This is a genomic window from Streptomyces sp. NPDC045022, assembly GCF_056432605.1.
Map to the genome: position 1 here is coordinate 224,294 of NZ_JBWKIR010000006.1, position 56,238 is coordinate 280,531.

Sequence of the window (56,238 nt, forward strand, 5' to 3'; positions counted from 1 at the left end):
GAGTTGTGGCTGACGGTGCCGGGGCGGGCGATGTAGGGCTCCAGCGACGAGAGGCCCACGCTGCGTACGGCGGCGTAGGCGGCGTCAGGGTCCGGATCGGCCGCCGTGTAGGAGCCGGGGGGTGCTCCGTGTGCGGCGAGGAAGTCGCGGGCGAGGTCGTCGATGGGGAAGGTGGAGAAGTCTGCGGAGATCTCGGCGCCCTGGGTGGCGATGGTGCGCCGGTCGTTCATGGGGATGGAGGCGAGGCCCGGTCCGCCGTATTCGAGGTTGTGGTTGGTGGCGTCGCCGTAGGTGCCGGCGATGTACAGGAAGATGTCCTTGCCGGAGACGGCGGCCGGCTTGGTGCCGGTGAATTCGTAGCGGACGGTGGGTGCGGCCTGGAACCAGGTCTTGCCGGTGCACAGGATCGCGTACACCTCCGCCGGGCCGAGACCGCGGGCGGCCGTGTTGTAGGCGCCGCCCGCGCAGGTGTGGGAGTCGGTGCAGGCGAGGATCTCGCCGGGGCGGGCGAGGCCGTTCTCAGCGATGACCTGGTGGCAGATGCCGTGGCGGCCGACGTCGTAGAACTTCTCTATGCGGAAGTCCCGGGCGAAGGCGCGGGCATACGTGCCTCCGATCGCGTCGTGCACGTTGGGGGCCGGCACGGCGTGGTCCATGATGACCGCGACCTTGTCCGGGTCGTTGATCTTCAGGGGCTGGACCCAGCTGGTGGCGAACTGCAGGTCGATCATCACGGTCATGTCGACGTCGCAGACCAACGTGTCACCGGCACTGACCTGATCCACGCCGGCTTTGCGGGCGAGGATCTTCTCCATCATGGTCATGCCCATCAGGCACCGTCCTTGGTGTGGTCGCGGTAGCGTTCGGCGATCGCGGACCACTCGCGCAAGCCGACGAGTTCGAACAGGCCCTGCGGGCCGGGGGCGGCCTCGGGCATGGTGCCGCCCATGCGGCCCAGAGCCTCCAGCCCGTGCAGGAAGTAGGCGGCGAGCAGGGCGCCGGGGTGGATGGCGATCCGGAAGCCGAGCTCGGCGAGCCGGTCGGGTGCGGTGTCCGGGGTGAGGCCGCCCTGCACCATGTTGATCAGCAGCGGGGCGTCCACCTCGGCGGCGATCCTCTCGATCTCCCCGGCGTTCTGAGGGGCTTCGACGAAGAGGACGTCGGCGCCCGCTGCCGCGTAGCGGCCCGCGCGGTCGATCGCCTCGTCGATGCCCAGCGGTCCGCGGGCGTCGGTACGGGCGATGATCACCAGGTCGTCGTCGGTGCGGGCCTGGAGCGCGGCGTCCAGCTTGTCGGTGAACTCCCTGGGGGAGACGAGCTCCTTGTCGGGCAGGTGGCCGCACTTCTTGGGGAATGCCTGATCCTCCAGGTGGAGGGCGGCGACTCCGGCCTTCTCGTACTCGCGCACCGTGCGTGCCACGTTCATCGGCGCGCCGTAGCCGGTGTCGGCGTCGGCGATCAGCGGGATGCCGTCGAGTGCGGTGACCACAATGCGGGCCCGCTCGCTCATCTCGCTCTGGGTGAGCAACCCGATGTCGGGCAGGCCGAATCCGGCGACGGACACGCCTGCGCCGCTCAAGTAGGCGGCGCGGAAACCGGTGTGGGCCACGAGGTGGGCGGAGAGGCCGTCGAAGACGCCCGGGGCGGTGATCAGGCCGTCCTGGGCGAGCAGCGCGCGCAGCCGGCCACCCGCGGTGGTGGGAGTTGCCTGTTGAGACGGGGCCATGGGGTTTCCTCGCAGGTTGTTGTGGGTCAGTCGAGGACGCCGCGGGCGGGTGCGGCGAGCAGCTCCACCAGACCGCCGAGGTCGGGCTGGATTTCGAGGTCCAGGACGAGGCGTTCGATCTGCGCGGCCCGGTCGGCATCGATGACGCCCGAGGTCAGCGCCCGGTACTTCTCGCGGATTTCGGCGTTGGTGAGCGCGTCGTCCGGGCCGCCGTGAGGCTGGTTGAGGGCCTGGGTGAGGACCTCGCCGCCGCGCAGCGTGATCGTGAGTCGGGTGTTGTAGCCGCGCCGGGTCCAGGTGGGGTCCTGCGACTCGTCGACCTGCTTCACCTCGGTGCGGCCGATCAGCCGCCAGACGTCGTCGGCGTCGATCCGGGCCGGCGTGAACTGCTCCGGCCGCACGTGGCCGTCCAGGAGGGCGACGGCGGTGGCGTACGCGATGTTCATCTGCGCGCCGATGGTGGTCAGGGGGCGTTCCGGGGTCCACCACCCGTGCTGGTAGATCGCGTCGGGGACCTCGATGCGGAGGGAGTCGATGGCGTCGGCAGTCAGCGTGCGGTCATCGGCCATCGCGATGGCGGCGTCGATGGCGGGGTGGAGCCCGCCCATCGCCGCGTGGACCTTCACCGTGATCTGCTCGGTGTTCCACACCTCGCCCAGGCCCTTGGTGATCTGAGTGGCGTCGGGGTTGTGGCCTTCGCCGAAGGTCGACAGGAACCCGCCGTAGGGGCGCTCGAAGACCCTCTTGATGCCGGTGTATCCGGCCTGGGCGAGCCCGGCGGCGTAGAGGCCGTTGCGGGAGGCCAGCCCGTGGTGCATGCGCTTGGACATCGCCTCGTACTGCGCGGCCATCAGACCGGCGGACTGTGTGGCGGCCAGGCCGAGCGCGTCCTCGAAGGCGGCAGCGTCCAGGCCGCGCATCGCCCCGGATGCGGCGGCGGCCGCATGCGTGCCGAAAACCGAACCGGAGTGCCAGCCACGGGACAGCATTTCCGAGCCGTGCAGCGCCAGGCCCACCCGGGTGCCGGTCTCGAAGCCCAGGACCGTGGCGCGCAGGAACTGCGCGCCCGTGACCGACGGGAGCTGCGAGGCGGTCGACAGCAACGCCGGTAGCACCAGTGAAGTGCTGTGCAGCGGGGCTGCCGGGTAGTAGTCATCGAGCTCGAAGCCCTGGATGAACGTGCCGTTCAGTACGGCGGCTGCCGGGCCGCTGGTGGTGCGCCCCCAGCCGATCACCGGCACGTCCCCGGCTCCCTCCAGGCCCAGGACCGCTTCAACGGCGGTGCGCGACCACGGGAGCTGGGCGCCGATCAGCGCGCAGGCCAGGCCGTCGAGCACCAGGTGTGCGGCCCGCTCCCGCACCGGGTCGGGGATCTGCTCCAGCGAGGTGGTGGTCAGCCAGGTGGCCAGCTGCCCCGTGGGGCCGGCCGGGTCGGTGGGCTGTCGGGTGGTCGTTGGCGTCGGTGCGGACACCGCGCTCACCTCCAAAGTCGTGGGAACCGGATCGGGCGGAAGGAGCGGTTCGGCCTCCCGCGAGGCCCCAGATTACAATTTATAACATCTAGTTTCCTCGGGTCGGTGGGTAGCATGGGCGGGTGGCACTCAAGCGAACCTCCCTTCCCCGTACCGCCGAGGCCGTGGCCCTGGCCGAACTCCGCGACGCCATCGTCCGCGGCGACCTGGCTCCCGGAGCGCCGATCCGCCAGAGCGCGGCCGCCGAGGAGCTGGGGCTGAGCGTCATCCCGGTCCGCGAGGCCCTCAAGACGCTGGCCGGGGAAGGGATCGTCACCTATGTCCCGCAGCGCGGTTACACCGTCACCGAACTGAGCCCGCAGAGCGTGGACGGCATCTTCCGGATCAGGGAGCTCCTGGAGGGCGCGGCCGAGGAGAACGCGGCGGCCCGGATGCGACCCGAGGACACCACCGCGATGCGTACCGCCCTGGACGCCCAGCGGGTCGCCGTCGCCGGAATCGATGTGCAGGGCGTGATCTCCGGCAACAGGGATTTCCACTTCGCCCTGCTCGCCCGCTGCGACAACGAATGGATGCTGCGCTTCATCCGACAGCTGTGGGAGGCCCTGGAGCCCCACCGCGCCCTGTCCTACCGCCGCGGCGCCGCCTCCGGCGACCTCACGCGGATCGAGGCGATCCTCACCGAGCACGACGCCATCGTCACCGCCTTCGAGGACGGCGACTCGGCTCTCGCGTTGCGGCTGCTGGCCCAGCACCGCACGCAGGGGCGCTCCGACTTCCACCGGCTGCTCAGTTCACCCGAGGTCCGGTAGCACGCTCGCCGCGCTCTTGCCGGGCCGCCGCCGAGGAGCGCAGGAAACCGGGAGGATGCCGTTCACGGGAATGTCCGGTGGAGCGCCCGCAGCTGCAGGAGGTCAGATTCCTTCGAGGCGGACCCCGGGGTTGACGGCGCGGACGAGGTGATCGACGTCGGTCCGCAGCTGCACCAGCTCGGTGGCGTCCTTCGCACGGAGTTCCTTCAGTTTGACGGCCTGCTTGCGCAGGCGGATCTCGGAGTCCGGCGCCTGTCCGCGCCCTCTGACCTGCGCGTAGAAGCGTTCTTCAGATCCATTGCCTATCGGTTCACGGCTGGACGCTGCCCAGGTGGTTGCGGCGGGCGGTGCCCAGGGGCGCCACCGCTGACGGGTGGCTGGTTCGCCGTCGAGCCACCGGGCGCCGGACACCTGTGACAGGGGCAGGACGGCCATGTAGTGGACGATTCGTGCCGAGCGCCTGACGCTGGCCGCCGCAGCGGTCGGCTGGGGCCGCAGCGACAGCGAGGTCGTCTTCCGCGCCCGGATATCCCGGCGGACCGTACGCCAGTTCCGGGAAGACGCCACCGACACGACGGGGGGAACCAAGAACAAGAAGGGCGTGCCCAGGACTGCCGTCAACACACCCGGACACCGCACCATCATCCATCCGCAGCCCCCACTGTGCGGGGCTCCGGGCGTTTGCAACTCCCGTGCAGGACAGGCGCATTGGCCGGAAAGCCCGCCCGTCTCCGACCAGCACTGCCACACTCGGTCTGTTGTGATCACCGCACGCCAACGGAGGACACATTGAGCCAGCGAGAAGAGCCCTGGCAGCCGCGCCCGAAGGACCTGCCCTTCACGACCAGTCTGATCAACCCCCACGGCGACCGGCACCTGGGCTTCAGCGACGAGGACGGCCGCTTCTACCGTTTGTGGCAGCACAAGTCCCCCGAGCCGCTGCACACTGGCCAGGCGATCCTGCTGCGCCCGAGCGACGTCGACCAGATCATCAAGTTCTCGATGCTCTGGGCGATGAAACACCCGACCCACCCGCGCAGCACCGCCCTGATCGATGAGGTCGCCGCCGGAGCCAAGGCCGCCGTCATGCACTTCGCCCAAGCCGCCCAGGCCCCGGTGCAGTAGGGGCCTGTTTCAGAAGTACCGGCAGGCGGGCTGACAGCGGGGGGCTGCAAGGATGCGGCCATGGAGCAGATATTGAGTCGGCAGGAAGCATCAGAGGCGGTCCAGGACTACGGGTGGCGCTTCTTGCTGGGCACTTTGCGAACGTCGGTCCGGGTCAGATCGCTGGCTCAGGCGATGGGCTTGGCGGCGGACGCTGTCGCGGTGTGCGGCGACGACGCCGATCGGCACCTTCGGGTCGATGTCCGCCCCGATCGGGTCGTCTTCACTCTGCAGTCGTTGGACCGCGCAGCGGTTACTACCCGGGATGTCGAACTCGCGCGTCAGATCTCCGCCACCGCTGACAGGTCCGTGCTTCTGACAGAGCCCGAAATCGGAACGGGGGCGCTGCGGTCCGTCCAGCTTGTGGAGATTGCGATTGATGCACTGAACATCGCCGGGATTCGGCCGTTCTGGAAGGCGGTGCTGGGCTATACGGAGGAGGCGGGTGCCGAGGGACCGGAGGATCCGCTCATCGACCCGGTCGGGCAGGGCCCTGCCATCTGGTTCCAGCAGATGGACCGGGCGCGCCCACAGCGCAATCGCATCCACTTCGACATCTGTGTTCCGCATGACGAGGCACCCCGGCGGATCGAGACCGCACTGGCGGCTGGAGGCCGGCTTGTGTCCGCGACCCGTGCCCCCGCTTTCTGGGTACTTGCCGACCTGGAGGGGAACGAAGCCTGCATAACCACATGGCAGGGTCGAGACGGCTGAAACTTCCTTCGACCATGCTGCTCACAGCCACTCGTTGACAGCTGCCACCAGCACGGTCGCCTCGTAACGGACGGCGAGCTGGTCGTATCTCGTGGCGACCGCGCGGTGGCGCTTGAGACGATTGATCCCGCATTCCACCGCGTGGCGCTCTTCATAGTCGGCCTTGCCGAACTTCGGTGGCCGGCCACCGTGGGAGCCGCGCTTCCTGCGGTTGGCGATATGGTCGCGCTTCTCCGGGATCGTGCAGTGGATACCACGCTTGCGCAGGTAGGTGCGGTTCGCGCGGGGGCCGTACGCCTTGTCGGCACGAACCTTGTCCGGCCGGGTGCGCGGGCGGGTTCGGATGAGTCATTGGCGGCTGACCGTACGGGTCACGCCCGCGACGACCGTCGTCGCCAGAATCCAGCCGGTGATGATCAGGGCGTACGACAGCCACTGATACCAGCCCTCAGGGGCGAACGCTGACTCCTGGCCGAAGTCGATGATCGGCAGGAGCAGATCGAGGGTGTAGAAGACGGGGTTGAAGTCAGGGGCCTCGCCCGCCTTGACGGGGCGGGGATGGTGCAGGCCGTACGCGATCGATCCAATGGCCATGAGGGACAACAGCCAAACCGCCGCACGCAACGGGCGGAAGCCGTAGCCGACGGTGGCGTCCTGAACGTAGCCCCACAGCCGTCCATACCAGGCGAGCGTGGTGCGTCGGCGACGTTGTTTGGCGAGCTGAACGATCCGGGCCGCGTCGTCATCACCAACATGACGATATGCCGCCATCAACTGCTCGTAGGAATCGGGTTCATACCGACCGCTGTCTCGCTCCAGCATCGGAAGGCGGCGCTCGGCGGGCTCATGCGGGGTGAGTACGGTGTAACGGAGATTGCTGAGATGCACCTTCTCCGGAAGCATCTCGGGTTCAAGGGTCAGGATCTCTATCTGAGAACGCCGCAGATTCAGGGCGCCCTCGATGCGATCACCACCACGCACCCAGAGTTCGCCGATGACACAACTACTCGCCCGCAGTGCCGTGTCGCCCTGGTTTGACAGGTGCGCGTGGAGCAGGTCGAGACGGCCCGATATGCGCGAGCCCCTGAGTTCGACCCGCCCTTGCGCCCGTACGCACCGCGCCCGAATGTGGGCTCCCACGTTGAGGTTCTGGGCGTCCAGCGCGGTGCCGCCTGGCTTGGTGAACTCGGCGTCCTGAAAGTTGATTCGTCCGGCGACGGAGGCGCCAGTGAGCCGTACCTGTCCGTGCGCGCGCATCTCCGGCGCCCACAGGTCGTCTCCGACTGTTGCCTGGTTGAGCTGCAGCACTGGCTCGGAATCATCCGGCGCCGTGAACTCCGCCCGCTCCATGAACAGTGCCCCGTTGATCTGTGCCCCGCCGAGCCGTACCGGCCCCCGCATTCGGCAGTCCGTCATTCGCAGCACTCCCTCGACCCGCAAGGTCGCCGAGGTCAGACCCGGCAGAGCGGAGTTGCTCAGATTGAGCTGACGCAGCTTGGCGCCGTAGAGGTCGGGAACGTTGTCGAATTGGCAGTGACTCAGCCGTATAGCGGCATCGATCGTGGCGTACTTCAGGTCCAGCGCACCGGTGATCCGGGCCCCGTTGATCTTGAGCGCGGCTATCTCCCCGTCCTCCTGCGGGGACCTGAGCAGCAGCGCCCGCAGCACACTCGCCCGTACGGTCCGCTCGGCGCTCCAGGTGTTGCCGAGTGCCGGATCCTCGTTCTCGGCGCGGAAGTCCACGGACTCACCTCGCGGAAAGGCCCGCCATACACGCATCTCGGCCGGCGACAGCTCGTTGGTCTCGCTCACGCCGGGACTCTGACGTGACGTGTTCGAGCTGTCAACTGCGCAACGGAGCACTCCGTGCCGTCCAACATCCTCGGACCACCCGCCTGCTCGCCCAGCATCTCGCCGAGTTGGCATGCTAGTGCCGCGGCAGGCAACGTTTGCCCGTCAAGGAGCGGCGTCCGGTGCGTGCTCTCGGCGTGCCGGCCGGAAGTCCTCGTACTGGATGTACTTGGGCTTTCGGCCGGTGCGGCGAGAGTGCGTGCCGGGCGTCGCGACGGGGCGAACGTTGCCTGCCGCGGCACTAGTTCTGACGAATGGTGCCACCCACTGAGATCAAGAGGTCGCAAGGCGGCGGACGACGCAGGGCAGGCGGTCCGCCGTTCCTACGGAAGGAGCGGTACGGCTGAGCGCTGAATCTCACTCCGAGCACTGAGGCCCCCGGCGCGGCCTTAGGTTCTATTGATCCGAAACGCTTTGTTTTCGCGCTCGTTGATGTGTGAGTGATCTGGTGGGGGATGCGCGGACCTGGTCACCGGACGCGCAGGAGGCTGTGCGTTGGCTGGCGGTATCCGCGCTGGTGGAGGGCCGGGGCCGGTCGGAGGTCGCCGCCCTGTTCAGGGTGTCGGTCAGGGCCATGGACAAGTGGTGGGCGACGTGGCAGGCGGGTGGCCGGGACGCGCTGCTGTCCCGTCCGCGGGGCCGGCGTGCGGGTGATCATCAGGTCCTGTCCCACGCCGAGCAGGCGCGCGAGGGAACACCCCTCCGGCTGCGACTCAGGCCAGCTCCCGCACTGCGCCGTCACGGGTGACCGCGTACAGCGTGACCCGCAGCAGCGTCCGCACCCGCTCCGATACCCGCAGCGGCTGTTCGACCGCGAACTGCTCGCCGACGGTCTGTGGACGTGCCCCGATCCGTCGCTGGTCGTCGTCGATGTCTCCCCGCTCGACCCGCGCGTTCAGCGCCTCGTCTCGTACCTGGTCAGGACCACGCCGCCGGGAAACGTCCGTGTCTCCACCAGGTTCAGGTTCGCCCAGCTGTCCAGCGCGGTGAAGAACGGTGTGCCGCTACCCACCAGGACCGGATGGGTGACGATCGCGTACTCGTCGATCAGCCCGGCCCGCATCGCCGCCCCGGCGAGCGCTGCGCCACCGACCCTCATCGGCCCACCGTCCTCGGCCTTGAGCCGAGTGATCTCCGCGACCGCGTCGCCGGTGACCAGGCGAGCGTTCCAGTCGACCTTGTCGACCGTCGAGGAGAACACCACCTTCGGCGTGTCCCGCCAGTTCCGCGCGAACTCGATCTGCGCTGGGGTGGCGCCCGGTTGCTGGTCGCCGGTCGGCCAGTAGGCGCTCATGGTCTCCCACAGCTTGCGCCCATACAGCAACAGGCTGATCGCCCGCTCCTGGTCGAGCCACCACTGGAACAGCTCGTCGCTCGGCCCGCTCCAGCTGAGGTCGTCGCCGGGCGCGGCGACATAGCCGTCCAGGGACAGGTTCATGCCGTAGAGCAGTCTCCGCACAGCGCCAGCCTTCCGTCAGTCGGTCTCGGAAGTCTAGACGGGCCTTGACCCCGAATCCTGGACACGGGTTATGCGGCTGGTGTGAGCGTAGTTGGTCAGAAACCGCTGGGGTTCACTCGTCGATGACGTAGCCGACGTGCCGACCGCAGAAGTATCCGCGCACGATGTGAGGTTGGTGTTGTCGGCGGTGAAAGAACCGGCGTGTTTCGGAGGCGAGTTCGGTCTGGTTCCTGGCCCGGTGGGTGTGGGGCAGGCTGCGCTTGAGGTCGGCGTCGACGAGCTCGTCTGGGTTCAACTCGGGTGAGTACGAGGGCAGGAAGTGCAGTTCGACCTGGTCCTTGTGGTTGGCGAGCCAGGCCCGGACGGCCGGGTGGCTTTCAGCCCGGACGGGCACACCCTCACAGCGGCCGGCCACACCGACAACGGCACCATCAACCTGTGGAACCTCACCGATCCCGACCACCCCACCCCCATCGGCCTGCCGCTGACCGTGGAGACCGGATGCGTCGCCGTTCTGGCGTTCAGCCCGGACGGTCACACCCTGGCCGCCACCACCGACGACGGCGTGGCCACGCTCTGGGACCTGAACGTCGAGTCCACCATCAGCCGCATCTGCACCGGGAGCTTCGGCGCCTTGAGCCGGCAGCAATGGAGCCGATACGTTCTCCAACTGCCGTACGACCCACCCTGTGTGACCACCTAGTGACCTGAGTCAGAGGTTCGTCGTTGGTTTGGTGTGAATCGTCGTGGACCGAAGATCCCGCCGTTGTCGGTGACGGATGCCCAGCGGGCTGTGCTTGAGGGATGGGTGCGTCGCCGGTCGACGGCTCAGGCTCTGGCCTTGCGGTCCCGGATCGTTCTGGAGTGCGCCGAGGGGCACTCGATCATGGAGGTGTCACGGCGGCTGAAAGTCGCTCCAGACACGGTCCGCACCTGACGAAGGCGCTTCCTCGACTGCGGTCTGGACGGCCTGGCCGACGAGCCCAGGCCAGGTGTCCCCAGGAAGATCACCGATGCCGATGTAGAGCGGGTCATCGTCAAGACGCTCGAGGAGAAGCCGGCGAACGCCACGCACTGGTCGACCCGGTCGATGGCGGCGGCGACCGGGATGTCCCAGTCGGCCGTCTCCAGGATCTGGCGTGCCTTCGCCCTGGCCCCGCACCGCTCGCAGACGTTCAAGCTGTCCACGGACCCGCTGTTCATCGACAAGGTCCGCGATGTGGTCGGCCTCTACCTCGACCCACCGGAGAAGGCCCTGGTGCTGTGCGTGGACGAGAAGTCGCAGATCCAGGCCCTGGACCGGTCCCAGCCTGTCCTGCCGATGATGCCCGGCGTCCCCGAACGCCGCAGCCACGACTACGTGCGTGCCGGCACCACCACCCTGTTCGCCGCCCTGGAGGTCGCCACCGGCAAGGTGATCGGCTCCCTGCACCGGCGCCGCCGGGCCGTGGAGTTCAAGAAGTTCCTGGCCAAGCTCGACAAGGAAGTCCCCGCCGGGCTCGATGTCCACCTCATCCTGGACAACTACGTCACTCACACGACACCCGCCATCAAGAAGTGGCTGCTGGCACACCCGCGTCTCCACCTTCACTTCACACCGACGAGTTCGACGTGGCTCAACCTGGTCGAGCGGTGGTTCGCCGAGCTGACGCAGAAGAAACTCAAGCGCGGCGTCCACCGCTCCGCCTACTGCCGACGAATCTCCGACTCAGGTCACTAGTAGGGCCTGGTCACGTTGATATCGGCTCTGGCATGTTGCGGTGACAGATGGGGCAGGCGCCGCTCCAGGCCGCGAGGAGTAACTGCGGTTCGCGGGTGATCCGGTAGAGGCTCAGGCCGGCGCCGTCTCTTTTGGGGACCGGGTGATGCGCTGGAGGGTGCAGAAGGCGTTGGCGGCGGAGACGAGGGTGACGTGGTGGTGCCAGCCTCTTCAGGTGCGGCCTTCGAAGTGGGCCGGGCCCAGGGCCTGTTTCATCTCGCGGTAGCCGACGAACCCGCGGTGCCGTCCGCCCCCTCCCCGCGCCGGCCGGGATCGAAGTGGGCCGGGATGTGGCGGAAGAAGAAGTTGTGGATCAGCCGGGCCGAGGACTTGCTGTCGCCGAAGTACTCCTGTGCCTGGTGGAACTGGCCGGGGTCGAAGAGCACGAGCCGGTTCGGCACCATCGCCAGCGAGACCAGTTCCTGCCAGTGGGCGATGTCGCCGCCGTCGGCGAGGATCTGCTGGGCGTCCGGGCGGCCGCGGAGTTCGAAGAAGTGGCGTACGCCGGTGCGCCGATGGGCGTAGAGGGACGTGCCGCCGCGGCACTGTTCCGCCGTGTTGAGATAGAGCACGCCCGCCCAGCGGGCCTCGTCGACGTGGATGCGGGCACCGCGGTGCAGGTTGACCTTCCAGTCCATGGCCGAGGACATGTGCAGATGGTCGGCGATCAGTTCCTCCCGGCTCCCGGGCCCGAGCACCTCGCAGATCCGGCCGATGGCCTCCTCCTGCATCCAGCGTGGCGCCGGCGCGGTGCGGTAGGCGAAAGCGCTGTCGGTCCGGGGCGTGAACGCGCAGGCCAGCGCGGCGGCGCGGGCGTGTTCGAAATCGGTGTACACGTCGTCGACGACGACGAGGGAGGCGTGGTCGATGCCGGTGACGGTCACTGCGAGGCTCCTTCGAGGTCATGGACGACGGCCGGGCAGCCGCGGATGAAGGCCGTCACCTCCGCCACGGCCCGGCGTGAGGCGGCCTGGCAGAACCGCTCGACATGCCCGACCGGGTACTCACTGAGGGTCACGGGCGCCCTCCCGCGCAACCGGTCGGCGAGGCGCCGGCCGTGCCGGGCGTCGGCCCTCGTGTCGTGGGTTCCGGTCTGGATCAGCACCGGCGGCAGGGGACCGGCGGGCAACGGCAGGTGAAGGGGCGACAGCGCGGTGAGGGCGCTCAGATGGTCGGGACGGGACGGGTCGCCGAGCATGGCCGTCCAGTGCCGGCCGATCCCGAGGGCGGGAAAACCGACCAGGTCGGTGACGGGAAAGCGCAGGATCCAGCCGTCGAACAGGCCGGGGTCCAGAAGGACCGCGCGTGCGGCGCCGACCGCGCCCATGCTGTGCCCGAGGACGAGGAGCGGGCGACGCGGTCCGGTCTCCTCGCGCAACAGGCGGGCCGCGTGCAGGAGGTCGTTGTAGCCGCGTTCCCCGGTGGGCACGCGATGCGCCGGGACCAGCGACCGCGTCACGGTCCGGGCCAGTGTGATCTGCCCCGCGCGGGCCAGCTCCTCCAGGGCGCGTTCCAGGGGTGCGTTGGCGAGCGCGGTCAGTCCCCCGTGCTCCAGCAGCAGGACGGGGCCCCCGGTGCCGGACAGCTGGACGGGGAGCCGGTTGCCGTCGCCCGCCGTGCAGAAGCGGGTGGTGCGGGTCAACGGCGCGGGCCAGGGGGCCGTGCGGAGGGAGCGCGGTGCGCTCTCGTGGTCCGGGAGCAGTTCCATACGGCCGGCCGCGGTGCCGTCCGGTCGACGGCGGACCCTCAGCCACAGCGCGCAGTCGGCGGCGGGCGAGGCGGTGACGTCCGGGAACGAGTCACCGGGCCGCCCCCCGGCCACCAGCCGCGGCTCCAGCGTCTCCCCGTCGATCCGGTACAGCGCCTCGGCGGCCTCAGCCCCTCGTCCGGCGACGGTGCGGACGACCACACCGCGGCGAGTGCCCCAGCACCAGGCCAGTGCCCTCCCCTCGGGGAAGACGACCGGCTCACCCGCGGCCGGATCCGTTTCCCCGGGCGGCAGCGCGCGCAGCACCGCTCTGGGCGTGCCGAGCGCCTCACCGTGCCACCAGCGGTCCGCGCCGAGCAGCAGACGGGTGCGCGGGGTCGGCGCCGTCGGCAGCGGGGTGAGGGTGAGGTCGCCCGTCGCGGGATCGAGACGCAGCAGGCGCTGGATCGTCGAGCCGTGCATCGTCGACCTGACCAGTACGGCGGCGGGATCGGCCGTCGCCTCCAGGGCCACCAGGGCGCTCGGATCGTCGTCGAGCGCCACCGGCCGGTCGTGCGCGAAGGGCTCACCGGTGCGGTGCACCGCGACCCTCAGCCCGTCCACCGGCGGATCGGCCAGCCGTGCGCCCGGGGCGAAGCCCGTGTAGACGAATCCCGGCCCCGCCTCGCCGCCGGTCGCCGACGGCACGCGCGCCAGGCGTACGACGCTGGGGCGGCGGGCGAGCACGAGGTCCGGTGTGCCGGGTTCCGACAGAAAACCGTAGTCGCCCCCGGGGTGCCCGTACAGGACGACGGCGGGAGCGGCGCCGGCCGGGTGGACGGCCAGGGCCGTCAAGCCGTCAGGCCCCTCCGGCAGGGCGACGTCATGGACGCCGGAGGCGTCCCCGCGCAGCAGACGCGCCCCCGTCTCGGCGTCCTGCCACCAGTAGCCGGCCGTGCCCACGGTCACCAGACCATGCACGGCCACCGGACCCCCCGGATCCGGTACGTGGCTCTCCCTGTGCGCCCGCATCCCGCTCACCCCTGCTCGTTAGAGGCAAGCTCATGACGACCGGAGGCCAGGAACAGGGCGCCCGCCACGAGGAGCGCGGCCACCAGGCAGCCCGCGACGGCCCGCGCCGGGAAGCTGTCCGCGGCGGGCGAGCGGACCAGCAGCACGCAGTACGTGAACGGGTTCACCGCCGCCAGCACCCGCATGAACGCCGGAAGATCGTCCAGGGAGTAGAACAAGGGCGCGGTCATGACCAGCGGCAGGCTGAACAAGGAGGTCATCAGGTCGCGCTTGCTGTAACTGTTGACCCCGAACCCCAGCGCACAGCCCGTCAGCACGGTCAGCAGACACACCAGCACGGCCAGCCCGGCCATTCTCAGGTCCTGGACGGGACTGCCCCGCCCGAGCAGCTGCTTCAGGACGGCGATGGCCGCGATCTGCACGGTGGCGACCAGCGTGTTCGCCGCCAGGATCGAGCCGATGTACTGCGGGAAGGACACGTCGGTGGTCCGGGCGACGGCGTACACACCCCACTTGCGGTCGTTGGCCACGTCGCCCATGCACCAGAAGAGGGCGCGCACGGCGATCACGACGAGTACGCCCGCGTAGGCGAAGTCGTCGTAGGTCATGCCGTCGATGCGGGCGCCCGCGACGAGGGTGCTGAGGCCGGTGACCATGAAGAGGAAGTAGGCGGGGGCCTCGATGACCCGGCTGAGATGGCTGGTGCGCCAGTTCCACACGCTGAGCAGGTGGAAGCGGGCCAGCGTCAGGGAGGTCTTCACTGCTGCACCATCACACTCTCGGGGGCCGGGGTCCGTTCGGCGTAGCGCGCGAGGTACACGTCGCGCAGGGACTGCTTCTCGGCGCTGAGGTCCTGCACCCGCAGCTCCTGCGGCAGCCAGGCGAGGACCGGGCGCAGTCCGGTGGCCAACGGCACCCGCACCGACAGACCGGTGCGGTCCGCCTCGGTCTCCAGGGCCCACTCCGGCGGCAGTCCGGCGGTGAGCCGGTCCGCAAGGGGCTCGGGCATCGGCTCGTCGAACACCACGCTCACCTTCATGGTGGCGCCCGCCCGCCGGATGAACTCCCGGATCGGCAGGTGGGCGCGCAGCCGGCCCTCGTCGAGCAGGACGAGGTCGGACGCGGTCCGCTCGACGGCGTCCAGGTCGTGCGAGGAGACCAGCACCGTGGCGCCCGCCGCGGCCCGTTCCCGCAGGTGCTCCATGACCAGTTCACCGGCCGCCGGGTCGAGACCGGCGGTCGGCTCGTCGAGCACGTAGACGGCCGCGTCGGCCACCAGGGCGCGGCCGATCTGCACACGCTGCAGTTGTCCGCCGGAGATGTACTCGGCCTGCCGGGAACGGACCTTTTCCAGGTCGAGCAGCTCCAGCACGCGATCGACGGAGGAGACCGGCGTTCCGGTCAACCGGGCTACCAGTTCAATGTTCTGACGTACCGTCAGCGACCAGTCGACCATGGTGCGCTGCGGCGCCCACATCACCCGGCCCGGGCCGATGTCGGTGGTGACCGTGCCGGACGTGGGACGGATCAGCCCCGAGACGATGTTCAGCAGCGTCGACTTCCCGGCGCCGTTGTGGCCCACCACGGCGAGCAGGGTGCCGGATTCCACGGCGAAGGAGACACCGGACAGCGCCTCCGTCCCCGTGCGGTAGCGCTTGGTGATCTGATCAACGGTCAGGCTAGGCACCGAAGTACTCCTCCACAAGGTCAGCGCCCGCCTGTTCGCCGCCCTCGGCGGGCAGTGTCAGCAGGCTCCGTGCTCGATCGGCCGCGAGTGTGCCGCCCAGCCAGGACCAGGCCCCGGCCGGCCATACGCGCGGCGGGGGACCGCCCGGCACGAGCGTCGGCGCCGCCGCACCGGCGCGCCGTACGGCGACCAGGTGTACCGGCCCCAGCCGGCGTCCGACGGGTACGACCGCGCCCAGGCTCTCCGGCCTGGCGAGCACCACTTCACCGCTCACCGTGCAGAAGGAGCGGCGCTGTTCCAGTCCGGCCAGTGTCCCCTCGCGCATCGCGGTCAGCGTACGGCCCCGCACACCGGTCGGCGTGAGATACGGCCGGGCCGCCCCGGTGGCGCGTTCGACGACGAGCAGCTGGTCCGAGGCGAGGGCCCAGCCACGGGCGAGGAGTGCCAGGCCGAGGCTGGTCTTGCCGCTGTGCGGCTCACCGAAGAAGGCCACACAGCGGCTCCCGCGCACGAGCACCGTGGCCTGCGCCGCGGCGACGCTGTCCCGCATCGTCCGGAACGGCGGCAACGGCGACGGCACCGACGACCAGCGGGTGAAACGACGCTCCTCGATGAGCCGGCCACCGGGTTCCGCGCTCAGCCGGAAGGACTTCGGGGCGTCGTCCTTGGCCAGCAGCGAGCGCAGGAAACCACCGTCACCGGCACACAGTTCCACCCGGTACCTCGGTCGCGCGCCGTGCGGTGCGCGGTGCGGACCGAAGAAGAAGTCGAGGTCCGCGGCGTCCGCGGGGGCGCACCGCACGCGCACCACGGTGCCGAAGAAGTCGAGCAGGCACTCGGTGTGCTCCGGGATCTCCGCGGGGCACAGCGGATCAGGCGCCATGGGCGTCTCCCTCTCCCGTCAGCCGTCGGCACACGTCCAGAAGCTCCGGCAGGTGCGCTTGTGGTTCCCAGGTGACGCGCGAGGAGCGGCCCTCGGTCTGCGCGGTGAACCGGTCACCGTGCGCCAGGTGGAGGCGCCAGGCCAGCTGGAGCGGCTGGTCGGGCGGGGCGCACCGGCCGAGCCGTTGCGGTCGCACCATCCAGGTGTCACCCCAGCGGGTGGGCAGGCGTGGGGCGTCGGCCAGCAGTGCGGCGTCCAGCCACGGCAGCAGCGGCAGGCTGCGCTCGCGGACACCGATGGGACGCCCGTAGTAGTACAGGCGCCCCTTCGTCCGCCGGTCCGTCACCAGCAGGTCGTCGGAGACGAACCGCCAGCCCTCCCGTAGGAGATGGGCGAGGACGACCGACTTGCCGGCGCCACTCGATCCGGTGACGGCGAGCGCCCGGGCGCTGCCGTCGGGGGCGGCCAGCGCGGCCCCGTGCCGGGTGCGCACGAGGTCACGCAGGGGGGCCAGGCCGAACGGCGGTACGGGCGAGGGCAACCGGGATCGCGTCCCCCACTCCTCGTAGAGCCGCCAGGGCGCGGCCGGCGTCCGCCACCAGACGCGCTTGGTCGTGGTCGTCCCGAGCGCCGCCGTGAACGAGCCGCCGCCGTCGGTCTCCAGCCGTACGCTCAACTCGGGTCCGCCGCCGAAGTCTTGCGGCACGAGGTGGTCGCTGAGGTAGTAACGCAGGTGAGCGGCGTCACCGGGGTCCGCGCAGAGGAACTCCACGTTGACATCGCGGAAACGGGCCGCCACGGCCGTACCGGTGAGGTCAGGCATCGAGCCCCACCTCCATGCCCTGTTCCCGCTGCCAGGCGGTGAGTTCCTCGCTGATCGCCCGCCGGTCGGCCCGGTAACCGGGCTCCTCGAAGGGCATGCCGCGCACGCGGCTGGGAATCAGGGAGCAGGCATGTTCCCGCGGACTCAGGACGCTGTCGAACATCCGCCAGGGGAACTCGACGGTCAGCCCCAACTCGGCGCGCTCGTCCCACAGGCCGCTGCCGGGGCGCAGCTCGCATTCGGTCAGGTACTTGGGTGCCGGGAGCCCCGCCCGGCGGTGCGCGCGGATCTCGCCGAGCAGGCGCCGACGGTGGTCTGGCGTCTCCTTCGGATGGCCGATCATCATGCCCCACACGCTGTGCATGCCGGACTCGCGGGCCGCGTACAGCATGCGGACCCCCTCCTCGACGGTCTGCCGCTTGTTCATCAGGCCGAGGTGGTCCTCGAGCAGGGTCTCGATGCCGAGTTGAACGGTCACCCGGCCCAGAGCGGTGAGCCGGTGCAGCCGTTCGCGGCCGAAGTCGGGTCTGATCTCGCAGAAGACCTGGTAGTCGTGGCGTTCGCCGGAGGCGGTCACCGCCTCGGTCAGACGAGGCGGCAGCGCGGTGTCGAGGAACTGGAACCGGCGCTGTCCGTAGGTCCGCGCCAGATGGGCCATCTCGGCCAGGACACGAGCGGGATCGTGCATCTTGAACCGGGCGTCGTAGGAGTCGTTGAAGTTGCAGAAGTCGCACCGGTCCCAGTAGCAGCCGCGGGACAGTTCCATGCTCACCACCAGCCGGTCGCGCAGCCAGGGCCGGCGCAGTCCGGCCTCGACGAGGGCGGACTGCTCCGCGTACCCGTCCTTGAAGGTGTGGGCCCGGCCCGCGACGATCCGGCGCCGGCCGACGAGGGCGTGGTGCACGGCGTCGCCGAGGACGTCCTCGGCCTCGCCGTAGACCACGACGTCCACCTCCTCGTGGAGGGCGAGTACGTCGCGGGCGACCTGGTAGGAGCCGAAGTAGCCGCCGAGCACCACGCGCGGCCGGGGCACCCCCTTGTCCCGCGCGATGCGCGCGACGCGGCGGGCCAGCAACAGGCTGGGAAGCAGCTGGAAGTGGGTGCTGGTCAGGCAGAGCACCTCACTGCCGAGGACGCGCTCGGCCAGCCGGTCGAGGTAGGCGTCGAACAGGTCACGCAGCCGTGTCTCCTCGACGGCGCCGGCGAGGAACTCCGTGCGGGCCAGTTCCACGCGCTCCGCCCGGTGGGCGTCTGTCGGCGCCGACCAGAGGGGCAGCAGGGCGACGTCGGCGGTGAAGTGGCGGTTGGTGAACAGCTTGTACGCGCTCTCCGGCAGACCCCGGCTGCGCGCGTAGGCGTAGAACTCCATGTGCGCCGGGAGGAACCGGGCCCGGCAGCCGAGCTGCCGCAGTCGCCGGGTGATGAGTACGGCCGGGTAGCACGTCGCGAAGGGGGTGAAGAAGGGCAGCGAGACCACGGCCACGGTCGCTGCCGGGGCGGTGCGGGCCACCGGCGTCAGCGGCAGGAGTGCGGGGCTCTGCGGCATCGGGGTCCTTTCGTGCCGACCGTCGGTGTGTGGTGTGCGCGATGATGGGTGCGGGTCCGGTGCACCGGCTTGGCCCCGGTGCACCGGACCCGGCCCTTGCGGGTGGGTCAGTCGACGACGAACTGCTTGTGCAGGCCGGAGGCCATGATGGCCTCCTCGATGGTGGGCTCGAAGAAACCGTCGTCCTCGAACTCGACCTCCGCCTCGGCGGTGTTGATCTGCTCCTCTGCCATGTGGTTCACCTCCTCTCGACCAGTCGGTGCGGTGACCTGTCCGGTGTCTCGACGGACAGGAGCCTGGTGACCAGCAGCCGCCACACGAAGGTGCGCAGCCGCGGCGTGGATCCGGGCGCGCAGCGCTCGGTGAGCCCGGCCCAGGAAACGCCCGCGTCGCCGGCGACGAGGTGGGCGACGGCGGCGCCCGAGGCGGACAGGCGCAGCCGCTGCCCGGTGATCCCCGAGTGCAGGACGACGTCGGTGCCCTCGTGGGTCAGCTGGGTGCCGGGGCCGAGGCGCAGCAGCAGATCGCCGGCCAGCTGGCCGGCGGAGGTCAGCAGGCCCGTGCCGGGCTCGGCGGGTTCGAGGCACCGGTGGTGCAGCGCGGCGTGCACCAGCGCGCGTTCGGCGGCGTCGCGGCAGGTGTCGGCCGCGCTCGCGGGCAGGGCGTCCAGCAGTCTGCTCGGGAAGCTGAACAGGGCTCCTTGCCTGGGCTCGTACAGCAGGGTCCGGTCGCCCCGGCGGAGGCGGACGACCCAGCCTTCGGCGGGGCGCAGCACGGTGCGGTCCCAGTGCGGCCCGGGGCAGGCCACCTGGGGCCGGGCTTCGGTGTCGTCGGCCCGCTCGCCGCGGCGGCGGTCCGCCCGCAGGAAGATGACCTCCTCGGCGGGGCGGTCCTGGGAGTCGAAGGAGCCGCTGAGAACGCGGTCGGCTCGGGCGGCGATGTCCCGGTCCTCCGCGCTGCGCGGCTCCGGCAAGGTGCCGAGGTAGTCGTAGCGCAGCGCCATCTGGAGGTCCTCGCCGGGGTCCCGGTACAACAGCCGTACCTGGTACTGATCCGGTGCGGCGGCCACCGGGGACAGTGCGTCCAGCACGAACGGACCGATCCCGAAGGTGCTGTCCGGCACGGCGTACCGCTCGCGCGAACGGGCCAGGGTGGCGGCGGCGAACTCCACGGTGCGCGCCGTCTGCCAGCGGGCCTCGCCCGGGAATCCGGCGATCCCGAAGAGGTGGACGCTGATGCCGGAGGCGAGCAGCGCGTCGAGGTTGGGCGCGATCCAGGACGCCTTGATGTCCTTGCGCATCCGGTCGAGGACGTCCTGGTTGTAGGACTCGAGCCCCAGGTCGAGACGGCGGCAGCCGGCGGTGTACAGCGCATCGGTCAGGCGGCGGTCGATCGTCGGGGAGAACCGGGTCTCGCCGTACCAGCGGTAGTCCCGGTCGGCGAGCCCGCGGGACAGGGCGCGCATGCTGCGGACGGTCAGGATCTCGTCCACGAACTGGAAGTGCCTGGTGCCGTGGCGCCGGTGGAGTTCGTCCAGCTCGGCGACGACGGCCTCGGGTGCCCGGATGCGGAACTTGTCGGAGGCGAAGGGGATCGCGCAGAAGGCGCACTTCCAGGCGCAGCTGCGGGAGGCGATCACCGGGAGCACGGGGCCGGGGGCCAGGTAGCCGTCCGCCAGGGGGTGGTCGGTGAAGTCGGGCACGGGCAGTTCGGCCAGCGAGGCGGTGGCGGACGGGCAGCGGTGCAACTCCTCACCATCCGGTACGACGATGCCGGGCACGCCGTGCAGCGGCCGGCCGGCCAGCAGCCGGTCGACGAGGTCGACGATGGACTCCTCGCCCTCGTAGCACACGAGGGAGTCCACCAAGGTGAAGAACGGGTGCCCCGGCCACAACCGGTCGGCGATTCGGGTGACGAAGTTGCCTCCGACGGTGATGTGCACGTCGGGCCGTTCGCGCTTGACGAGACGCGCGGCGGTCAGCGCGGCGATGAGCTGGGAGTCGGCGGACACGGACAGGCCGACGACTTCGAGGTCCGGCAGGTCGCGCAGGCGGGGCACCAGGACGCGTTCGAAGACATGGAGGTAGGGGTTGTGCACGGCGTCGGTCACGGCGCGCATGACCTGGTGGGTGGAGACGGGGCGGTGGCGCAGGTCGAAGCGGTCGAAGCTCAGCTCGGCGCCCGGGGTCAGGGCGGCGATTCCGTCCAGGACGGCGTGGCAGACGGCCGTGGCGGCACGGTAGCCGTCGATGTCCGTGATGCTCGCCGGCGAGCGCAGGAACAAGGCCGCGCGGTCCACCGACGACCGGGCCGCTTCGAACTGGTCGCGGGCCCGGGCGCCGAGCGTCCGGTCGCGGTGGGCGGCGTACTCGCCGGCTCCGTCCGGGCTGAGCAGATGACGCATCGTCTCGGCGGACAGATCGAGCGCGGACGCGGCCACGTGGTGCCGGCGCAGCACGGCCAGCAGCAGGGGCACGGCAAGGTGGGGGGCGTACGGGTTCCACAGCGGCGGGTTGACCAGCAGGACCCGCGGCGAGCCGGGTCTGTCGTGCGTGGGTGTGGGCATGGGCGCGTGCATGGGCTCACCTCGCCCCCCGTTCGGGGGAATCGGCAGGTCTTATGACGACGCGAACGCTCAGGAACGGTCGGTGTAGGTGCCTTCGCCGTTCCAGCGGGCTATGCGTCCGGGCACGAACGTTTTCCGGACCGCATCCTTGGGCGGTGTCCAGGACCGTCCCAGAAGTCGCCGCGTCAATTCTTCGAGAGGGCTTCTGGCTTCCGGACCGTCCGCGAGATTCATGGGCGCGGCGAGCGCCACGGCCGGGTTGGAGATGAATCTGGGCCGGCCCGTGGGATTGGGTGCCGACTGGTGTGCGGTCAGCGGATGCAGAATCCAGGCGTCACCCGCGTTTCCGGTGAGGGAAAGATGCTCCGCCGGCGGACCGACGTAATGGCGGGCGGGAATCTGCGCACTGGTCAGTCCGGCCGGATGGCGGGCCAGGTGGCGGAGGATGTCCGCCGTGGCCGAGGGCGCGGCGAGTGTGGCTCCCTCGCCCTCACCGACGTCGGACCACAGGACGAACAGCAGGAGTGCCTGTTCGGGGCTGTCGGGATGGTGTACGAAGAAGTCACCGTCCACATGCCAGCTCTCGGACAGCTGTGTGGTACGGAAGTTGCAGATCAGCGCGTTGCTGAGGCGGACGGGCCGGTTGATCCGGCCGGCGCCGCCGAGCAGGGTGCACACGGCCGTCCACAGCACGGGTGCCACGTCCGCGAGGTCCGCCACGCGGGTGGGCCGCAGCGACGTGACGCCCGGCGGCACCGTGAGCCGCCCGTCCGTGGACAGCCCCTCCCGCCGCAGTGTGGTCTCGAAGAGCGCCTGCAGGCGGGATCCCGGACTGAGATCCACGGCTTTTCGCAGGTGAACGAATCCGTGCCGGACGAAAGTGGACGCTATGTCTTCCTGCGACCTCACGGACGGGTGGGAAATCGATCGAGGGGAGGGAAAAGGAACATTCGTCAACGGAGCCCCCGTCACTTCGTTTGACTGAACGCCGGGCCGAACGAGACGAGGATGGTCAGTCCTCAACGATTCGGTGCAGCGAGGCTAGCAGCGCTCACTTCACAGCGTCCACAACCGCGACGAAGACCGTTCCCGGCCTTTAGAACCGCACAAACCAGACTCTGCGCATTCCAAACATGCGTTTCCTGCTTTTCTGGCAGTCGGTCCGGGGGCCTCTCGGCACGGGTATTCCACCAGGTGGTCAGCCGGAAATGCCACGTGCTCCGCCCACCGGGGATGAACACCCCACTACGAAATGTAAAGCGAACGCCCGAGCGTCTCACCGATGTCAGATGTCACCCGTCCGAGTGACCCCCCCGGAGTGCCATGGGCATCAGCGGACCAGCAGACAGACCCCCGCACTGCTCGTGGCGGACAAGGCGAACAGGAGGCATGCGCACACGGCGTGGCGCTTGAGCAAGGTGTGGCGCAGTGCGGCGTAGCGGGCCTCGTACTCGCCGCGCAGGCGCTTGGCCCGGTCGGCCGTGGCCTGGAGCGCCTGCCGGGTCAGACCGAGACGCTGCTCGGTGTAATGGCGGGCGAGGTCTTCGGCCTGCCCGGAGGTGAGCCAGGGCAGGCGTGCGCAGAGAGCCTCGGCCTCGCGCTGTGCCTGCTCTCGCTCCGCTTGCAGGAGGAGATAGCCCTCGACCTCGTTGGCGAGTGCGCCACTCTGCCGGTCCAGCGGGGCCCCGTGGCGGCTCGGCGATGTCATGGCCGGCCGCCTTCACGCCCCGGTGTCTCCATCGCGTCGCGCTTGCCGAGGTGCGCCTCCTGTTCCGCCATGGCGATCTCGGGGTGATGGAGGTCGAACGCCGGGGACTCGCTGCGGATCCGGGGCAGAGCGACGAAGTTGTGGCGGGGCGGCGGACAGGAGGTCGCCCACTCCAGTGAGCGGCCGAAGCCCCAGGGGTCGTCCACGCCGACCGGCTTGCCGTACTTGGCCGTCTTCCAGACGTTGTACAGGAACGGCAGCATGGACAGACCGAGCAGGAACGAGCTGATCGTCGAGATCGTGTTCAGGGCGGTGAAGCCGTCGGCCGCCAGGTAGTCGGCGTAGCGACGCGGCATGCCCTCGGCACCCAGCCAGTGCTGCACCAGGAAGGTGCCGTGGAAGCCGATGAACAGCGTCCAGAAGGTGATCTTGCCCAGGCGCTCGTCCAGCATTTTCCCGGTGAACTTCGGCCACCAGAAGTGGAATCCGGCGAACATCGCGAAGACGACCGTACCGAACACCACGTAGTGGAAGTGCGCCACCACGAAGTACGAGTCCGAGACGTGGAAGTCCATCGGAGGGGAGGCCAGGATGACACCGGTCAGCCCGCCGAAAAGGAACGTGACGAGAAAGCCCGCCGCCCAGAGCATCGGTGTCTCGAAGGAGAGGCTGCCCTTCCACATCGTGCCGATCCAGTTGAAGAACTTCACACCGGTCGGGACCGCGATCAGGAAGGTCATGAAGGAGAAGAACGGCAGCAGCACACCACCGGTGACGAACATGTGGTGCGCCCAGACCGTCGCCGACAGGCCGGCGATCGCGATGGTCGCGGCGACCAGTCCCATGTAGCCGAAGATCGGCTTGCGGGAGAAGACCGGGATGACCTCGGTGACGATGCCGAAGAACGGCAGGGCGATGATGTAGACCTCGGGGTGCCCGAAGAACCAGAAGAGGTGTTGCCACAGCAGGGGGCCGCCGTTGGCCGCGTCGTACACGTGGGCGCCGAATTTTCGGTCCGCCTCCAGGGCGAACAGCGCGGCCGCCAGGACCGGGAAGGCCAGCAGGACCAGGACGGCGGTCAGCAGCACGTTCCACACGAAGATCGGCATGCGGAACATGGTCATGCCCGGGGCACGCATGCAGATGATCGTGGTGATGAAGTTGACCGCGCCGAGGATCGTACCGAAGCCGGAGAAGGCCAGACCCATGATCCACATGTCGGCGCCGATGCCCGGGGTCCGGATGACGTCCGACAGCGGGGTGTAGGCGAACCAGCCGAAGTCGGCCGCGCCCTGCGGGGTGAGGAAGCCACCCACCGCGATGGACGAGCCGAACAGGTACAGCCAGTAGGCGAACATGTTCAGCCGGGGGAACGCCACGTCCGGCGCGCCGATCTGCAGCGGCATGATCCAGTTCGTGAAGCCGGCGAACAGCGGCGTCGCGAACATCAGCAGCATCACGGTGCCGTGCATCGTGAACGCCTGGTTGTACTGCTCGGGGGAGATGATCTGGATGCCCGGCCGGGCCAGCTCGGCGCGCATCAGCAGCGCCATCACGCCACCGATCAGGAAGAACGCGAACGACGTCGTCAGATACAGCGTGCCGATCGTCTTGTGGTCGGTGGTCGTGAGCCACCTCACCACGACATTGCCGGGCTGCTTGCGCCGGACCGGCAGTTCGTTCTCGTACGAGTCCTCGGCCGGAGTGCCATGGGGTTCGTTGAGGATGCTCACAAGTAGGGGTCTCCCGAGGCTCACGATTCACGTCGTCCGTAAGCCGCCATCGTGGCTGCGCAAGGGGGAGGGCCGCAGCCTTGAACGGCCGGAATGCCCCCTTCGGAATGACAGACGAACTCGACTGGAGCAGTCGGGGCCTGTCGGCGTTGCCGTCGGGGCGGCGGAGGGGAACTCCTGCGTCGCTTGTCAGGACCACCGGCCCCGTGTCGCCGCGCATTCTCGTAGGTGACGTCGGCCACCTGCACCGGATGCCGTCCGAGCCGGTGCAGGCGTGTAGAGTGGCGGTACCGACGCGGGGTGGAGCAGCTCGGTAGCTCGCTGGGCTCATAACCCAGAGGTCGCAGGTTCAAATCCTGTCCCCGCTACGAGACGAAGGGCCCGGCAACCGCCGGGCCCTTCGGCGTTCCCGGGCACTCTGCCTTCGGCCGCCGACGGGCCGCCGTCACCAGCCGGTCAGCAGCAGGTGGTTGAGGAGCAGCGCGAGCACTGCCTGCGCGGCGAGCCAGGCACGGCGGCGGGGGAGGAACGCGCAGGCCGGCAGCAGCCACAGGGCGAACGGGAGCCAGATGCGTTCCGTCTCCGCCTTGCTCATGCCGGACAGGTCGGCGACGAGCAGCGCGAGCAGGGCGACCGACACCAGGACCGCCAGGCGGAAACGCGCCGTCGCCCCGTCGGTCCGGGCACTCGTGCGGGAGGCGCCGGCGCCGCGTCGGCGGAACAGTTCCACCGCCGTCCGCCGCAGGCCCGCCGCCGTCGCCGGGCCGGTGATCAGCACGACACAGGCGAGGTTCGCCCACACCCAGTAGCCGTACGGGCGGGTGCCGCCCACACCTTGGTAGTAGCGGGTGATCAGGAGGTGGTACGCCTGCCACCAGTCGAAGCCGGCGAGGGCCAGCACCAGGGGGAGCAGGGCCAGCCCGGCGAGCAGCGGCAGCAGCAGGACGGGACGTTCCCGCAGTCCCTGCCGGCCGAGCCCGAGGACCGCGACACCGATCAGCGCGAAGAGCGTCAGGCCGTAGGAGAGGTAGCAGGTCAGGCCGAACAGCAGTCCCGAGCCGGCCGCCCAGGACAGGGACCGGCGGGTGAGCGCGAGGGTGAGCAGGGCCACCGCCCACGCGGCGACGGCCGCGAAGTAGGCGTCTGCGGACGTACCCTGCCAGACGGCCGCCGGCGCCAGCGCCAGGAAGGGCGCGGCCCGCCGTGCGAGCACCTCCCCGGTCAGCGCGCGGACCGCGACCAGCACGGCCACGCACCCCGTCGCGCCCACGGTGACGCACCACATCCCGGCCCAGCCGCCGCCCCGCAGCCCCACCCGGTCGAGCAGGACGAAGGTCACGGTGGCCAGCGGGGGATGACCGGCGACGTGGGCGGGCCAGGGGTCGGGGGTGCCACTGACGATGTGGTGGGTGAAGTCGCGCAGGGTGGCCGGGATGTCGTGGAAGCGGTCGATGACGCGCAGGTATTCGTTGTGGGTGGTCAGCTTGCCCGCGATGCCCTGGTGCCAGCCGTCGACCAGCGCGAGGGACAGGATCCACGCCAGCGCGGTCGCCCAGGCGGCCACGAGCAGGGTTCGCCAGGGAAGGCGGGCCGCGAGTGCGGGGCCGTACCCCACCGTGGCCACCGCCACGGCCAGGGCCGCCGGAGTGCCCGGGCCGACGTGCGGAGCCCACTCGGCCAGGACCGGCGGCCAGTGCACGAACAGCGTGTGCCGGGTGTCCTGGATGTGGCGGCCGATCAGTACCGCCGCCGTCACGAGCAGGACGGCGGCACCGGCGGCATACAGGTCGCGGCGGAGGAAACGGGTCACGCCCGAACGCTAGGCCCGGGCAGCGGAGCAGGCCCGCCGTCCGGGCCGGACGTCAGCGTTTCGTCATCGGTTGCCTACCCCGGGCGGGCACTTCCCGGCCTACGGTCGGAATATGCGCGACCATCCCCGGCTCCCCACCTCTCCCGGCTTCTGGCGCAGCCCGCTGCGCGGCCAGTGGTTCACCTCGGTGCTCGGCCTCGTCCTGCTCGTCGGCATCACCACACTGTTCGTGACCGGCCTGGTGTCGTACGCCGCCTACAACCCGGGCCTGTCCCCGGTGAACGACCAGACCCCCGACAAGGGGGTCCTCGGCTTCTATCTCTTCGCCTGGCCGACCGACCCGGTATGGCTCTACCGGCTCACCCAGGGCGTGCACGTCACGCTCGGTGTCACCCTGATCCCCGTCCTGCTGGCCAAGCTGTGGTCGGTGGTGCCGAAGCTGTTCGAGCTGCCGCCGGCCCGCTCCGTCACGCACGCGTTGGAGCGGATCTCGCTGTTGCTGCTGGTCGGGGGCGGGCTGTTCGAGTTCACGACCGGGGTGCTCAACGTCCAGCTGGAGTACGTCTTCCCCGGTTCCTTCTACCCGCTGCACTTCTACGGGGCGTGGGTGTTCTTCGCCGCGTTCGTCGCCCACGCGGTGCTGAAGGCACCGACCGCGGTGCGCACCGTGCGGCGGCGGCTGTCGGCTGATGCGGCCGCGGCCGGCGACCCGTCGCTCTCCCCACCGGACCCGTCGGTCTTCCCGCGGGACCCGTTGGTCTCCCCGCGGCCCGGCCCGCCGACGTTCTCCCGGCGCGGCGCGCTGGGGCTGGTCGGCGGCGGTTCACTGCTGCTGTTCCTGACCACGGTCGGACAGAGCCTGGGCGGCCCCTTCCGCCGCACGGCCCTGCTCGCGCCGCACGGCACGGCCGACCCGGGCGGCGGCCCGAACGGCTTCCAGATCAACAAGACGGCCGCCTACGCCAGGATCACCCCGGCCGACACACACGAGGACTCCTGGCGGCTCGTCGTCACCGGACGCGGCGGTACCGTCCGGCTCAGCCGCGCCGCGCTGCTGCGGCTGCCGCTGCACAGTTCGTCGTTGCCCATCGCCTGCGTGGAGGGGTGGTCGACCGCCGACCAGTGGTGGCGCGGAGTACGGCTGCGCGACCTCGCGGCGCTCGTCGGACACGACGGCGATCCGCCGGACCTGTTCGTCGAGTCACTGCAAGTGCACGGCGCCTTCCGGCACGCGGCCCTGCGCGGCAACCAGGTGGCCGACCCGCGCTCCCTGCTCGCCCTGCAGGTCAACGGCGAGGACCTGTCCCCCGACCACGGCTACCCGGCACGGATCATCGTGCCCGCCGCGCCCGGTGTGCTCAACACCAAGTGGGTGGCCCGGCTGACGTTCGGAGACCTGTGATGCCGCGCCGTCTGCCGCCCCTCGGCAGCCCGCTGCAACTGCTGCTGCTCGCCTGCTCCTTCGCCCTCGCCGCGTACGCGGGGGTACGGCTGTTCGCCGGTGACTGGTTCGGCGTGGCGCTATGGCTCGTGGGCGCCGCCCTGCTGCACGATCTCGTCCTGCTGCCGCTCTACGCCGTGGCGGACCGAGCGGTCGTACGGGGTCTCGGCGCGGCCGGGCGACGCGGCTGGACGCCGTACGTCCGGGTACCGGCCGCGCTGTCCGGGCTGCTCCTCCTCGTCTGGTTTCCGCTGATCAGCGGGATGGTGGGAGCGCGCTACCGGTCGGCCACCGGGCTGTCGCCGAACGGCTTCCTCACGCGCTGGCTGCTGATCAGCGCCGTACTCTTCGGCGGCTCGGCGCTGCTGCTGGCGCTGCGGGCCCGCAGGGCGGCGAAGCACCGGCCGCCGGTCTCCCACTGAGCGACGGCCCGTAAACCGGACCCGCGCCCGTAGCGGAGCAGGGCCGGGGTGCCGAGACGGGCCCAGAGGAAGGGAGCGCCGGTGCCGGAGGAGACCCCGACGACATCGACCACCTGAACCCGGGCGCGTTCGTCGACGTCGGCCGGCACGGTCTCCGCGATCAGCAGACCACCCGGGCGCAGGAGCCCGGCCACCCGCTCCAGCAGGGCGGCCGGGTCCCCGCCGATGCCGAGGTTGCCGTCCATGAGCAGGACGGTGTCCCAGTCGCCCGTACCGGGCAGCGGGTCGAACACCGAGCGGCACAGCGCCTGCCCTTCCCCGCGCCCTCCGCGACCGGACAGCGCGGACCCGAGTCGTCGTGCCGTGTGCTCGACGGCGGCGTCGCTGACGTCGATGCCCAGCACGGTACGGCCCCGGGCGGCGAGCTCCGCCACCAGCCGGCCCGGGCCGCAGCCGACGTCGAGGACGGCGCCCTCACAGCGGTCCAGGACATCCCGGTCGACCGGATCGGCCCGGGCGCACCAGCGTTCCACCTCCAGCGGCAACAGCCAGCCGTCCGCGCGGCGCAGGAACAGCGGGCCCCGGCCGCTGCGCAGCGCGGTGGAGTAGGGGTCGGCGGCCGCCCAGGCGAGTCGGGCGGCGGGCGGGCTGCTCATCGCCCGACGGCCGACGTGCAGCGCGTCAGGCGCGCGGCGAATCGGCTGTGCGGGGCGAGAGCGGCCACGGCATGCGCGTCGGCGGCGACATCGACGTCCCGCAGCCGGGGCAGGTCCCGTATCCGCAGCCCGGCGGCGGCCAGACGCGCTCGCTGCACGGCCCCGGTCACGGGCGTCGACATGGGAACGCCCCGCAACAGTGCGGGGTCGGCCTCGGCCAGCCCCAGGGCCCAGAACCCGCCGTCCTCCGCCGGGCCGAAGCACGCGTCGTAGTCAGCGAAGTCGACGGTGAGCACCTCCGGTGTCACCTGCGGGGTGTCCATGCCGATGAGGAGGGCCGGGCCGGAGCAGCGCGCGAAGGCGTCCGCCAGCCGCTCGTCCAGGCCGCCCGCGCACTGCGGCACCACCTCGAAGCCGGGCGGCAACCACGCTCCCGGAACCCCGTCGAGGACGAGGACGCGCCGGGACGCGGGCGCGGCCGCCACGGCGCCCAGGGTGTCGGCGAGAGCCGCCTCGGCGAGTTCTGCCGCCTCTTCGCGGCTGAACGGCGGGGTGAGCCGGGTCTTGACCCGTCCGGGGCGCGGCTCCTTGGCGATGACGAGCAGTGTGGTCATCGTGCGGTCCTCCCGTCGGCCGGGGCCGGGGCAGCCGGCGCCTCGGACAGGACCCGGCTCATGTCCCGTACCGCCTGCCAGGTACCCCGCCAGGTGCCCGTCACCTTCGAGGCTCCGGTACGCGGCAGATAGGGCACGTCGTGTTCGGCGACGCGCCAGCCGGCGTCGGCCGCGCGCACGACCATCTGCAGCGGGTAGCCGCTGCGCCGGTCGGTGAGGTCCAGCGCGAGCAGCGCCTCACGGCGTGCGGCACGCAGCGGTCCGAGGTCGTGCAGGCGCAGCCCGGTACGACGGCGCAGCATCCGGGCGAGCACCAGATTGCCGGCCCTGGCGTGCGCGGGCCAGGCACCCCGGCCCCGCGGGCGCCGCCGGCCGAGTACCAGGTCGGCCTCGCCCCGCCGGACCTCGCGGACGAAGGGAACGAGCAGCGAGGGGTCGAGGGAGGCGTCGCAGTCGCAGAAGCACACGATGTCGCCGGTGGCCGCGGTCAGCCCGGCATGGCAGGCGGCGCCGAAGCCGCGCCGCGGCTCGTGCACCACCGTCGCACCGAGAGCGCGGGCGACCTCGGCGGAGCCGTCGGTGGAGCCGTTGTCGACGACGAGGGCGCGCCAGCCGGCCGGGATCCGGGCGAGCACCCAGGGCAGGGCCTCCGCCTCGTTCAGGCAGGGGAGCACCACGTCGATGTCCGATGAAGTGGTCGTCACGGTTTCACCCTACGAACGGGAATCGGGCATATCGGGCGGGCGCTCCTTACGAAACGCGGACGCCGTACCCGCCGGCCCGCTGCCGGGAAGCGCGCGGTGCGAGGCTGGGGGCATGCAACCGCCGTACGAGTTCCCTGGGGCCGAGGCCACCGACGGGCCGGCCCGGGTCCTGGTCGTCGACGACGACCCGACCGTCGCCGAGGTCGTCACCGGATATCTGCACCGCGCCGGCTATGTGGTCGACCGCGCCGACGACGGCCCGACGGCGCTGACCCGCGCCGCGGCGCACCGGCCCGACCTCGTGGTGCTGGACCTGATGCTGCCCGGCATGGACGGTCTGGAGGTGTGCCGGCGGATGCGCGACCGCGGTCCCGTACCGGTCATCATGCTCACCGCCCGCGGCGACGAGGACGACCGCATCCTGGGTCTGGAGGTCGGCGCCGACGACTACGTCACCAAGCCCTTCAGCCCCCGCGAACTCGTCCTGCGCGTGGAGTCGGTGCTGCGCCGCAGCCGCCCCGTCACCACGGGGCCCCGGCTGGTCGCGGCGGGGCTGTCGGTCGACCTCGAGGCCCGCAGGGCCACCAAGAACAGCGGCGAACTCGCCCTCACCCTCCGGGAGTTCGACCTGCTCGCCTTCTTCCTGCGGCATCCGGGCCGGGCCTACAGCCGCGAGGACCTGATGCGTGAGGTCTGGGGGTGGGACTTCGGGGACCTGTCGACCGTCACCGTCCATGTCCGCCGACTGCGCGGCAAGGTGGAGGACGACCCGGCCCGGCCCCGCATGATCCAGACGGTGTGGGGCGTCGGCTACCGTTTCGAACCCGGTGAGGCGGTGCGCTGACCATGCGCGACATCCTCCTCATCGCCCTGTACGCCTTCGCCGGCGCCGCGGCCACCGGCCTCGTCGGAGCGGGCGTGCTGCGCCTGATCCGACGCCGTTCGCTCACCGCCTCCCTCACCGTGGTCGCGGCCGTCGGAGTCGTCGCGATGCTCGCCGGCACACTCGCCGTCGCCCGGGCGATGTTCCTGTCCTCGCACGACCTGACCGTCGTCACCACCGTCGTCGCCATGGCGGCCGTCGTCTCGCTGGCCACGGCGCTGCTGCTCGGCCGCTGGGTCGTCGCCCGCAGCCGCGAACTCGCCGAAGCCGCCCGCCACTTCGGCGACGGCGGCGAGTTCGCGGAGCCGGCCGCCCCGGCCACCGCCGAACTGGTCGCGGTCAGCCGCCAGTTGGCCGCGACCAGCGCCAGACTCGCCGAGTCACGGCAGAGGGAGCGGGCCTTGGAGACCTCCAGGCGCGAGCTGGTCGCCTGGATCTCGCACGACCTGCGCACCCCGCTGGCCGGACTGCGGGCCATGTCGGAGGCGCTGGAGGACGGCGTGGCCGCCGACCCCGGCCGCTACCTGAGACAGATCCGCACCGAGGTCGAACGGCTCAACGACATGGTCGGCGACCTCTTCGAACTCTCCCGCATCCACGCGGGCACCCTCCCGCTGAGCCCGTCCCGCATCTCCGTGTACGACCTGGTCGGCGACGCGCTGGCGGGCGCCGACCCGCTCGCCCGGGCACACGGCGTACGGCTGGTGGGCGAGCGCGTGGACCCGCTGCCGGTCGAGGTGGACGGCAAGGAGATGAGCCGTGTGCTCGGCAACCTGCTGGTGAACGCCATCCGCCGGACCCCCGCCGACGGCACGGTGGCGGTCGCCGCGGAACGCACCGACGACGGTGTGCTGCTGTCCGTCACCGATGGCTGTGGCGGCATCCCCGAGGAGGACCTGCCGCGCGTCTTCGACACCGGCTGGCGTGGCACCGACGCCCGCACACCCCCGGCGGGCGCGGGCCTGGGCCTCGCCATCGTGCGGGGCATCGTGGAGGCCCACCAGGGCCGGGCGACCGTCCGCAACATTCCCGGCGGGTGCCGCTTCGAGGTGATCATCCCGGCCGCGCCCTGACTCACTGCCCGCGCAGTCCGGCCCGCGCGAACTCCCGCATGCCTTCCGTGAAGCCGACCCGCGGCTCCCAGCCCAGCGCGGCCCGCAGCCGGGACGAGTCCGCGGTGATGTGCCGCACGTCGCCCAGCCGGTACTCCCCGGTGACCACGGGGTCCGGGCCGCCGTACGCATCGGACAGCGCCCGCGCCATCTCACCGACGGTACGCGGTTCCCCACTGCCGGCGTTGTACACCGTGAGCACACCCGGTGCGGCCTCCGCCTCCAGCGCCACCACGTTCGCCGCGGCCACGTCCCGCACGTGCACGAAGTCCCGCCTCTGCCGCCCGTCCTCGAACACCCGGGGCGCCTCCCCGCGGGCGAGGGCCGAGCGGAAGAAGGAAGCGACCCCGGCGTAGGGGGTGTCGCGGGGCATCCGGGGCCCGTACACGTTGTGGTACCGCAGGGACACCGCCGACCCGCCCGTAGGGCGGGCCCAGGCGGCGGCCAGGTACTCCTGGGCGAGCTTGGTGGCCGCGTACACGTTCCGGGGATCGGCCGGGGCGTCCTCACCTACCAGGCCGGGGACGAGGTCCTTCCCGCACTCCGGGCACCGGGGCTCGAAGGAGCCCCCGTCGAGGTCGGCCACGGCCCGCGGCCCGGGCCGCACGGCACCATGGCGCGGGCAGTCGTACCTCCCCTCCCCGTAGACGACCATCGAACCGGCCAGCACCAGGCGCCGCACCCCCGCCTCCGCCATGGCGGCGACCAGCACGGCCGTACCCAGGTCGTTGCGCGAGACGTACCGCGCCGCATCCGTGACACCGTTGCCGAGCCCGACCATGGCCGCCTGGTGGCAGACGGCGTCCACCCCGGACAGTGCCCTGGCGACCGCCCCCGCGTCCCGGACATCCGCGGCGGGATCCTCCCTGACGTCGTACACGAGCGGCTCGTGCCCGCTCTCCCGCAACGCCTCGACGACATGGGACCCGATGAACCCGGCACCGCCGGTGACCAGTACGCGCATACGGCCACGCTAGAGCGGCCCGCGCCGCGTCCACACGCACGCGGCCCTCGCGTCATGAGTCCGTAAGACGTGGCCGGTCCGGGACCCCGTCAGCGGGCCGGCGACGGCATCTGATGCCACGACCTGATGCGGCGACGGCGGACGCAGCGGTCGCCGAGCAGGGAGCCGCAGTGCTAGAAAAGGGACATGAGCGGGCCTTCCCGCCGGCCATGGGCGAGAGCGGCGCCGCCGCCCGGCGCACGGCGGTCATCCGGGCCGTCCCGTCGCCCGAGGACCCGGCCGTCACACGGGCGCCGCTTCTCGTCGGCCCTGAGCATCCGCACAGTCGCCGCCCAGGTGTTCCTGCTCCAGGCCCTCATCGTGCTCATGGTCGTCGCGGTGGCGGCCGCCGCTCTGGTGCTGCAGGGCCGGTACGACAGCGAGCGCAGCGCCAGGGACCGGTCACTGGCCGCCGCCGAGACGTTCGCGCACGCGCCCGGCACGGCACTCTCGCTGCGGACACCGGATACGGCGACACGGCTGCAGACGTCGGTGGAACAGGCGGGAAAGGCCTCCGGCGTCGACTTCATCAGCGTCCTGGACCCCCACGGGGTCCGCCTCGCCGACTCCGACCCCGCCCTGATCGGCATGAAGGCACCGGGCGTCGGCCGGGCCGCCGCCGGCGAGGCGTTCACGGAGACGTACCACGGCCGGCCCTCCGACGCCGTGCGTGCGGTCGTACCCGTGACGGACGCGAGCAGGCGTGTGGTCGGCATGGTCAGCGCCGGGATCCAGTACGCCAACGTGGCCCACGTGCTGAACCGGCAGCTGCCGATGCTGCTCGGCGCCGCGGCGGGGGCACTGCTGCTGGCGACCGGCGGCACGGCTCTCGTCAGCCGCCGCCTGCTCCGGCAGACCCATGGACTCGGCCCGGTCCAGATGACCCGGATGTACGAACACCACGACGCCGTGCTGCACGCGGTACGCGAAGGCGTGCTGATCATCGGCGGCTACGGGCGAGTACTGCTCGCCAACGACGAGGCATGCCGGCTGCTGGACCTGCCCGAGGACACCGACCAGCGGCAGGTGACGGAACTGGGGCTGGGGGCCGCTCTCACACGGCTGCTGGAATCGGGTGAGGCCGCCTCCGACGAGGTGATCCCGGCCGGCGACCGGCTGCTGGCGGTGAACACCCGGCTCACCGCGCCGTACGGCGGCGGGCAGGGGCTGGTCGCCACCTTCCGTGACACCACGGAGCTGGCCGCCCTCACCGGCCAGGCCGAGGTGGCGCGGGGCCGGCTGTCGTTCCTGTACGAGGCGGGCATGCGGATCGGCACCACGCTCGACGTGCGGCGAACGGCCGAGGAACTCTCCGAGGTGGCGGTCCCGCGCATGGCCGACTTCGTCACCGTGGAACTCCTCGACTCCGTGCTGCGCGGCGCGGAACCCACGGGCGCCGTGCACCAGATGCGGCGCACCGCGCTGCGCGAATCACGGGCCGGGCACCCCCTGCAGCCGGTGGGAGACCTGATCCGGTTCGTCATGGCCGACACACCGATGGTGGCGGCACTGCACCGCGGCAAGGCCGTCGTGGTGCACGACCTGCACACCGCCCAGGACTGGCGGGCCCAGGACCCGCTCGGGGCGCAGCAGGCGCTGGACTACGGCATCCACTCCCTGATCACGGTGCCGCTGCGGGCACGCGGGGTGGTCCTCGGCATGGTCAACTTCTGGCGGACCACGGACTTGCCCCGCTTCGAGGAGGAGGACGTCGCGGTGGCCGAGGAACTGGTGGCCCGGGCCGCCGTCGCGATCGACAACGCACGCCGGTTCTCCCGCGAGCACGCGATGGCCGTGACCCTGCAGCGCAGCCTGCTGCCCCGGGGCCTGCCGGAACAGGACGCGCTGGAGATCGCCTCACGCTATCTGCCGGCTCAGTCCGGTGTCGGCGGCGACTGGTTCGACGTCATCCCCCTGCCCGGCTTCCGGGTCGCGCTGGTCGTCGGCGACATCGTGGGACACGGGCTGCAGGCCGCGGTGACGATGGGACGGCTGCGGACCGCCGTGCTGAACTTCTCCTCCCTGGACCTGGCCCCGGACGAACTGCTCGGCCATCTCGACGAGATGGTGACCCGGCTGGACACGCAGACGACACACGCCGACGAGGAACGGGCCCCGCTCACCGGGGCCACCTGTCTCTACGCCATCTACGACCCGGTCGGCGGGCACTGCACGCTCTCCCGGGCCGGGCACATCGCACCCGCCGTGGTGGATCCCCAGGGCGGGGTGACCTTTCCCGACCTGCCGCTGTCCCCGCCGCTGGGAGTGGGAGGGCATCCCTTCGAGGCCGGCGAGCTGGACCTCCCGGAGGGCAGCCGCCTCGTCCTCTTCACCGACGGCCTGATCGAGGGCCGGGAACGGGACGTGGACGAGGGACTGGATCTGCTCCGCTCCACCGTCGCCCGTGCGGGGGAGACACCGGAGGAGACCTGCCGCGCCCTCGTGGAGACGATGCTGCCCGAGCATCCCGGTGACGATGTGGCGCTGCTGGTCGCCCGGACCCGGTTGCTCGATCCGTCCCGGGTGGCGACCTGGGACGTGCCGTTCGACGTGGCGGCCGTGTCCCGGGCCCGCTCCGAAGTCAGCCGCCGGCTCACCGACTGGGGGCTGGAGGAGCAGGCGTTCAGCACGGAACTCATCCTCAGCGAACTCCTCACCAACGCGATCCGCTACGGCGCCCCGCCGGTACGCGTCAGGATCCTGCTGGGCCGCACCCTCGTCTGTGAGGTGTCGGACGGCAGCAACACCTCACCCCGGCTGCGACGCGCGGCCAGCACGGACGAGGGAGGCCGCGGCCTGTTCCTCGTCTCCCAGTTCGCGGCCGGCTGGGGCACCCGCTACGCGGCGCGGGGAAAGGTGATCTGGGCCGAGCAGACACTGGGCCGCGCCCCGGAACCGGACATGTCAGCACTGTTCGACGAGATTGCCTTCTGACCCGGCCGGTCTTCCCGACGAGCCGTGCGGTCATGAGGACCGTGCGTCGCCGACCACCGTCCTGGTGACCAGGCTCCGCAGGGACCACCAGTTCGCCTCTCGACCGAACCGGACGACGTGCGTGCCGGCAGTACGAGATCGGTACCGGACGGCTCTCCACCGTGGGGTGATCATCAGTACGGCCAACTGCCGGTATCCGAGCGGTGAAGGCGGCCCCGCCCCCAGATGCATGATCATGGCCGCTGTGGAACGATCGGCAGAGGGGGCAACCTCCATGCGGGTCGCTTCCCGGAGCATTGCCATGCAAGCAAGACGGACTCCGCACCCCACTACGAGCCCCCTGGGCTCGCGAGCGCACGGCACCACCGCACCCGGATCGTCCGCCGCCGACTGGGCACTGTTGCTCGTGCGGCTGACCTTCGGACTGCTGATGGCGGCGCACGGCGCACAAAAACTGTTCGGGATCTTCGGCGGACACGGCCTGGCGGCGACCGGCCGGGCCTTCGCGGGGCTCGGATTCCACCCGGGAAAGCTCTTCGCCCTGATCGGTGGCCTCTCCGAATTCCTCGGTGGCCTCGGCCTTGCTCTCGGACTGCTGACTCCACTGGCGGCCGCCGCCCTGATCGGCGTGATGATCAATGCGATGGTGACCGTCACCGGCGCCCATGGTCTGTGGGACGAGGGCGGCGGCGTGGAGTACAACGTCTGCATCGCCGTGGTCGCCCTGGCCGTTGCGGCCATCGGCCCCGGCCGTTTCGCCGTCGACCGGTTCTTCCCCTGGGGCAAGGGCGGCTGGGCCGAGGCCGCACTGGCCCTCGGGCTCGGCGGTGTCGGCGCCGCGATCACACTGAGTCTCTGAACCCGTCCGCGCGCGGGCGGCCGGCTACGAGACCTCGGCGGCGAGGCCCCGGCCCCGACGCCTCACTCGTGCCGCTTCACCGCTCCCACGGCGCGCCGTCGGCGGCCCGGGGCTCAGCGGCCGGGCGCCCGCGCGCGCAGGCCGTCCATCACGAGGTCGAGCAGCCGCGTGGCGCGCGGCTGCCAGTCGTCGTGCGGCCGGAGCTGCCAGAGGCCCGCGATGGCGAGGAGGAAGTCCTCCGCGGTGATTCCGGGGCGGATGGTGCCGGCTTCCTCGTTGGCGCGCAGCAGCAGTCCGGCCGCGGAGGTCACCGGCGTGTGGGCGGGCTTCGCCGGACCGCCCGGTGCGCCGGTCGCCTGGCGTATCGCGTCGGCCAGGCCCGCCTTGGTCATGGCGAAGTCGGCGAGCCGGTCCATCCAGGCCCGCAGGGCCTGCTCGGGCGTCCGCGTCGCGAGCAGCTGGGCCGCGCTGTCGGCGACCTGCTGCACCTCGTGGCGGTAGATCTCCAGGACGAGTGCCTCACGGTTGGGGAAGTTGCGGTAGAACGTGCCCTGACCGACGCCGGCCTTCTTGGCGATCGCGCTCAGCGGGGCATCGGCGCGGCGCGTCAGCTCGGCGAGTGCCACTTCCAGGATGCGCTCGCGGTTGCGCTGCGCGTCCGAGCGCAGGGGTGCGTCCCTCTTCTGTGGCACTCGTCCTCCTCGAGGGTTCGTGGCCGAACCCCGGCCTTGCTAACCGGACAGCTGTCCGTTACGGTTCCTAGATAACGGACAGCTGTCCGGTTACGTCCACGATAGCGGGGGACGCGGCCCTACGGCAGTCGGCGGCCGCCACCTTCGCCCCCAGCATCCCGCACCTGCGCTCGGCCCCTGCGACAACGCCCCGCACCACGCACTCTCCACGGCACCCGGTCCTTCCGGGTGCCGCACCCCTCATCTGTTCTGGAAACGCGAAAGAAGCTGCTCATGGCCCTATCGACGTCCAGTGTCATCACCTTGAAGATCAACGGCGAGAAGCACACACTGCCCGTCGACCACCGCACCACCCTGCTCGACGCACTGCGCGAGCGCCTCGCGCTGACCGGCACCAAAAAGGGCTGTGACCAGGGCCAATGCGGTGCCTGCACCGTCCTGTTGGACGGCCGGCGAGCCGTCGCCTGTCTGCAACTGGCCGTGGCGGCCGAGGACCGGGAGATCACCACCATCGAGGGCGTCGCCGACGGCGAGCGGTTGCACCCGGTGCAGCAGGCGTTCCTCGACCTGGACGGTTTCCAGTGCGGCTACTGCACGCCCGGACAGATCTGTTCGGCCATCGGAGTGATCGAGGAACACGCGGCGGGCTGGCCGAGCGCCGTCACCGACGACGTCCGGCCCGAAGCGGGTCCACCACCTCTCACCGCTGAGGAGATCCGGGAGCGGATGAGCGGCAACCTCTGCCGTTGCGGCGCGTACGTCTCGATCGTCGAGGCGGTGGCCCGCGCCGCCGAGGCCGCCACGGACACGCACGCGGACCCCGCGGCGCGCGTCAGCCCCGAGGCGGCGGGAACGAAGGAGGACGTGGCATGAGGGACTTCGGCTATCAACGGGCGGCCGACGTCGCCGGCGCCGTCGCACTGCTCGGTGCCGATCCGGACACCCGCTTCCTCGGTGGCGGCACCAACCTCGTCGACCTCATGAAGACCGGTGTCGAACGCCCCGCCCGGCTCATCGACATCCGCGAACTCCCGCTCCGGGAAATCGAGTCCACGCCGGAGGGCGGACTGCGCATCGGCGCCACCGTCACCAACGGCGACCTGGCCGCCCACCCCGAAGTCCGGCGTCGCTACCCGGCGTTGGCGCAGGCCCTGCTGGCCGGCGCGTCGGGGCAGCTGCGCAACATGGCCACGGTCGGCGGTAACCTGCTGCAGCGCACCCGCTGCGGCTACTTCACCGATGTCACCAAGCCGTGCAACAAGCGCGTCCCCGGCAGCGGTTGCCCCGCCGTCCCGGGTGAACACCACAACCACGCGATCCTGGGCGCGTCCGAGCACTGCGTGGCCGTGCACCCCTCGGACATGGCCGTCGCGCTCACCGCCTTCGACGCCGTCGTCCACTACGAGACCGCCGACGGGCCGGGGGAGTTGCCGCTCGGCGAGTTCTACCTCCCCGTCGGCGACACCCCCCACCGCGAGACCGCACTGCCACCGGGCGCGCTGATCACCGGCGTCACCCTGCCGCCCGTGCCCACCGCCGCCAACTCCCGCTACCGCAAGGTGCGTGAGCGCGCCTCGTACGCGTTCGCCATCGGCTCGGTCGCCGCCGCGCTCGACGTCCGAGGCGGCGTCGTCCGGGACGCACGCCTGGCCTTCGGCGCGGTCGCCTCCCGCCCGTGGCGGGCCGTCGCGGCCGAACGTGTCCTGACCGGCGCGCCGGCCGACGCCGGGACCTTCGCCGCCGCAGCCGACGCCGAACTGACCGCGGCGCGCCCGCTACCGCACAACGCGTACAAGGTGACCCTCATGCGCAACCTCGTGGTGGCCGTACTGACCGAACTGGCCGAGGAGACCACCCGATGACCACCGTCACCACCGGGACACCCACGCCCACGCCCTCCGTCGGCACCGCGCACACCCGCGTGGAGGGCCGGGACAAGGTCACCGGAGCGGCCCGCTACGCCGGAGAGATCCCCTTCGCCGACCTCGCGCACGGCTGGCTGGTGCTGTCCACGGTCGCCCGCGGCCGCATCCGCGCCCTCGACACCGACCCCGTGCTCGCCATGCCGGGCGTCCTCGCCGTCCTGGACCACCGCAACGCCCCACGCGTCGACACCGATTACACCGGCCTGCTGGGCACCCGGCCCGACCCGACCTGCGCCGTCTTCCAGCACGACCGGGTGCCGCACCTGGGCTGGCCGGTGGCGCTGGTCGTCGCCGAGACGTCCGAGCAGGCCAGGGAGGCCGCGGAGGCGCTCGTGGTGCACTACGCACAAGAGCCCCACGACGTCGACTTCACCGGCGAGCACCCGGACGCCTACGCGCTGGACAGCCATGGGCCGGCGGTGACGGAGAAGGGCGACCTCGAGGCCGAACTGGCCGCGTCCGCCGTCGTCGTGGACGCCGAGTACACCACCCCCGAAGAGCACCACAACCCCATGGAGCCGCACGCGGCGACCGCCCGCTGGGACGGCGGCCGGCTCGAACTGGTCGACTCCAACCAGGGCGCCACCTGGGTCGTCGGCGAACTCGCGAACCTCTTCTCCCTCGACCCGGCCGCGGTGCGCGTGCGCTCCGAACACGTCGGCGGCGGCTTCGGCAGCAAGGGTGTCCGCGCCCACCAGGTGGCCGCCGTGATGGCAGCGACCGCCCTGCAGCGCCCGGTCCGCGTGGTGCTGACCCGCCGTCAGATGTTCTCGCTGGCCGGCTACCGCAGCCCCACCACCCAGCGTGTCAGGCTCGGCGCCGACGCCGGCGGACGGCTGCGCGCACTGGAACACCGCTCGCTCAGTCTCACCTCCACCGTCCACGAGTTCATCGAAGCGAGCGCCGGGGCGGCCAGGGTGATGTACGACGCCGACGCCCACCACACCGCCAACCGTGTCGTACGGCTCGACGTACCGACCCCGACCTGGATGCGCGCCCCGGGTGAGGCACCGGGATCGTTCGCGCTGGAGGCGGCCCTGGACGAACTCGCCGAGAAGTGCGGGATCGACCCGATCGAGCTGCGCCTGCGCAACGAACCCGACCGGGGACCGGTCTCCGGCCTGCCGTTCGCCGGCCGCAACCTCCCCGCCTGCTTCAGGGAGGGCGCCCGAAGGTTCGGCTGGGCGGACCGTGACCCACGCCCCGGACTGCGCCGGGACGGCCGCTGGCTGCTGGGCACAGGCACCGCGGCGGCCTCCTTTCCCGCGGGCGCCGCACCGTCCACGGCAACGGTGACCGCGCACCCGGACGGCACCTTCACCGTCCGGATCGCCGCGGCCGACATCGGCACCGGGGCCCGTACGGCCCTCACCCTGGTCGCCGCCGACGCGCTGCGTGTGACCCCCGAGCACATCCGGGTCCACATCGGCGACAGCGACTTCGGACCGGCGATGATCGCCGGCGGCTCCATGGGCACCCGCTCCTGGGCCTGGGCGGTCACGGCAGCCGCCGACGAACTGCGCGACCGTCTGGCCCTGGGCGCCGTCCCGCCCGAGGGCATCACGGTGCGGTCGGACACCGCCGCGGCCATCGGCGCCCTCGCCCCCGCCGAACGCCACTCCTTCGGAGCGCAGTTCGCCGAGGTGGCCGTGGATCCCACCACCGGCGAGGTGCGCGTGCGGCGGATGCTCGGCATCTTCGCGGCGGGCCGGATCGTCAACCCGCTCACGGCACGCAACCAGTTCCGGGGCGGCATGATCTGGGGCATCTCCATGGCCCTGCACGAGGAGGCCGTACGGGACCGCGCCTCGGGCGGCCACGTCGGCGCCGACCTCGCGGGCTACCACGTGGCCACGCACGCCGACGTACCGCACGTCGAGGCCGACTGGATCGACGATGCGGATCCGCGGGACCCGGTCGGGATCAAGGGCATCGGTGAGATCGGCATCGTGGGCGCGGCGGCCGCCATCGCCAACGCGGTCTGGCACGCGACCGGCGTACGCCACCGCAGCCTGCCCATCCGGCCGGACCGCGTCCTGGCGGGGGCCGCAGCCGTGCCGGCGGCCGGGGGAGCACCGGATGCTTGACCTGGCCGACGAGCTGCACCACTGGATCCAGGAGGGCCGCGAGTTCGCCGTCGCCACCGTCGTGGCCGTCGGCGGCAGCGCGCCGCGCGGTCCCGGAGCCGCCCTCGCCGTCGACAGCGCGGGCACCGTCGTCGGCTCGGTCTCCGGCGGCTGCGTGGAGGGCGCGGTGTACGACCTGTGCCTGCAGGCCCTGCGGACGGGCGAGAGCGTCACGGAGCGGTTCGGCTACAGCGACGAGGACGCCTTCGCCGTCGGACTGACCTGCGGCGGGACGATCGACGTGCTGATCACGCCGGTGGGCGGGCAGGCGCCGGACCGGACGGTCCTGGCGTCGGCCCTGGCGGCCGCCGACCAGGGCGAGCCGGCCGCCCTGGCCCGGGTCGCCCGGGGGCCCGCCGAACTCCTCGGCCGGGCTCTGCTGGTACGCGACGACGGCACGTACGACGGCGGCCTCGGCGGCCACGTCGAGCTGGACCGGACGGCGGCGGCCGAGGCCCGGGCCCGGCTGGAGACGGGGCACACGGGCACGCTGGACGTCTCGGCGGACGGCTCGCACTGCCCCGGCGGCCTCACCCTGCTGGTCGAGTCGCACATGCCGGCGCCGCGCATGATCGTCTTCGGTGCGGTCGACTTCGCCTCGGCACTGGCACGGGCCGGCAGGTTCCTCGGCTACCACGTCACCGTGTGCGACGCCCGCCCCGTCTTCGCCACCCGGGCCCGCTTCCCCGACGCCGACGAGATCGTCGTCGACTGGCCGCACCGCTACCTGCGGCGCACCACGACCGACGCCCGTACGGTCCTGTGCGTCCTCACACATGACGCGAAGTTCGATGTGCCCCTGCTGAAGACGGCCCTCGGCATGCCGGTGGCCTTCGTCGGTGCGATGGGCTCGCGCCGCACCCACGAGGACCGCGATCGGCGCCTGCGCGCGGAAGGCGTCAGCGAGCGGGAGCTGGCCCGGCTGCGGTCCCCGATCGGCCTCGATCTGGGCGCCCGGACACCGGAGGAGACCGCCCTGTCGATCGCGGCGGAGATCGTCGCCGCCCGGCGGGGCGGGACGGGCGTTCCCCTGACCGGCTCGGACACGCCGATCCACCACGACCGGCAGGACAGCGGGGCGACGGCCGCCTGAGGGACGGCGACGTCCCGAGGGCGGGAGCGGCCGGGTGCGCGCCGGGGTCTCCTCGGCGCGCGCCCACCGCTCCGGCTGCCGGACCGCTCAGGTGTGCGGGCAGAGAACGAAGTCGGAGCAGGCGCGCCGGGTGCGGTCGTCGTCGAGTTCGGCGAGGGCCTCCCGGATCCGGCGGAGGGTGGCGGCGGTCAGCTGGAGCGGGGGCTCGTCGGGCTGGTAGGTGGTGCGGACCGGGTAGTCCACGCCCGGCTCGGTCGTCATCTCGATGTGGCAGCCGAGCACATGGGTGACCGGCCGGCGGTCCGCGAACTCGATCAGGCGCTCGATGCTGCGGGTGAAGGCGGGGAGGTCCTCGATGTAGAGCCGGCCGGGGTAGACGCTGTCGCCGGTGAGCAGGAGGCCGGTGGCCGGGTCGTAGTAGGTCACGGCCGCCTCGTGGTGGCCAGGGGTGGCCAGGCACTCCGGAACTCGTCCGCCGAGGTCGAGGGGGGCGACGGCGTCCGGGTCCGTGTCGAACCCGAAGTACGGCCAGGCGGTGGTGCGGTCGGCCCCCACCACCGTGGTGCCGGGGCGGTCCGCGAACTGGCCGTCGCCCGCTATGTGGTCACCGTGTCCGTGGGTGTGCAGCACGAGCAGGCCGTACTCCTCCCGGGGATGCCGGGCGAGCCAGTCCGCGAGGAGTCCGTCGACGACCCGGCGCAGGGGGAAGAACTCGGGGGACCCGGTGGCGCCGGTGTCGATCAGCACGGCCCGTTCGTTGCCGCACAGCAGGAACAGGAAGGGCGCCTCGTAGTGGACGGCCATGTTCTGCCGCAGTACGAAGGTGTGCTCGTCGTAGGCGTGGACCTGGATGTCCGGGTCGGTGTTGTGCTTGGCCGACGGCGAGCCGTGAATCCACCGCACGTCCAGGGGGCGCGCCAGGGGAGCGGTACCGGCGAAGTCGATCAGCTGCGTGCCCGTGCCCACGATGCCTCCACGTGCGTCGTCTTGCGGGCCGGGTACGGCGCACATCTCGTCCGGGGCAGGCACCTGCGCGCCTCCACCGGGAAGCTACCACGCTGTCCGGCGGGCGGAACCGGTGTCCACGGCCCACCGGCGGCCGGCTTCGGCCCCGCCGCGCACCGCGCCGGCGCTCACGCCGGCCAGGTGTCGCCCGCCGCTTCCGGGACACCCGGCCGGTATGACAGCACATGAGCGGCAGGAGCCTTCCGGGTCCGACCGGGCGGTCGTCGACCGGCTGGTGCCCGTCTGGCTGGACGAGACGGAACGCCATGATCCCGGCGCCGCCCGCCGGGCCCGGGAGGGCTGGCGGAACGGTGCGCTGTCCGGGGACGCCGCGCAGGATCTGGCCACCTGGGTGACCGCACGGGTCACCGACACCGGCTTCAACGACGACGAGGGGCCGGAGGTCGACGGTCCGACCCGCATCACTCCGGCGGACAAGGAGGGCGTGCACAGGTGGCTGGCGGCCCAGGGCCACCGCGTCTGACGCCGAAAGGTCCCGGGCGGCACGCGCGAGGGGGCCTCAGGGGTACGACACCACCGTGGACGGGGTCGTGGACGTTCCCGAGGTCGGCGATCCCGTCTCGTTGATCACGTGTTCGTACTGGCCTTTGCCGCCGAGCGAGACGACCAGCAGGTCGTGGAACCTCACGCCCGTGCGGTTCGGCGCGGCGAAGCCGTTGTGCTGCACGATCGACGGGGCGACGTCGTAGTAGCAGTAGCTGCCCAGGCCCCAGCCCTCGTGGGCGGTGACGTTGTCGCCGACCTTGTAGGCCGCGTAGCCCTTGACCGAGCCGTTCTGGACGGCGGCCTGGTTCGGGGCGTCGTACGCCTTCTCGTTCTGGAAGAAGATCGTGCGGCCACGCTGGCCGTACCACTGCACGTCGTACTTGTTGAAGTGCTCCACGAACAGGCCGGTGCAGAGCACGTCGTCGCCGTTGACCACCACGCCGTAGTCGGCGCGGTTGGTCTCCCAGCCGACACCCGTGCCGTGGTCGGCGCGCCACACCCAGGTGTGGTCGACGATGGTGTGCCGGCTGTTGATCACCATGCTCGTGGTCGCCTTGCCGGCACCCGCGCCGCCGACACGCACGAAGACGTCCTGCACGGTCGTCGGATTGGCGGAGTGGTCCTTCGCCGAGCCGGCCGGGCCGACCTCCAGCAGCGTCGCGGAGTTGACGGGTCCGGCGTCTATGAGGAAACCGGCGAGCCGTACGCCGTCGACGTCGGCGACCTTCAGCACCGTGCTCCCGTTGTCGGGCACCAGCGTCGCGTACCCCAGGCCCAGCACCACGGTGTTGGCACGGTCGACCTGGATCGGCTGGTCGACGTGGTAGACGCCCGGCGTCAGCAGCAGGTGAAGTCCCTGTGCGAGCGCCTGGTTGAGGGTGGCCGCGCCGACGCCCGGCTTCGCGACGTAGAACTGCGACAAGCTGCGTGCCGAACACCGCCGCGGCGGGCGCCAGCTGGAACCCCCGGTGCCGCCCGGTGCGCACACCGTGGAGATCAGCGCGCGTCTGCGCCCCCGCACGTCGGGCCCCTGGCGGATCGGCATCGCGGGCTTCGGACGCCTCAGCCTCCACCTCGACGGACGCCCGCTCCTGGACGGCGTGTTCGCCCGCACCACGAACGACCCCGCCGTGATCCACGTGAGCCCGCCCACCCAGGTCGTCACGGCCCAACTGGTGGCGGGCAGCACCCCCTTGCTCGTCGCCCGCCGGGAACTCGCCCCCGGCACCGGCCGGGCCACCGTCGTCGGCGCCGCACCACCCGGGCCCGACCGCGCCGAGGCCCTGGCGGCCGCGTCCCGGGCGGCACGCGAGGCGGACGCGGCCGTGGTGGTCGTCGGCACCGGCGAACAGCACGAGTCCGAGGGACGCGACCGCCCGCACCTCGCGCTCGGCCCGGACCAGGACGCCCTGGTCCGGGCCGTGGCCCGGGCCAACCCGCGCACGGTGGCCGTGGTCAACAGCGGCGGCCCGGTGGAACTGCCCTGGCGGGACGACGTCGGCGCACTGCTCCTGGCCTGGTTCCCCGGCCAGGAGGGCGGCGGCGGCCTGGCCGACGTACTCCTCGGCCGGACCGAGCCCGGCGGACGGCTGCCCACCACCTGGCCCGCCCGCCTCACCGACGCCCCCGTCACCCGCACCCGCCCGGACGCCGGCCGCCTCCCCTACGACGAAGGCGTGCACGTCGGCCACCGCGGCTGGCTGCGCGCCCGGCGCACACCCGCGTACTGGTTCGGGCACGGACTCGGCTACACGACGTGGGCCTACGAGGAGCTGTCGGGGCCGCCGGACACGGCGGCGGGCGAGGACCTTGCCGTTCGCGTGCGACTGCGCAACACCGGAACCCGCGCCGGACGGGAGGTCGTACAGGTCTATCTCACCCGCCCCGGGAAGACCGCCGTCGAGTACCCCGAGCGATGGCTCGTCGGGTGGACCGCGGTGCGGGCACGGCCCGGCGAGACGGTCGTCGCACCGGTGCGGATCCCGGCACGCGGCCTGTGTCACTGGGACGTGCGGGCGGGCGGCTGGCGCACGGAACCGGGACCGTACCAGGTACTGGCCGGCCGCTCGGCGGGCGATCTGCCCCTGACCCTGGAGGTGTGCGTGCGCCAACGGACCTGAGAGCCGTTCCCCACGGAGAGCGCTCTATCCCCGCGCGCCGCCGGGCCGTTAGGGTGCGGACATGAGCAGACAGGCCCCGACGCTGGAGGACGTCGCCCGGGAGGCAGGTGTCTCCCGGGCCACCGTGTCCCGGGTCGTCAACGGTGTACGCAACGTGGACCCGGCCATCCAGGAACTGGTCCGCCAAGCCATCGAACGGACCGGCTACGCACCCAACCGGGCCGCCCGCTCCCTGGTCACCCGGCGGGCCGAGACCGTGGCGCTGGTGGTGTCCGGAGCCGGAGACGCCTCCGACGGGGCCCAGGCCGCCTTCGCCGCCCGGGTGTTCGCGGACCCCTTCTTCGGCCGGGTGGTCGCCGGGATCGTCGGCTTCCTCCGGCCGCGCTCGGTGCACCCGGTACTGATGTTCGCCGAGTCGGCCGAGTCCCGCCACGAGGTGCTGACGTACCTGCGGCAGGGGCGGGCCGACGGCGCGCTGGTGGTCTCCAGCCACGCCGACGACCCGCTGCCCGCGCTGCTCGCCGAGGCCCGGCTGCCCGCCGTCCTCTTCGCCCGCCCCTCCCGCCCGGTCCCGCTCAGCTACGTCGACCTCGCCCACCGGGACGGCGGCCGGCTCGCCGCCGAGCATCTGCTCGCCCGGGGGTGCCGCAGACCGGCCACGATCACCGGACCGTTGGCGGTCGCCGCGAGCCAGGAGCGGCTGGCCGGCTTCCGCGACACCCTCGCCCGCCACGGCCACCCGTACGTCCCCGTCGCCGAAGGCGGCTTCACCCTGGACAGCGGGGTGGCCGCCATGACCGGCCTGCTTGCCGAACACCCCGAGCTGGACGGGGTGTTCGCGGCCAACGACCTCATGGCCCAGGGCGCCTGCCAGGTACTGCGCGAGCACGGCCGGCGGGTGCCCCAGGAGGTGGCGGTGGTCGGCTTCGACGACTCCAGCGTCGCCGTCACCTGCCGACCCGGGCTCACCACCGTCCGCCAGCCCGTGGAGGACATGGCCGCCGAGATGGCCCGCCTCCTCGACGAACACATCCACGGCGCCCGCACCGAGCCCACATCGATCGTGTTCGACCCGGAACTGGTGGTGCGGGACTCGGCCTGACGCCACCGCTGACGGCCGGGCACCTGGGACGTCGGGCCGCCAGCAGGTGCGTGCGCCCCCGTACCCTGTTCCCGTGCCGTCCTCCCGTCTCCACCGCGTCGCCGTCGTCGTGCTCGAGGGCGCCAAGCCGCTCGATGTCGGCATTCCGGCGCAGGTGTTCACGACACGCGCGAGCATGCCGTACGAGGTGCGGGTGTGCGGTGCCGCACCTGGACCCATGACCGGTGGCGACGGTCTGTCGTACCACGTCGCGTACGGCCTCGAAGCGCTCGACTGGGCCGACATCGTCTTCATCCCCGGTTACCGGTTCCCGGACCGCGACGACCCGCCGGCTGCCGTCGCCGACGCGCTGATCGCCGCGCACAGCCGGGGAGCGCGGCTCGCCGCCATCTCCACGGGTGCCTTCGCGCTCGCCGCGACGGGCCTGCTGGACGGCAAGCGCGCCACCACCCACTGGCACTACACCCGCGCCTTCGCCACGAGGCATCCGCGCGTCAGAGTCGACGAGAACGTGCTCTTCGTCGACGAGGGCAGCGTGCTGACGTCGGCCGGCGCCGCCTCCGGCATCGACCTGTGCCTGCACATCCTGCGCCGCGATCTCGGCGTGGCCGCGTCCAACCACGCGGCCCGCCGGCTGGTCGCGGCCCCCTACCGCAGCGGCGGCCAGGCACAGTACGTACCGCGCAGCCTGCCCGAACCGCTCGGCGAGCGGTTCGCCGCCACCCGTGAGTGGGCCCTGCGCCGGCTCGACGAGCCCCTCGGCCTCGAGAGGCTGGCACAGCACGCGGCGGTCTCGCCCCGCACGTTCTCCCGCCGCTTCGCCGAGGACACCGGCTGCACGCCGATGCAGTGGGTCATGCGCGCCCGCATCGACATGGCCCGTGAGCTGCTGGAACGTTCGGAACGCAGCGTCGAGCGGATCGCCGACGACGTCGGTCTCGGTTCCGGCGCGAATCTGCGGTCGCACTTCCAGCGCATCCTCGGCACCACACCGAGCGAGTACCGGCGCACCTTCACCCGGGGCGAGTAACCACGCCGCCTGCCGCCTGGCGCGATCCTTTCGAACCATGGCGCTCACGCCACTGCCACCGGCCGGTCCGGCGCGCGAGCCTGGTCACGGACGAAGGGACACCACTCATGACTCGCATCGCCGTCAACGGATTCGGCCGCATCGGACGCAACGTGCTGCGCGCACTGCTCGAACGCTCCAGCGACCTCGAGATCGTCGCCGTGAACGACCTCACGGAGCCCGCGACCCTCGCCCGGCTGCTCGCCTACGACACGACGGCCGGCCGGCTCGGCCGCCCGGTGACCGCCGACGGCGACGCCCTCGTCGTCGACGGCCGCCGCATCCGGGTGCTCGCCGAACGCGAACCGGCGCGGCTGCCGTGGGCCGAGCTGGGCGTCGACATCGTGCTCGAGGCGACCGGCCGCTTCACCTCGGCCAAGGCCGCCCGCGCGCACCTCGACGGGGGGGCGAAGAAGGTCCTCGTCAGCGCGCCGTCCGACGGCGCCGATGTGACGCTCGCCTTCGGAGTGAACACCGATGCCTACGACCCGGACGTGCACACGATCATCTCGAACGCCTCCTGCACGACCAACGCGCTCGCGCCGCTGGCCTCGGTGCTCGACGACCTCGCCGGGGTCGAGCACGGGTTCATGACCACGGTGCACGCCTACACCCAGGAGCAGAATTTGCAGGACGGTCCGCACCGTGACGCCCGTCGGGCCCGCGCCGCCGCCGTCAACATCGTGCCGACCACGACGGGCGCGGCGAAGGCGATCGGCCTCGTGCTGCCGAACCTCGACGGCAGGCTGTCGGGCGACTCCATCCGCGTACCGGTTCCGGTGGGCTCGATCGTGGAACTCAACACGACCGTCACCCGCGACGTGACACGCGACCAGGTCCTCACCGCTTACCGCGATGCCGCGGACGGGCCGCTCGCCGGCATCCTCGAGTACGCGGACGACCCGCTGGTGTCCTCCGACATCGTCGGCAACCCGGCTTCGTCCGTCTTCGACTCGGCCCTCACCCGCGTCGACGGCCGTCACATCAAGGTGGTCGCCTGGTACGACAACGAGTGGGGATTCTCCCACCGCGTGGTGGACACGCTGGGGCTCCTCGCCGCCGGTTGAGCCGTACGCGGGCAGGATGCGGCCAGACTCGACGAACTGTCGTGTCCGGTCGCGCCCGAAGGGAACCCCCTCCGCCCATGCATATCGATCTGACAGGACGCACCGCCCTGGTCACCGGCTCCACGCAGGGCATCGGTGCGGCCATCGCCGTCGCCCTCGCCCGGGCGGGGGCCCGCGTGGGCGTCAACGGCCGCGACGAGGCATCGGCCACGACCGGGGGAGCCCTGCGCGTCGACGGCGGGTACATCGACGCGATCCTTCCCTGAGCGTCCCGCGGGCCGCAGCCGCCTCCCGGACGGCGTGGCGGCGGGCGCTACCGGAGCGGGATGTCGATCCCGTGTTCGTCCACGGGACGAGGACCGCGGATGCGCCGGTCGGCCTCGATGATGGCGACGTCGTTGATGCTCGCCTCGCGGCGCCGCATCAGGCCGCGCTCGTCGAACTCCCACAGTTCGTTGCCGTAACTGCGCCACCACTGGCCTGCCGCGTCGTGACACTCGTACTGGAAGCGTACGGCGATCCGGTTCTCGTGGAACGCCCAGAGGCTCTTGCGCAGCGCGTAGTCCAGTTCGCGTTCCCACTTCCGCGTCAGGAAGGCGACGATCTCCTCGCGGCCGCTGACGAACGTGTCCCGGTTCCGCCACGTCGAGTCCGGCGTGTAGGCCGCCGCCACCCGGTGGGGATCGCGGGTGTTCCACGCGTCCTCGGCGGCCTGGACCTTCCGCAGGGCGGTCTCCCGCGTGAACGGTGGGTAGGGCGGGCGGTCTTCCGGCACGGCGGCCTCCTCATATCGAGAACGAACGTTCTCCGCTGGGGACTAAGGTAGGGAACGATCGTTCTCAAGGTCAAGGAGCCCGGATGCCCGCCCCGATCACCGCGGAACAGAACCGCCTCGACCGCGAGGCACTCCTCGACGCGGCGGAGAGGCTGTTCTACGAGCGGGGCATCCAGGCGGTCGGCATGGATGAGGTCCGCGCGGCATCCGGTCTGCCACTGAAGCGGATCTACCGGTTCTTCGCGGCGAAGGAGGATCTCGTCGTGGCGATGCTCGAACGTCGCGACCGACGCTGGAGAGCCGACCTGGCCGCCCACGTGGAACGGGCCCCGGATCCCCGCGAGCGCGTACTCGCGCTGTTCGACTGGCTTGCCGAGTGGTTCGCGCAGCCCGGTTTCCGCGGATGCGCCTGGATCAACGCCTACGGCGAACTCGGCTCGTCCTCCGAGGCGGTGCTGGCCGAAGTCCGTTCGCACAAGCAGGCCTTCCACGACCAGATCGCCGTATGGGTCCGCGCCGCCGGGGTGCCGGTGGCCGAACCGGTCGTCCTCCTGGCGGAAGGGGCCATCGTGACGGCCGGCATCAGCGGCGACCCCGCCCCGGCCCGCCATGCCCGCGCGGCTGTCGCGACACTGCTCGGCACGCCCTGCTGAAACGCCGTGCGGGCGCCCGGTGACCCGGGACGTCCACACGGCGTTTCGCCATGACCGTGGCACAGGCGAGTTTCTTGGTCATGGTCGGCCCTCGCCGCCGACCTGCTGTGATGTGCCCCACCTGCTCTTGTCCTGGCGGGGAAGGCGTCCCTAAGTTCGCTCGTATGCCCCCGCACGACCTCACCCCTCCGGCCCAGCCGGTCGACTTCGCCGTCGATCTCACCAGCCATGAAATGCTTCGGCGGACCCACGTCATGGACGCACTCGGCCCCGACTGGGACCCCGTCGAGATGCTGCGCCGCGAGGATGCGGCGTACGACCTGCTGTACTCCGGCCTCGACGAGGAACAGCAACGGCTGTACGACACCCTCGTTGCGGCCGGTGTCCTGCAGCGACGCGGGGACGGCCGTGCTTCCGCTTGACCCCCAGGCGGACATCGGGCGTCGCGCCTGGGTGACCTGCCCGAACTGCGAGGACCACCGGGGCTGCGCCACCTGCGAACAGCGCCGCAGGTGCTCGGACCACTGGCGCTACCTGCTCGCCAACACCGGCAGCCTGCTCCACCTGCAGTGCCCCTCGTGCACCCACATCTGGGACCACGAGACGGGCTTCGGTGCCACCCGCACCTCTTGGACGCGTACGGCCGGCGACCCACCACGACGGTGAACGGGCACCGTCCGGTGATTCTCGGACGGGCTCCACCGGCGAGATCATCGCGTCCCGGCTGGTGGTCGCCCTCTTCCTCGCCGACCTGGTGTGGTGGCCCCGCAGACGAGCCCGCCTGCCGGCCCGGGCCGATCGGGCGGCGGCGCCGGTCGGCCGCGCGACGGGCTACTCCTGACGAGCCGAGCCGGTCATCCACGGTCGCCGTCACATACGGATCTCGGCGGGGGACCGCCCTCGGGCAGCTGCTGCTCCGCCCAGATGGTCTTGCCCGTGGCGGTGTACCGGGTGCCCCAGCGCTGGGCCACCTGCGCGACCAGGAACAGGCCGCGGCCTCCCTCGTCGGTGCTCCGGGCGCGGCGCAGGTGCGGGGAGGTGTTGCTGGAGTCCGACACCTCGCAGATGAGCGTCCGTTCGTGCACCAGACGCAGGCTGATCGGCCCGGAGGCGTGGGTGATGGCGTTGGTGACCAGTTCGCTCACGATCAGCTCGGTGGTGAAGGCGACGTCCTCCAGTCCCCACGCGGCCAACTGGCACGTGGCCTTGTCGCGTGTCTCGCCCACCGCCCGGGGGTCGGCGGGCACCTCCCAGGAGGCCACGCGGTCGGGGGTGAGGGCGCGGGTCCGGGCGATGAGGAAGGCGACGTCGTCGCGTGGGTGGTCCGGCAGCAGGATGCGGACCATCGTGTCGCAGATCTCCTCCAGCGGCCGGTCGGGGTGGGCCAGGGCGAAGCAGAGCCGTTCGAAGCCGACGTCGACATCACGGTCCGAGGCCTCGATCAGGCCGTCGGTGTAGAGGGCGACGACGCTGCCCTCCTCCAGCTCGATCTCGGCCGACTCGAAGGGCAGACCGCCCAGTCCCAGCGGAGGGCCCGCGGGAATGTCGGGCAGTTCGACGGGCTCGCTGAGGTGGGCGATGGCGGGGGTGGGATGCCCGGCTCGCGCCACGTTGAGTTTCCGCGAGATCGGGTCGTAGACGGCGTAGACGCAGGTCGCGCCGATCACCAGCGGGCTGTCCGGGGCCGCTTCCGCCTCCTCCGCCAGGCGCAGGACGAGGTCGTCGACGTGAGCGAGGAGTTCGTCGGGGGGCAGGTCCAGGTCGGCGAGGGTCTGTACGGCCGCCCGCAGCCGGCCCATGCTGGCCGCGGCGTGGATGCCGTGGCCGACGACATCCCCCACGACCAGGGCGACGCGGGCGCCGGACAGCGGGATCACGTCGAACCAGTCGCCGCCCACACCCGCCTCGGCGTCGGTCGGCAGATAGCGGTAGGCGACCTCGACGGCGCAGTGATCGGGCAGGTCGGGGGGAAGGAGGCTGGTCTGGAGGGCGAGGGCGGCGTTGTGCTCGCGTACGAAACGCCGGGCGTTGTCCACGCACACCGCCGCGCGGGCCACCAGCTCCTCGACGAGCAGAAGATCCTCCTCGTCGAGCGGGTCGGGGTTCTCCCAGCGCAGCAGCGTCACCACTCCCATGGTCACGCCCCGCGCCCGCAGCGGTACCACCAGGTGGGTGTGCACGCCGAGCTGGACGAGCCTGGCCAGGCGCTGCGGATCTCCGGCGAGCCACCAGGTCGTCGGGCCCAGCACCGGATCGCGGATCGGCCGGCCGGTGGTCAGACAGCGTTGCTGCGGGGACTTGGGCGGGTACTGGGCGGGCTCCCCGATGCGCACGACCGCCTCCGGCACCTCCTCGCGGATCGACAGGTGCGCCGCCCGCCGCAGTGTGCCGTGCGGGACCGGTCCTGGAGCCAGCTCCTTGGCCGCGAGGACGCCCTGGAAGAGGTCGATCGCGACGAAGTCGGCGAGCTGGGGCACAAGGACCTCGGCCAGTTCCTGCACGGTGCGGTCGAGGTCCAGCGTGGTCCCGATGCGCTGCGCCGCCTCGTTGACCAGGGCCAGCCGCTCGCGGGCCCGGTCCTGGGCGGTGAACTCGACGGCGGTGTGGCACACACCGAGCGTCCTGCCCTCGAGGTTCCGCAGGGGGAACGACGAGCGGAGCCTGAGGTGGTCCTGCGAGTTCCGGCGGGACATGCCGGGCGGGGGCGTCACATGCTCCAGGGCCGGCGTGACCCGGCCCCACATCAGCACCTGACGCGCCTGCCAGTCCACGGCCGGCGGCACCTGCCCCGGGGACGCGGCGGTGCCGTCGGACCCGTTGTGCCGGGACAGTCCCTCCATCGCCTCCAGCACCCGGTTCGCCCACTGGAACCGCAGTTCGGTGTCGAGGACCCCGATGCCGATCGGCGACTCCTCCAGCAGGCCGTGCACCACCGCCTGGTCCAACTCCCACTGGCGTGAGGCGGCTACGTCACAGGCCGCGGCGAGCCAGCCGGAGCCCTGCTCCGCGCGCAGCGGACACGCCCGCACGGCCAGCTGCACCTGGTGGCCCGCACGATGACGCAGGCTGACCAGACCCTCCCAGCCGTCCTCGACCCGCCGCGCCCCGGACAGCGCGGACGCCGGTGAGTCCTCGCTCGCCAGGATCGAGGTGACCGGCCGTCCCAGCACGTCGGCCGCCGGATACCCGAGCAGAGCCTGTGCCCTTCCGCTCCAGTAGCGGATCATGCCGTGCACGTCCACCAGGACGACGGCGGCCGACGTGATGCCGAACGGATCGCCCCGGTGCTCGTTCGCCGTATCCCTGAGACCCATGGTGTCGGCCCCATCCGCGGGCGGGTTTCCTTGCACCACGGTCTCACATGGCCCCCCGGTGTGTCCTCGCGTCCGCCGCGCCCCCGGTCAGCGGGTACAGAGATTCCTCAGCCGAAAACGTCCGTTGGCATGGACCTGACGCAAAGGGATGGCTAGGCTCTGCTCCGCCACACGTGAGAGCGCTCTCAGAAATCGGCTGTTCCTCCCCCCACCCCTGGAACGACGAAGGGCAACTCCCATGAGACGCGGAAGACTTACGCAAGTCGCCCTGGCCGCACTCCTGGTCCTCGGCGGATTGAGCGCGGCGGGAACGTTCCCCGCCGCGGCGAACGGCTCCACCGCCGGGCCCGCGGGCTCCTCCGAGCCCCCCGCGGCCTCCCCGCCGGTCTCGGACGGACTCGTGACCGCCATGCGGCGCGATCTCGGTCTGACGCGGGAACAGGCCGAAGCAAGGCTCGCGGCCGAGCGGACCGCCACGGCTCTCGCCCCGAAGACGCGCCGGCTGGCCGGGGACGCCTATGCGGGCTCGTGGTTCGACGCCGCGAGCGGGCGCCTGACGGTGGCCCTGACTTCGGACGCCTCGACGGCCACGCGCCGGGCGATCAGGGCGGCCGGTGCCGACATCCGCGCGGCCGAGCACACCGCCCGGCAGCTCGACGCGGTCAAGGCGCATCTCGACCGGTTGCCCGCCCCCTCCGGGGTCAGTGGCTGGCATGTCGACCCGAGGGCAGGCGCGATCGTCGTCGACATCGTCCGGGACGAGCGCTCTGACAACGATGTCCACCGCTTCCTGGCCCGTGCCCGCGAGGCGGGCCCCGTCACCGTCGAGACCGTCGCCACGGCCCCTCGGACCTTCGCCGCGGGCACGGTCGGCGGCGACCCCTACTACACGGGCAACGTCCGCTGTTCCATAGGCTTCTCGGTGTACGGCGGCTTCGTGACCGCCGGGCACTGCGGGCAGCCCGGCGCCGGCGTCAGCGGCTGGGACGGCTCCTACATCGGCACCTTCCAGGGCTCCTCGTTCCCGGACAACGACTACGCCTGGGTGAGCGTGGGCAGCGGCTGGTGGACGGTTCCGGTCGTGCTGGGCTGGGGCACGGTACCCGACCAGCTCGTGCGCGGCTCGGCCGTGGCGCCCGTCGGTTCCTCCGTCTGCCGTTCCGGATCGACGTCGCACTGGCACTGCGGGACGGTGCTGGCGACGAACGAGACCGTCAACTACAGCCAGGGCGCGGTGCACGAGCTGACGAAGACGAGCGTCTGCGCCGAGCCCGGCGACTCCGGAGGCTCCTTCATCAGCGGGGACCAGGCCCAGGGCGTCACCTCGGGCGGCTGGGGCAACTGCGCCGGCGGCGGCGAGACCTGGTTCCAGCCGGTCAACGAGATCCTCAACCGCTACGGCCTGACCCTGCACACGTACACCGGCTGAGCCTCTCCCACGTAAGCCGCCTGACCGAGCACTCGTGCACCGGCCAGTACCGCACACATACACCGCGTGGCCCACACACATGCACCGGCCGGTACCGCACACATACACCGGCCTATGACCGCCGGGTCGTCAAGGTCGACGAGGCCCGCGTCCGCGCGGCCAACCGGGTGCTCATCGCCGCGTCCCGCACCATCGGCGCACCGGTGAGACTCCCGCTGGAGCAGTATGTGTCGATCCGTGCCACGACACCGGGCTACACCGACCGCTACATCCGTCACTCCGACAGGCTCGGCTACACCGA

At 71.6% G+C, this 56,238-nt stretch carries 50 protein-coding genes, 1 tRNA gene, 8 pseudogenes and 1 riboswitch (2 of these 60 only partly in view); of the genes and pseudogenes, 28 read left to right on the forward strand and 31 right to left on the reverse strand.

Annotation, left to right across the window (positions count from 1 at the left end):
- The 3 genes in view from AC07C1_RS14025 to AC07C1_RS14035 are tightly spaced (at most 26 nt apart) and all read right to left on the reverse strand, a layout consistent with a single transcriptional unit that may run on beyond the window.
- Positions 1–830, reverse strand: the 5' portion of a protein-coding gene (locus AC07C1_RS14025; RefSeq protein WP_478938917.1) for a 3-isopropylmalate dehydratase large subunit. 424 nt of this gene lie to the left of the window's left edge; the window shows 830 of its 1,254 coding nt (coding positions 1–830); the start codon lies at positions 828–830; its stop codon lies beyond the left edge, outside the window.
- Entirely contained in the window at positions 830–1,726 is an 897-nt protein-coding gene (locus AC07C1_RS14030; RefSeq protein ID WP_478938918.1) for an isocitrate lyase/PEP mutase family protein, read from the reverse strand. The genes AC07C1_RS14025 and AC07C1_RS14030 overlap by 1 nt, the downstream gene beginning before the upstream one ends.
- Before the next feature lie 26 nt (positions 1,727–1,752).
- Positions 1,753–3,198: an MmgE/PrpD family protein gene (locus AC07C1_RS14035; RefSeq protein WP_478938919.1), complete on the reverse strand. Its 1,446-nt coding sequence runs from the start codon at positions 3,196–3,198 to the stop codon at positions 1,753–1,755.
- A 122-nt stretch (positions 3,199–3,320) separates the two neighbouring features.
- Between AC07C1_RS14035 and AC07C1_RS14040 the strand changes: the two genes are divergently transcribed.
- The gene (locus AC07C1_RS14040; RefSeq protein WP_478938920.1) at positions 3,321–4,010 is read left to right on the forward strand and encodes a GntR family transcriptional regulator; all 690 of its coding nucleotides are present in this window, start codon (positions 3,321–3,323) and stop codon (positions 4,008–4,010) included.
- A 102-nt stretch (positions 4,011–4,112) separates the two neighbouring features.
- Here the strand turns inward: AC07C1_RS14040 and AC07C1_RS14045 are convergent, their stop codons facing one another.
- Positions 4,113–4,445: a hypothetical protein gene (locus AC07C1_RS14045; RefSeq protein WP_478938921.1), complete on the reverse strand. Its 333-nt coding sequence runs from the start codon at positions 4,443–4,445 to the stop codon at positions 4,113–4,115.
- Positions 4,446–4,799: 354 nt separating this feature from the next.
- Here AC07C1_RS14045 and AC07C1_RS14050 point away from each other — a divergent pair, with 354 nt between their 5' ends.
- Both AC07C1_RS14050 and AC07C1_RS14055 read left to right on the forward strand, forming a co-directional pair.
- Positions 4,800–5,135 (forward strand): hypothetical protein, encoded by a 336-nt coding sequence (locus tag AC07C1_RS14050; RefSeq protein WP_478938922.1) that lies wholly within the window; start codon positions 4,800–4,802, stop codon positions 5,133–5,135.
- 60 nt (positions 5,136–5,195) lie between these two features.
- Positions 5,196–5,888, forward strand: a complete 693-nt coding sequence (locus AC07C1_RS14055) for a VOC family protein (RefSeq protein ID WP_478938923.1) — start codon at positions 5,196–5,198, stop codon at positions 5,886–5,888.
- Between the two features lie 21 nt (positions 5,889–5,909).
- On the opposite strand, the pseudogene AC07C1_RS14060 reads toward AC07C1_RS14055, so the two are convergent.
- Positions 5,910–6,224, reverse strand: a pseudogene (locus AC07C1_RS14060) (transposase); the annotation flags it as partial.
- Positions 6,225–6,236: 12 nt separating this feature from the next.
- Positions 6,237–7,667 carry a membrane-associated oxidoreductase gene (locus AC07C1_RS14065; protein WP_478939030.1) on the reverse strand — a complete coding sequence of 477 codons (1,431 nt, stop codon included), beginning with the start codon at positions 7,665–7,667 and terminating at the stop codon, positions 6,237–6,239.
- A gap of 508 nt (positions 7,668–8,175) precedes the next feature.
- Here AC07C1_RS14065 and AC07C1_RS14070 point away from each other — a divergent pair.
- Positions 8,176–8,487 carry a helix-turn-helix domain-containing protein gene (locus AC07C1_RS14070; RefSeq protein WP_478938924.1) on the forward strand — a complete coding sequence of 104 codons (312 nt, stop codon included), beginning with the start codon at positions 8,176–8,178 and terminating at the stop codon, positions 8,485–8,487.
- A 147-nt stretch (positions 8,488–8,634) separates the two neighbouring features.
- On the opposite strand, the gene AC07C1_RS14075 is transcribed toward AC07C1_RS14070, so the two are convergent.
- Together AC07C1_RS14075 and AC07C1_RS14080 are read right to left on the reverse strand one after the other, a co-directional pair.
- Positions 8,635–9,198, reverse strand: coding sequence for a dihydrofolate reductase family protein (locus tag AC07C1_RS14075; RefSeq protein WP_478938925.1), 564 nt, complete (start codon positions 9,196–9,198; stop codon positions 8,635–8,637).
- A gap of 112 nt (positions 9,199–9,310) precedes the next feature.
- Positions 9,311–9,562: pseudogene (locus tag AC07C1_RS14080) on the reverse strand (transposase); the annotation flags it as partial.
- Positions 9,563–9,568: 6 nt separating this feature from the next.
- Here AC07C1_RS14080 and AC07C1_RS14085 point away from each other — a divergent pair.
- Together AC07C1_RS14085 and AC07C1_RS14090 are read left to right on the forward strand one after the other, a co-directional pair.
- On the forward strand, positions 9,569–9,901 hold the full coding sequence (locus tag AC07C1_RS14085) for a WD40 repeat domain-containing protein (RefSeq protein WP_478938926.1): 333 nt from the start codon (positions 9,569–9,571) through the stop codon (positions 9,899–9,901).
- A gap of 33 nt (positions 9,902–9,934) precedes the next feature.
- Positions 9,935–10,918: pseudogene (locus AC07C1_RS14090) on the forward strand (IS630 family transposase).
- Positions 10,919–11,029: 111 nt separating this feature from the next.
- On the opposite strand, the pseudogene AC07C1_RS14095 reads toward AC07C1_RS14090, so the two are convergent.
- From AC07C1_RS14095 to ctaD, 13 genes and pseudogenes are all read right to left on the reverse strand, one after another.
- A pseudogene (locus AC07C1_RS14095) lies at positions 11,030–11,182 on the reverse strand (IS701 family transposase); the annotation flags it as partial.
- A complete protein-coding gene (locus AC07C1_RS14100) occupies positions 11,170–11,841 on the reverse strand; it encodes a DUF6445 family protein (protein ID WP_478938927.1) in 672 nt (223 codons plus the stop codon). The gene AC07C1_RS14100 and the pseudogene AC07C1_RS14095, both read right to left, overlap by 13 nt.
- Positions 11,838–13,631 carry an alpha/beta hydrolase family protein gene (locus tag AC07C1_RS14105; protein ID WP_478938928.1) on the reverse strand — a complete coding sequence of 598 codons (1,794 nt, stop codon included), beginning with the start codon at positions 13,629–13,631 and terminating at the stop codon, positions 11,838–11,840. Before AC07C1_RS14105 ends, AC07C1_RS14100 begins: the two co-directional genes overlap by 4 nt.
- A gap of 50 nt (positions 13,632–13,681) precedes the next feature.
- Positions 13,682–14,437, reverse strand: a complete 756-nt coding sequence (locus tag AC07C1_RS14110) for an ABC transporter permease (protein ID WP_478938929.1) — start codon at positions 14,435–14,437, stop codon at positions 13,682–13,684.
- Complete coding sequence (locus tag AC07C1_RS14115) at positions 14,434–15,363, reverse strand: ABC transporter ATP-binding protein (RefSeq protein WP_478938930.1); 930 nt, start codon at positions 15,361–15,363, stop codon at positions 14,434–14,436. The genes AC07C1_RS14110 and AC07C1_RS14115 overlap by 4 nt, the downstream gene beginning before the upstream one ends.
- The gene (locus tag AC07C1_RS14120) at positions 15,356–16,246 is read right to left on the reverse strand and encodes a hypothetical protein (protein ID WP_478938931.1); all 891 of its coding nucleotides are present in this window, start codon (positions 16,244–16,246) and stop codon (positions 15,356–15,358) included. The genes AC07C1_RS14115 and AC07C1_RS14120 overlap by 8 nt, the downstream gene beginning before the upstream one ends.
- A complete protein-coding gene (locus tag AC07C1_RS14125) occupies positions 16,236–17,069 on the reverse strand; it encodes a hypothetical protein (RefSeq protein ID WP_478938932.1) in 834 nt (277 codons plus the stop codon). Before AC07C1_RS14125 ends, AC07C1_RS14120 begins: the two co-directional genes overlap by 11 nt.
- Positions 17,062–18,615 (reverse strand): B12-binding domain-containing radical SAM protein, encoded by a 1,554-nt coding sequence (locus AC07C1_RS14130; RefSeq protein ID WP_478938933.1) that lies wholly within the window; start codon positions 18,613–18,615, stop codon positions 17,062–17,064. Before AC07C1_RS14130 ends, AC07C1_RS14125 begins: the two co-directional genes overlap by 8 nt.
- A gap of 107 nt (positions 18,616–18,722) precedes the next feature.
- Positions 18,723–18,848: a hypothetical protein gene (locus AC07C1_RS14135; RefSeq protein ID WP_478938934.1), complete on the reverse strand. Its 126-nt coding sequence runs from the start codon at positions 18,846–18,848 to the stop codon at positions 18,723–18,725.
- A gap of 5 nt (positions 18,849–18,853) precedes the next feature.
- The gene (locus AC07C1_RS14140; protein WP_478938935.1) at positions 18,854–21,181 is read right to left on the reverse strand and encodes a B12-binding domain-containing radical SAM protein; all 2,328 of its coding nucleotides are present in this window, start codon (positions 21,179–21,181) and stop codon (positions 18,854–18,856) included.
- Between the two features lie 69 nt (positions 21,182–21,250).
- Complete coding sequence (locus AC07C1_RS14145; RefSeq protein WP_478938936.1) at positions 21,251–22,153, reverse strand: phytanoyl-CoA dioxygenase family protein; 903 nt, start codon at positions 22,151–22,153, stop codon at positions 21,251–21,253.
- A gap of 358 nt (positions 22,154–22,511) precedes the next feature.
- Positions 22,512–22,889: a hypothetical protein gene (locus AC07C1_RS14150; RefSeq protein WP_478938937.1), complete on the reverse strand. Its 378-nt coding sequence runs from the start codon at positions 22,887–22,889 to the stop codon at positions 22,512–22,514.
- Positions 22,886–24,622: an aa3-type cytochrome oxidase subunit I gene (gene ctaD, locus AC07C1_RS14155; RefSeq protein ID WP_478938938.1), complete on the reverse strand. Its 1,737-nt coding sequence runs from the start codon at positions 24,620–24,622 to the stop codon at positions 22,886–22,888. Before ctaD ends, AC07C1_RS14150 begins: the two co-directional genes overlap by 4 nt.
- A gap of 294 nt (positions 24,623–24,916) precedes the next feature.
- On the opposite strand from ctaD, the gene AC07C1_RS14160 reads away from it, so the two are divergent.
- A tRNA-Met gene (locus tag AC07C1_RS14160) sits at positions 24,917–24,990 on the forward strand.
- Positions 24,991–25,067: 77 nt separating this feature from the next.
- Here AC07C1_RS14160 and AC07C1_RS14165 read toward each other — a convergent pair.
- Positions 25,068–26,432 (reverse strand): hypothetical protein, encoded by a 1,365-nt coding sequence (locus AC07C1_RS14165; RefSeq protein ID WP_478938939.1) that lies wholly within the window; start codon positions 26,430–26,432, stop codon positions 25,068–25,070.
- A 112-nt stretch (positions 26,433–26,544) separates the two neighbouring features.
- On the opposite strand from AC07C1_RS14165, the gene AC07C1_RS14170 reads away from it, so the two are divergent.
- Positions 26,545–27,834, forward strand: a complete 1,290-nt coding sequence (locus tag AC07C1_RS14170; protein WP_478938940.1) for a molybdopterin-dependent oxidoreductase — start codon at positions 26,545–26,547, stop codon at positions 27,832–27,834.
- A 316-nt stretch (positions 27,835–28,150) separates the two neighbouring features.
- Here the strand turns inward: AC07C1_RS14170 and AC07C1_RS14175 are convergent, their stop codons facing one another.
- The 3 genes from AC07C1_RS14175 to AC07C1_RS14185 are packed head-to-tail and all read right to left on the reverse strand — an operon-like array spanning position 28,151 to position 30,269.
- Positions 28,151–28,951 carry a class I SAM-dependent methyltransferase gene (locus tag AC07C1_RS14175; protein WP_478938941.1) on the reverse strand — a complete coding sequence of 267 codons (801 nt, stop codon included), beginning with the start codon at positions 28,949–28,951 and terminating at the stop codon, positions 28,151–28,153.
- Positions 28,948–29,565, reverse strand: a complete 618-nt coding sequence (locus AC07C1_RS14180) for a TIGR04282 family arsenosugar biosynthesis glycosyltransferase (protein ID WP_478938942.1) — start codon at positions 29,563–29,565, stop codon at positions 28,948–28,950. Before AC07C1_RS14180 ends, AC07C1_RS14175 begins: the two co-directional genes overlap by 4 nt.
- A complete protein-coding gene (locus tag AC07C1_RS14185; protein WP_478938943.1) occupies positions 29,562–30,269 on the reverse strand; it encodes a glycosyltransferase family 2 protein in 708 nt (235 codons plus the stop codon). The genes AC07C1_RS14180 and AC07C1_RS14185 overlap by 4 nt, the downstream gene beginning before the upstream one ends.
- Positions 30,270–30,381: 112 nt before the next feature.
- Between AC07C1_RS14185 and AC07C1_RS14190 the strand changes: the two genes are divergently transcribed.
- Together AC07C1_RS14190 and AC07C1_RS14195 are read left to right on the forward strand one after the other, a co-directional pair.
- On the forward strand, positions 30,382–31,113 hold the full coding sequence (locus tag AC07C1_RS14190; RefSeq protein WP_478938944.1) for a response regulator transcription factor: 732 nt from the start codon (positions 30,382–30,384) through the stop codon (positions 31,111–31,113).
- A gap of 2 nt (positions 31,114–31,115) precedes the next feature.
- Positions 31,116–32,225, forward strand: a complete 1,110-nt coding sequence (locus AC07C1_RS14195) for a sensor histidine kinase (protein WP_478938945.1) — start codon at positions 31,116–31,118, stop codon at positions 32,223–32,225.
- Between the two features lies 1 nt (position 32,226).
- On the opposite strand, the gene AC07C1_RS14200 is transcribed toward AC07C1_RS14195, so the two are convergent.
- The gene (locus AC07C1_RS14200) at positions 32,227–33,228 is read right to left on the reverse strand and encodes an NAD-dependent epimerase/dehydratase family protein (protein WP_478938946.1); all 1,002 of its coding nucleotides are present in this window, start codon (positions 33,226–33,228) and stop codon (positions 32,227–32,229) included.
- 186 nt (positions 33,229–33,414) lie between these two features.
- Between AC07C1_RS14200 and AC07C1_RS14205 the strand changes: the two genes are divergently transcribed.
- On the forward strand, positions 33,415–36,201 hold the full coding sequence (locus tag AC07C1_RS14205; protein WP_478938947.1) for a SpoIIE family protein phosphatase: 2,787 nt from the start codon (positions 33,415–33,417) through the stop codon (positions 36,199–36,201).
- A 301-nt stretch (positions 36,202–36,502) separates the two neighbouring features.
- Positions 36,503–37,060 carry a DoxX family protein gene (locus tag AC07C1_RS14210; RefSeq protein WP_478938948.1) on the forward strand — a complete coding sequence of 186 codons (558 nt, stop codon included), beginning with the start codon at positions 36,503–36,505 and terminating at the stop codon, positions 37,058–37,060.
- Between the two features lie 113 nt (positions 37,061–37,173).
- Here the strand turns inward: AC07C1_RS14210 and AC07C1_RS14215 are convergent, their stop codons facing one another.
- Positions 37,174–37,752 carry a TetR/AcrR family transcriptional regulator gene (locus tag AC07C1_RS14215; protein ID WP_478938949.1) on the reverse strand — a complete coding sequence of 193 codons (579 nt, stop codon included), beginning with the start codon at positions 37,750–37,752 and terminating at the stop codon, positions 37,174–37,176.
- Between the two features lie 273 nt (positions 37,753–38,025).
- Between AC07C1_RS14215 and AC07C1_RS14220 the strand changes: the two genes are divergently transcribed.
- The 4 genes from AC07C1_RS14220 to AC07C1_RS14235 are packed head-to-tail and all read left to right on the forward strand — an operon-like array spanning position 38,026 to position 42,896.
- Positions 38,026–38,625 (forward strand): (2Fe-2S)-binding protein, encoded by a 600-nt coding sequence (locus tag AC07C1_RS14220; protein WP_478938950.1) that lies wholly within the window; start codon positions 38,026–38,028, stop codon positions 38,623–38,625.
- Positions 38,622–39,614 carry an FAD binding domain-containing protein gene (locus AC07C1_RS14225; RefSeq protein WP_478938951.1) on the forward strand — a complete coding sequence of 331 codons (993 nt, stop codon included), beginning with the start codon at positions 38,622–38,624 and terminating at the stop codon, positions 39,612–39,614. The genes AC07C1_RS14220 and AC07C1_RS14225 overlap by 4 nt, the downstream gene beginning before the upstream one ends.
- Complete coding sequence (locus AC07C1_RS14230) at positions 39,611–41,764, forward strand: xanthine dehydrogenase family protein molybdopterin-binding subunit (RefSeq protein ID WP_478938952.1); 2,154 nt, start codon at positions 39,611–39,613, stop codon at positions 41,762–41,764. The genes AC07C1_RS14225 and AC07C1_RS14230 overlap by 4 nt, the downstream gene beginning before the upstream one ends.
- Entirely contained in the window at positions 41,757–42,896 is a 1,140-nt protein-coding gene (locus AC07C1_RS14235; RefSeq protein WP_478938953.1) for an XdhC family protein, read from the forward strand. Before AC07C1_RS14230 ends, AC07C1_RS14235 begins: the two co-directional genes overlap by 8 nt.
- A gap of 87 nt (positions 42,897–42,983) precedes the next feature.
- Here the strand turns inward: AC07C1_RS14235 and AC07C1_RS14240 are convergent, their stop codons facing one another.
- Positions 42,984–43,862, reverse strand: coding sequence for an MBL fold metallo-hydrolase (locus AC07C1_RS14240; RefSeq protein WP_478938954.1), 879 nt, complete (start codon positions 43,860–43,862; stop codon positions 42,984–42,986).
- A gap of 10 nt (positions 43,863–43,872) precedes the next feature.
- Positions 43,873–43,939: riboswitch (guanidine-III (ykkC-III) riboswitch) on the reverse strand.
- 137 nt (positions 43,940–44,076) lie between these two features.
- Here AC07C1_RS14240 and AC07C1_RS14245 point away from each other — a divergent pair.
- Positions 44,077–44,385, forward strand: a complete 309-nt coding sequence (locus AC07C1_RS14245) for a hypothetical protein (RefSeq protein WP_478938955.1) — start codon at positions 44,077–44,079, stop codon at positions 44,383–44,385.
- Between the two features lie 36 nt (positions 44,386–44,421).
- On the opposite strand, the pseudogene AC07C1_RS14250 reads toward AC07C1_RS14245, so the two are convergent.
- Positions 44,422–45,333: pseudogene (locus tag AC07C1_RS14250) on the reverse strand (coagulation factor 5/8 type domain-containing protein); the annotation flags it as partial.
- Between AC07C1_RS14250 and AC07C1_RS14255 the strand changes: the two are divergent.
- The 5 genes and pseudogenes from AC07C1_RS14255 to AC07C1_RS14275 form a co-directional block, all read left to right on the forward strand.
- Positions 45,329–46,528: pseudogene (locus tag AC07C1_RS14255) on the forward strand (glycoside hydrolase family 3 protein); the annotation flags it as partial. The pseudogenes AC07C1_RS14250 and AC07C1_RS14255 sit on opposite strands and share 5 nt — an antisense overlap.
- 61 nt (positions 46,529–46,589) lie before the next feature.
- Complete coding sequence (locus AC07C1_RS14260) at positions 46,590–47,630, forward strand: LacI family DNA-binding transcriptional regulator (RefSeq protein WP_478938956.1); 1,041 nt, start codon at positions 46,590–46,592, stop codon at positions 47,628–47,630.
- 73 nt (positions 47,631–47,703) lie between these two features.
- A complete protein-coding gene (locus AC07C1_RS14265; protein WP_478938957.1) occupies positions 47,704–48,660 on the forward strand; it encodes a GlxA family transcriptional regulator in 957 nt (318 codons plus the stop codon).
- 107 nt (positions 48,661–48,767) lie between these two features.
- Complete coding sequence (gene gap / locus AC07C1_RS14270; RefSeq protein WP_478938958.1) at positions 48,768–49,766, forward strand: type I glyceraldehyde-3-phosphate dehydrogenase; 999 nt, start codon at positions 48,768–48,770, stop codon at positions 49,764–49,766.
- Between the two features lie 77 nt (positions 49,767–49,843).
- Positions 49,844–49,966, forward strand: a pseudogene (locus tag AC07C1_RS14275) (SDR family NAD(P)-dependent oxidoreductase); the annotation flags it as partial.
- A 113-nt stretch (positions 49,967–50,079) separates the two neighbouring features.
- Here AC07C1_RS14275 and AC07C1_RS14280 read toward each other — a convergent pair.
- Complete coding sequence (locus tag AC07C1_RS14280; protein WP_478938959.1) at positions 50,080–50,541, reverse strand: nuclear transport factor 2 family protein; 462 nt, start codon at positions 50,539–50,541, stop codon at positions 50,080–50,082.
- 83 nt (positions 50,542–50,624) lie between these two features.
- On the opposite strand from AC07C1_RS14280, the gene AC07C1_RS14285 reads away from it, so the two are divergent.
- From AC07C1_RS14285 to AC07C1_RS14300, 4 genes are all read left to right on the forward strand, one after another.
- Complete coding sequence (locus AC07C1_RS14285) at positions 50,625–51,194, forward strand: TetR/AcrR family transcriptional regulator (protein ID WP_478938960.1); 570 nt, start codon at positions 50,625–50,627, stop codon at positions 51,192–51,194.
- Between the two features lie 164 nt (positions 51,195–51,358).
- On the forward strand, positions 51,359–51,616 hold the full coding sequence (locus AC07C1_RS14290) for a DUF6400 family protein (protein WP_478938961.1): 258 nt from the start codon (positions 51,359–51,361) through the stop codon (positions 51,614–51,616).
- Positions 51,603–51,860, forward strand: a complete 258-nt coding sequence (locus tag AC07C1_RS14295; protein ID WP_478938962.1) for a hypothetical protein — start codon at positions 51,603–51,605, stop codon at positions 51,858–51,860. Before AC07C1_RS14290 ends, AC07C1_RS14295 begins: the two co-directional genes overlap by 14 nt.
- Positions 51,808–52,035, forward strand: a complete 228-nt coding sequence (locus tag AC07C1_RS14300; RefSeq protein WP_478939039.1) for a hypothetical protein — start codon at positions 51,808–51,810, stop codon at positions 52,033–52,035. Before AC07C1_RS14295 ends, AC07C1_RS14300 begins: the two co-directional genes overlap by 53 nt.
- 13 nt (positions 52,036–52,048) lie before the next feature.
- On the opposite strand, the gene AC07C1_RS14305 is transcribed toward AC07C1_RS14300, so the two are convergent.
- Positions 52,049–54,508: a SpoIIE family protein phosphatase gene (locus AC07C1_RS14305; protein WP_478938963.1), complete on the reverse strand. Its 2,460-nt coding sequence runs from the start codon at positions 54,506–54,508 to the stop codon at positions 52,049–52,051.
- A 238-nt stretch (positions 54,509–54,746) separates the two neighbouring features.
- On the opposite strand from AC07C1_RS14305, the gene AC07C1_RS14310 reads away from it, so the two are divergent.
- Positions 54,747–55,937 carry a S1 family peptidase gene (locus AC07C1_RS14310; protein ID WP_478938964.1) on the forward strand — a complete coding sequence of 397 codons (1,191 nt, stop codon included), beginning with the start codon at positions 54,747–54,749 and terminating at the stop codon, positions 55,935–55,937.
- Positions 55,938–56,050: 113 nt separating this feature from the next.
- Positions 56,051–56,238 (forward strand): annotated as a pseudogene (locus tag AC07C1_RS14315) (AbfB domain-containing protein); its annotated part runs 394 nt beyond the window's last position; the annotation flags it as partial.

Coding starts and splice junctions, on each gene's coding strand:
- AC07C1_RS14180 (WP_478938942.1), bottom strand. CDS start 29,565: ATGACCACACTGCTCGTCATCGCCAAGGAGCCGCGCCCCGGACGGGTC.
- AC07C1_RS14285 (WP_478938960.1), top strand. CDS start 50,625: ATGCCCGCCCCGATCACCGCGGAACAGAACCGCCTCGACCGCGAGGCA.
- AC07C1_RS14150 (WP_478938937.1), bottom strand. CDS start 22,889: ATGACATCGCCGAGCCGCCACGGGGCCCCGCTGGACCGGCAGAGTGGC.
- AC07C1_RS14065 (WP_478939030.1), bottom strand. CDS start 7,667: ATGCGTGTATGGCGGGCCTTTCCGCGAGGTGAGTCCGTGGACTTCCGC.
- AC07C1_RS14260 (WP_478938956.1), top strand. CDS start 46,590: ATGAGCAGACAGGCCCCGACGCTGGAGGACGTCGCCCGGGAGGCAGGT.
- AC07C1_RS14055 (WP_478938923.1), top strand. CDS start 5,196: ATGGAGCAGATATTGAGTCGGCAGGAAGCATCAGAGGCGGTCCAGGAC.
- AC07C1_RS14205 (WP_478938947.1), top strand. CDS start 33,415: ATGAGCGGGCCTTCCCGCCGGCCATGGGCGAGAGCGGCGCCGCCGCCC.
- AC07C1_RS14120 (WP_478938931.1), bottom strand. CDS start 16,246: ATGGCGCCTGATCCGCTGTGCCCCGCGGAGATCCCGGAGCACACCGAG.
- AC07C1_RS14220 (WP_478938950.1), top strand. CDS start 38,026: ATGGCCCTATCGACGTCCAGTGTCATCACCTTGAAGATCAACGGCGAG.
- AC07C1_RS14170 (WP_478938940.1), top strand. CDS start 26,545: ATGCGCGACCATCCCCGGCTCCCCACCTCTCCCGGCTTCTGGCGCAGC.
- AC07C1_RS14045 (WP_478938921.1), bottom strand. CDS start 4,445: ATGGCCGTCCTGCCCCTGTCACAGGTGTCCGGCGCCCGGTGGCTCGAC.
- AC07C1_RS14130 (WP_478938933.1), bottom strand. CDS start 18,615: ATGCCGCAGAGCCCCGCACTCCTGCCGCTGACGCCGGTGGCCCGCACC.
- AC07C1_RS14235 (WP_478938953.1), top strand. CDS start 41,757: ATGCTTGACCTGGCCGACGAGCTGCACCACTGGATCCAGGAGGGCCGC.
- AC07C1_RS14210 (WP_478938948.1), top strand. CDS start 36,503: ATGCAAGCAAGACGGACTCCGCACCCCACTACGAGCCCCCTGGGCTCG.
- AC07C1_RS14030 (WP_478938918.1), bottom strand. CDS start 1,726: ATGGCCCCGTCTCAACAGGCAACTCCCACCACCGCGGGTGGCCGGCTG.
- AC07C1_RS14290 (WP_478938961.1), top strand. CDS start 51,359: ATGCCCCCGCACGACCTCACCCCTCCGGCCCAGCCGGTCGACTTCGCC.
- AC07C1_RS14225 (WP_478938951.1), top strand. CDS start 38,622: ATGAGGGACTTCGGCTATCAACGGGCGGCCGACGTCGCCGGCGCCGTC.
- gap (WP_478938958.1), top strand. CDS start 48,768: ATGACTCGCATCGCCGTCAACGGATTCGGCCGCATCGGACGCAACGTG.
- AC07C1_RS14175 (WP_478938941.1), bottom strand. CDS start 28,951: ATGAGCAGCCCGCCCGCCGCCCGACTCGCCTGGGCGGCCGCCGACCCC.
- AC07C1_RS14135 (WP_478938934.1), bottom strand. CDS start 18,848: ATGGCAGAGGAGCAGATCAACACCGCCGAGGCGGAGGTCGAGTTCGAG.
- AC07C1_RS14200 (WP_478938946.1), bottom strand. CDS start 33,228: ATGCGCGTACTGGTCACCGGCGGTGCCGGGTTCATCGGGTCCCATGTC.
- AC07C1_RS14195 (WP_478938945.1), top strand. CDS start 31,116: ATGCGCGACATCCTCCTCATCGCCCTGTACGCCTTCGCCGGCGCCGCG.
- AC07C1_RS14140 (WP_478938935.1), bottom strand. CDS start 21,181: ATGCCCACACCCACGCACGACAGACCCGGCTCGCCGCGGGTCCTGCTG.
- AC07C1_RS14190 (WP_478938944.1), top strand. CDS start 30,382: ATGCAACCGCCGTACGAGTTCCCTGGGGCCGAGGCCACCGACGGGCCG.
- AC07C1_RS14305 (WP_478938963.1), bottom strand. CDS start 54,508: ATGGGTCTCAGGGATACGGCGAACGAGCACCGGGGCGATCCGTTCGGC.
- AC07C1_RS14310 (WP_478938964.1), top strand. CDS start 54,747: ATGAGACGCGGAAGACTTACGCAAGTCGCCCTGGCCGCACTCCTGGTC.
- AC07C1_RS14125 (WP_478938932.1), bottom strand. CDS start 17,069: ATGCCTGACCTCACCGGTACGGCCGTGGCGGCCCGTTTCCGCGATGTC.
- AC07C1_RS14230 (WP_478938952.1), top strand. CDS start 39,611: ATGACCACCGTCACCACCGGGACACCCACGCCCACGCCCTCCGTCGGC.
- AC07C1_RS14245 (WP_478938955.1), top strand. CDS start 44,077: ATGACAGCACATGAGCGGCAGGAGCCTTCCGGGTCCGACCGGGCGGTC.